At 49.3% G+C, this 57,671-nt stretch carries 47 protein-coding genes, 2 tRNA genes and 1 pseudogene (1 of these 50 running past the window's edge); 15 read left to right on the plus strand and 35 right to left on the minus strand.

Annotated features, from left to right (window positions below; genetic code table 11):
* A pseudogene (locus WG89_RS32120) lies at positions 1-120 on the plus strand (IS5/IS1182 family transposase); the annotation flags it as partial.
* A 101-nt stretch (positions 121-221) separates the two neighbouring features.
* On the opposite strand, the gene WG89_RS12910 reads toward WG89_RS32120, so the two are convergent.
* Entirely contained in the window at positions 222-2,354 is a 2,133-nt protein-coding gene (locus WG89_RS12910; protein WP_062266705.1) for a nitric-oxide reductase large subunit, read from the minus strand.
* Positions 2,355-2,627: 273 nt separating this feature from the next.
* Between WG89_RS12910 and WG89_RS12915 the strand changes: the two genes are divergently transcribed.
* A complete protein-coding gene (locus WG89_RS12915) occupies positions 2,628-2,936 on the plus strand; it encodes a hypothetical protein (RefSeq protein WP_062266708.1) in 309 nt (102 codons plus the stop codon).
* A 318-nt stretch (positions 2,937-3,254) separates the two neighbouring features.
* Here WG89_RS12915 and cspE read toward each other — a convergent pair whose 3' ends face one another.
* From cspE to gspE, 13 genes are all read right to left on the minus strand, one after another.
* Positions 3,255-3,461, minus strand: a complete 207-nt coding sequence (gene cspE / locus WG89_RS12920; RefSeq protein ID WP_062266710.1) for a transcription antiterminator/RNA stability regulator CspE — start codon at positions 3,459-3,461, stop codon at positions 3,255-3,257.
* A gap of 576 nt (positions 3,462-4,037) precedes the next feature.
* Positions 4,038-4,114: transfer RNA gene (locus WG89_RS12925), tRNA-Asp, on the minus strand.
* A gap of 63 nt (positions 4,115-4,177) precedes the next feature.
* Positions 4,178-4,253, minus strand: a tRNA-Val gene (locus WG89_RS12930).
* Between the two features lie 201 nt (positions 4,254-4,454).
* Positions 4,455-5,942, minus strand: coding sequence for an FAD-dependent oxidoreductase (locus WG89_RS12935; RefSeq protein ID WP_062266713.1), 1,488 nt, complete (start codon positions 5,940-5,942; stop codon positions 4,455-4,457).
* Between the two features lie 180 nt (positions 5,943-6,122).
* Complete coding sequence (gspM, locus tag WG89_RS12940) at positions 6,123-6,632, minus strand: type II secretion system protein GspM (RefSeq protein WP_062266716.1); 510 nt, start codon at positions 6,630-6,632, stop codon at positions 6,123-6,125.
* 5 nt (positions 6,633-6,637) lie between these two features.
* Positions 6,638-8,050 (minus strand): type II secretion system protein GspL, encoded by a 1,413-nt coding sequence (gene gspL, locus WG89_RS12945; protein WP_062266719.1) that lies wholly within the window; start codon positions 8,048-8,050, stop codon positions 6,638-6,640.
* Between the two features lie 9 nt (positions 8,051-8,059).
* Positions 8,060-9,037, minus strand: coding sequence for a type II secretion system minor pseudopilin GspK (gene gspK, locus WG89_RS12950; RefSeq protein ID WP_062266722.1), 978 nt, complete (start codon positions 9,035-9,037; stop codon positions 8,060-8,062).
* Positions 9,034-9,825: a type II secretion system minor pseudopilin GspJ gene (gene gspJ, locus WG89_RS12955; RefSeq protein ID WP_062266725.1), complete on the minus strand. Its 792-nt coding sequence runs from the start codon at positions 9,823-9,825 to the stop codon at positions 9,034-9,036. The genes gspK and gspJ overlap by 4 nt, the downstream gene beginning before the upstream one ends.
* Complete coding sequence (gspI, locus tag WG89_RS12960) at positions 9,822-10,217, minus strand: type II secretion system minor pseudopilin GspI (protein ID WP_062266728.1); 396 nt, start codon at positions 10,215-10,217, stop codon at positions 9,822-9,824. Before gspI ends, gspJ begins: the two co-directional genes overlap by 4 nt.
* Positions 10,198-10,728, minus strand: a complete 531-nt coding sequence (locus WG89_RS31675; RefSeq protein WP_062266731.1) for a prepilin-type N-terminal cleavage/methylation domain-containing protein — start codon at positions 10,726-10,728, stop codon at positions 10,198-10,200. Before WG89_RS31675 ends, gspI begins: the two co-directional genes overlap by 20 nt.
* A gap of 47 nt (positions 10,729-10,775) precedes the next feature.
* The gene (gene gspG, locus WG89_RS12970; RefSeq protein ID WP_062266734.1) at positions 10,776-11,210 is read right to left on the minus strand and encodes a type II secretion system major pseudopilin GspG; all 435 of its coding nucleotides are present in this window, start codon (positions 11,208-11,210) and stop codon (positions 10,776-10,778) included.
* 150 nt (positions 11,211-11,360) lie between these two features.
* Positions 11,361-12,581 (minus strand): type II secretion system inner membrane protein GspF, encoded by a 1,221-nt coding sequence (gene gspF, locus WG89_RS12975; protein WP_062266737.1) that lies wholly within the window; start codon positions 12,579-12,581, stop codon positions 11,361-11,363.
* Positions 12,582-12,610: 29 nt separating this feature from the next.
* Positions 12,611-14,077, minus strand: a complete 1,467-nt coding sequence (gene gspE, locus WG89_RS12980) for a type II secretion system ATPase GspE (protein ID WP_062266890.1) — start codon at positions 14,075-14,077, stop codon at positions 12,611-12,613.
* 428 nt (positions 14,078-14,505) lie between these two features.
* Here gspE and WG89_RS12985 point away from each other — a divergent pair, with 428 nt between their 5' ends.
* Positions 14,506-15,138, plus strand: a complete 633-nt coding sequence (locus WG89_RS12985) for a type II secretion system protein N (protein WP_062266740.1) — start codon at positions 14,506-14,508, stop codon at positions 15,136-15,138.
* Positions 15,139-15,172: 34 nt separating this feature from the next.
* Positions 15,173-17,287, plus strand: coding sequence for a type II secretion system secretin GspD (gene gspD / locus WG89_RS12990; protein ID WP_062266741.1), 2,115 nt, complete (start codon positions 15,173-15,175; stop codon positions 17,285-17,287).
* Between the two features lie 224 nt (positions 17,288-17,511).
* Here the strand turns inward: gspD and WG89_RS12995 are convergent, their stop codons facing one another.
* The 10 genes from WG89_RS12995 to sdhC form a co-directional block, all read right to left on the minus strand.
* On the minus strand, positions 17,512-18,387 hold the full coding sequence (locus tag WG89_RS12995; RefSeq protein ID WP_062266743.1) for a prenyltransferase: 876 nt from the start codon (positions 18,385-18,387) through the stop codon (positions 17,512-17,514).
* A gap of 674 nt (positions 18,388-19,061) precedes the next feature.
* Positions 19,062-19,934 (minus strand): succinate--CoA ligase subunit alpha, encoded by an 873-nt coding sequence (sucD, locus tag WG89_RS13005; protein ID WP_062266747.1) that lies wholly within the window; start codon positions 19,932-19,934, stop codon positions 19,062-19,064.
* A gap of 2 nt (positions 19,935-19,936) precedes the next feature.
* On the minus strand, positions 19,937-21,103 hold the full coding sequence (sucC, locus tag WG89_RS13010; RefSeq protein ID WP_062266749.1) for an ADP-forming succinate--CoA ligase subunit beta: 1,167 nt from the start codon (positions 21,101-21,103) through the stop codon (positions 19,937-19,939).
* Between the two features lie 244 nt (positions 21,104-21,347).
* Complete coding sequence (gene lpdA, locus WG89_RS13015) at positions 21,348-22,787, minus strand: dihydrolipoyl dehydrogenase (RefSeq protein WP_062266751.1); 1,440 nt, start codon at positions 22,785-22,787, stop codon at positions 21,348-21,350.
* Positions 22,788-22,849: 62 nt separating this feature from the next.
* A complete protein-coding gene (odhB, locus tag WG89_RS13020; protein WP_062266753.1) occupies positions 22,850-24,073 on the minus strand; it encodes a 2-oxoglutarate dehydrogenase complex dihydrolipoyllysine-residue succinyltransferase in 1,224 nt (407 codons plus the stop codon).
* Positions 24,074-24,128: 55 nt separating this feature from the next.
* Positions 24,129-26,960: a 2-oxoglutarate dehydrogenase E1 component gene (locus WG89_RS13025; RefSeq protein ID WP_062266891.1), complete on the minus strand. Its 2,832-nt coding sequence runs from the start codon at positions 26,958-26,960 to the stop codon at positions 24,129-24,131.
* A 533-nt stretch (positions 26,961-27,493) separates the two neighbouring features.
* Positions 27,494-28,201 (minus strand): succinate dehydrogenase iron-sulfur subunit, encoded by a 708-nt coding sequence (locus tag WG89_RS13030; RefSeq protein ID WP_062266755.1) that lies wholly within the window; start codon positions 28,199-28,201, stop codon positions 27,494-27,496.
* A 15-nt stretch (positions 28,202-28,216) separates the two neighbouring features.
* Positions 28,217-29,989 carry a succinate dehydrogenase flavoprotein subunit gene (gene sdhA / locus WG89_RS13035; RefSeq protein WP_062266757.1) on the minus strand — a complete coding sequence of 591 codons (1,773 nt, stop codon included), beginning with the start codon at positions 29,987-29,989 and terminating at the stop codon, positions 28,217-28,219.
* 3 nt (positions 29,990-29,992) lie between these two features.
* Positions 29,993-30,361, minus strand: a complete 369-nt coding sequence (sdhD, locus tag WG89_RS13040; protein WP_062266759.1) for a succinate dehydrogenase, hydrophobic membrane anchor protein — start codon at positions 30,359-30,361, stop codon at positions 29,993-29,995.
* Positions 30,355-30,729 (minus strand): succinate dehydrogenase, cytochrome b556 subunit, encoded by a 375-nt coding sequence (gene sdhC, locus WG89_RS13045; protein ID WP_062266893.1) that lies wholly within the window; start codon positions 30,727-30,729, stop codon positions 30,355-30,357. Before sdhC ends, sdhD begins: the two co-directional genes overlap by 7 nt.
* 596 nt (positions 30,730-31,325) lie before the next feature.
* Between sdhC and gltA the strand changes: the two genes are divergently transcribed.
* Entirely contained in the window at positions 31,326-32,609 is a 1,284-nt protein-coding gene (gene gltA / locus WG89_RS13050) for a citrate synthase (RefSeq protein WP_062266761.1), read from the plus strand.
* A gap of 83 nt (positions 32,610-32,692) precedes the next feature.
* Here gltA and WG89_RS13055 read toward each other — a convergent pair whose 3' ends face one another.
* The 7 genes from WG89_RS13055 to WG89_RS13085 all read right to left on the minus strand — a co-directional run bounded on the left by WG89_RS13055 (position 32,693) and on the right by WG89_RS13085 (position 41,128).
* Positions 32,693-33,610 (minus strand): helix-turn-helix transcriptional regulator, encoded by a 918-nt coding sequence (locus WG89_RS13055; protein WP_062266762.1) that lies wholly within the window; start codon positions 33,608-33,610, stop codon positions 32,693-32,695.
* Positions 33,582-36,707, minus strand: coding sequence for an efflux RND transporter permease subunit (locus tag WG89_RS13060; protein WP_062266764.1), 3,126 nt, complete (start codon positions 36,705-36,707; stop codon positions 33,582-33,584). The genes WG89_RS13055 and WG89_RS13060 overlap by 29 nt, the downstream gene beginning before the upstream one ends.
* Positions 36,704-37,855, minus strand: coding sequence for an efflux RND transporter periplasmic adaptor subunit (locus tag WG89_RS13065; RefSeq protein WP_062266766.1), 1,152 nt, complete (start codon positions 37,853-37,855; stop codon positions 36,704-36,706). The genes WG89_RS13060 and WG89_RS13065 overlap by 4 nt, the downstream gene beginning before the upstream one ends.
* Positions 37,842-38,735, minus strand: coding sequence for an ABC transporter six-transmembrane domain-containing protein (locus tag WG89_RS13070; RefSeq protein ID WP_245662916.1), 894 nt, complete (start codon positions 38,733-38,735; stop codon positions 37,842-37,844). The genes WG89_RS13065 and WG89_RS13070 overlap by 14 nt, the downstream gene beginning before the upstream one ends.
* A 184-nt stretch (positions 38,736-38,919) precedes the next feature.
* Positions 38,920-39,225 (minus strand): hypothetical protein, encoded by a 306-nt coding sequence (locus WG89_RS13075; RefSeq protein WP_062266768.1) that lies wholly within the window; start codon positions 39,223-39,225, stop codon positions 38,920-38,922.
* Between the two features lie 79 nt (positions 39,226-39,304).
* Complete coding sequence (locus WG89_RS13080; protein ID WP_062266770.1) at positions 39,305-40,123, minus strand: SAM-dependent methyltransferase; 819 nt, start codon at positions 40,121-40,123, stop codon at positions 39,305-39,307.
* Positions 40,124-40,309: 186 nt separating this feature from the next.
* Positions 40,310-41,128, minus strand: a complete 819-nt coding sequence (locus tag WG89_RS13085) for a class I SAM-dependent methyltransferase (RefSeq protein WP_062266772.1) — start codon at positions 41,126-41,128, stop codon at positions 40,310-40,312.
* Positions 41,129-41,300: 172 nt separating this feature from the next.
* Between WG89_RS13085 and WG89_RS13090 the strand changes: the two genes are divergently transcribed.
* From WG89_RS13090 to WG89_RS13115, 6 genes are all read left to right on the plus strand, one after another.
* Positions 41,301-42,023, plus strand: coding sequence for a TerC family protein (locus tag WG89_RS13090; protein WP_062266774.1), 723 nt, complete (start codon positions 41,301-41,303; stop codon positions 42,021-42,023).
* Between the two features lie 32 nt (positions 42,024-42,055).
* The gene (locus WG89_RS13095) at positions 42,056-42,679 is read left to right on the plus strand and encodes an HAD family hydrolase (protein ID WP_062266776.1); all 624 of its coding nucleotides are present in this window, start codon (positions 42,056-42,058) and stop codon (positions 42,677-42,679) included.
* A 61-nt stretch (positions 42,680-42,740) separates the two neighbouring features.
* On the plus strand, positions 42,741-43,001 hold the full coding sequence (locus WG89_RS13100; protein ID WP_172806809.1) for a hypothetical protein: 261 nt from the start codon (positions 42,741-42,743) through the stop codon (positions 42,999-43,001).
* A 15-nt stretch (positions 43,002-43,016) separates the two neighbouring features.
* Positions 43,017-44,045, plus strand: coding sequence for a PTS fructose transporter subunit EIIC (locus tag WG89_RS13105; protein WP_062266779.1), 1,029 nt, complete (start codon positions 43,017-43,019; stop codon positions 44,043-44,045).
* A 77-nt stretch (positions 44,046-44,122) separates the two neighbouring features.
* A complete protein-coding gene (gene ddpX / locus WG89_RS13110) occupies positions 44,123-44,689 on the plus strand; it encodes a D-alanyl-D-alanine dipeptidase (RefSeq protein WP_062266781.1) in 567 nt (188 codons plus the stop codon).
* A gap of 250 nt (positions 44,690-44,939) precedes the next feature.
* Positions 44,940-46,253 (plus strand): TLC domain-containing protein, encoded by a 1,314-nt coding sequence (locus WG89_RS13115; protein ID WP_153301581.1) that lies wholly within the window; start codon positions 44,940-44,942, stop codon positions 46,251-46,253.
* A gap of 92 nt (positions 46,254-46,345) precedes the next feature.
* On the opposite strand, the gene WG89_RS13120 is transcribed toward WG89_RS13115, so the two are convergent.
* The 4 genes from WG89_RS13120 to nirB are packed head-to-tail and all read right to left on the minus strand — an operon-like array spanning position 46,346 to position 53,330.
* Positions 46,346-49,066 carry a nitrate reductase gene (locus WG89_RS13120; protein ID WP_245662917.1) on the minus strand — a complete coding sequence of 907 codons (2,721 nt, stop codon included), beginning with the start codon at positions 49,064-49,066 and terminating at the stop codon, positions 46,346-46,348.
* Between the two features lie 60 nt (positions 49,067-49,126).
* On the minus strand, positions 49,127-50,389 hold the full coding sequence (locus WG89_RS13125) for an NAD(P)/FAD-dependent oxidoreductase (protein WP_062266789.1): 1,263 nt from the start codon (positions 50,387-50,389) through the stop codon (positions 49,127-49,129).
* A gap of 1 nt (position 50,390) precedes the next feature.
* A complete protein-coding gene (gene nirD / locus WG89_RS13130) occupies positions 50,391-50,756 on the minus strand; it encodes a nitrite reductase small subunit NirD (RefSeq protein ID WP_062266790.1) in 366 nt (121 codons plus the stop codon).
* A gap of 39 nt (positions 50,757-50,795) precedes the next feature.
* Positions 50,796-53,330, minus strand: coding sequence for a nitrite reductase large subunit NirB (nirB, locus tag WG89_RS13135; protein ID WP_062266791.1), 2,535 nt, complete (start codon positions 53,328-53,330; stop codon positions 50,796-50,798).
* 426 nt (positions 53,331-53,756) lie between these two features.
* Here nirB and WG89_RS13140 point away from each other — a divergent pair, with 426 nt between their 5' ends.
* The 4 genes from WG89_RS13140 to WG89_RS13155 form a co-directional block, all read left to right on the plus strand.
* Complete coding sequence (locus WG89_RS13140) at positions 53,757-55,226, plus strand: NarK family nitrate/nitrite MFS transporter (protein ID WP_062266793.1); 1,470 nt, start codon at positions 53,757-53,759, stop codon at positions 55,224-55,226.
* Positions 55,227-55,396: 170 nt separating this feature from the next.
* Complete coding sequence (locus tag WG89_RS13145; protein WP_153301582.1) at positions 55,397-55,639, plus strand: CopG family ribbon-helix-helix protein; 243 nt, start codon at positions 55,397-55,399, stop codon at positions 55,637-55,639.
* Positions 55,636-55,908, plus strand: coding sequence for a type II toxin-antitoxin system RelE/ParE family toxin (locus tag WG89_RS13150; protein ID WP_062266796.1), 273 nt, complete (start codon positions 55,636-55,638; stop codon positions 55,906-55,908). Before WG89_RS13145 ends, WG89_RS13150 begins: the two co-directional genes overlap by 4 nt.
* Positions 55,909-55,988: 80 nt before the next feature.
* Positions 55,989-57,671: the 5' portion of a bifunctional protein-serine/threonine kinase/phosphatase gene (locus tag WG89_RS13155; protein WP_153301583.1), read on the plus strand. It continues 39 nt past the right edge of the window; 1,683 of the gene's 1,722 nt are visible here — the first part of the coding sequence; its start codon is at positions 55,989-55,991; the stop codon falls past the right edge of the window.

Below are 57,671 nucleotides of genomic sequence, written 5' to 3' on the forward strand. Positions count from 1 at the left end.
CAATTTGGATTTATAAAAGCCAGGTATCGAGGTTTGAAGAAGAATGACAATAAACTGTCTACTTTATTTGCCCTGGCGAATATTGTTCGACTGGATCAAATGATCCGGGCACAGGGTTAGTCCGCCCTGAAGTCACGAAAGTGGCTAAATATCATACAAATAAGGGGTTGAGACCTCTGATTTCAGTCCTACTTCGAACTCGATTCAAGAAGGGAAGTAAATTAGAGGTTATTCGCAGGTTCCCTAAACGACACATAGCCTTGTATCAATCCCTGAGGCAGCAGAGAGCCAAACACCATCAAGGCCAGACCACCATTCAATAACCAGAATACCCATAAAAGTAATGTGTCAGACCACCCCTGATGCCTTAAACCTCGAAGACAAAAGAGCATCATGCCAATACCAAGCATGCCATAAACACCAAACAATGCTGCATGGCCATGAGTGGGTGTAGTTTGAAGCCCTTGAAGATAATAAAGAGCCAACGGTGGATTGATAAGAAAGCCCAGAACCCCTGCGCCCACCAGATTCCAGAAGGCAACAGCCAAAAAAAACATTAAAGGCAGCCTGTACTTTGCCACCCATGGAGAAGCCTGTTTAAGTTGCCAGTGATCGTGGGCATCAAAGGCAATCAATGCCAGAGGAACTACTTCCAGCGCTGAAAACACCGCCCCCAATGCCAGAACAGACTCAGGCGTACCCGAAAAGTAGAGATGATGGAAGGTTCCAAGCACTCCCCCTCCCAGAAAGACAGCTGTAGAAAAAATCACATAAATTGCTGCTGTTCTCGCTCGAATCAAACCAATCTTCACGAAGATCCAGCTAACCCAGGCAGCGGCAAAGACTTCAAAGACTCCCTCAACCCATAAATGCACCACCCACCAGCGCCAATATTCGGCCAGTGTCAGATGGGTATGGCGGTCATAAAGCAATCCCGTTCCATACAACAAACCCACTGCAGCAGAGGACAGGAGCAATAGAAGGAGAAGATGCCCGTCGTCTTCCTTACGACAAATTGCTGGTAAAATACCCCTGGCCATTAAGCCCAGCCAGATCAAAAGACCCAGAAAGATCAACCATTGCCAGAAACGTCCAAGATCCAGAAATTCATACCCCTGATGACCAAACCAGAAGTTGATCACCGGGTCATTAATCAACCCCTGAATCGCAGCCCATTCGCCAAAAAGAGAGCCCACCACGGCAACCACTAGCGCCAGCAGTAACAGCCATACACCCAACGCCTGAAATTTCGGTTCTCTGCCAGCAATCAAAGGAGCCGCATACAGCCCTGCACCTAACCAGGCTGTAGCAATCCATAATACAGCTAACTGCACATGCCAGGTTCTGGTCAGTGAATAGGGAAAAAGTTCTGACAGAGGAATACCATAAAAGTCCTGCCCTTCCACTGCATAGTGTGCAGTTACTGCTCCCAGGACGATCTGAAAACCAATCAACAGAATGACAATCCAGAAATAGCCGGTTGTGGCTCTCATGGAAGCGGTGGGTTGAATGGATTCTAATGGATCAGTGGCTGCGTAGCCTGATTCGGGAACCAGGTCGTCCTCCCAGGTAGCCCTCTGTCTGTTAAAGAACCAACACAGAACACCAATAGCAGCAATAAGAATGACAACTGAAATAAATGTCCACAAGAATGAGAAGGCGCTGGGCGTATTGTTAACCAGTGGTTCATGGGGCCAGTTATTGGTGTAGCTGACCTTGTCATCGGGTCTTTGGGTGACAGAAGCCCAGGCAGTCCACCACCAGAAGGATGAAAGTTTCAGAATCGCCTGGTCGGGGTTGAGACCCAGGGGCTTTTCCTGAATAGCGTAGGCAATTCTTAACTTGTGGAAGTCCATTGAGTTATTTGCACCAAACAGACCCAGGTAGTGTTTCTGAACCGAACGAATAGCGCGCTCTCTTTCATCTGAAAGAACAATAACGCCAGTTTCAGGGTTATAAGTGTTGACCTTCAGCTCAGACCCCAGAATCGCCGAATATCGAGCCAACTGAGGTTCAGTCAAAGCACTGATTTTTCTCCCCGAACGACGCTCAATTATGGCCTCCGCTTCACGATGCAGAAAATCCGCCGTCCAGTCCGGTGCAAGGTATGCTCCATGCCCCCAGACAGAACCGAGCTGCATACCACCCAGACTTCTCCAGACATCCATACCTTCCTGAATGTCCTGCCGGGTAAATAAGACCTGACCTGTGCTGGTTACTACTTTCTCAGGAACCGGTGGCGCCACCTGATAAAGTCGCCCTCCCACTAAGAGCAAAACGACAAAGGAAGCAAAAACCAGAACAAAAAGAATCCACCAAAGCCGTGGCAGGGTAAATGTACGACGGTAATCCATAAACCTCTCCACACTTCAATCTGAAAGAAAGAAATATAAGCCCTATCTCGAAACAAGACGTTGAACGATGAAAGGATAGATGAATCCGGTTTATGTCGTATTTATGAATGCATAGTACAGTACACAGCATTTTGATAAACGCTGGAAAATCTCATAACCATCAGAGGCTGTCTAGTGTAGGATTTTAAAATCAGCACGAGTGTATAATCGTAAGGACATATTGCTCTAGCAGCACTGAAAACGGGATTTGAAGGATATCGACAGTACTACTTTATGGATAAGAAGCAATTTATTACAGAAATTGAAAGAAGGTTAAGAGAACTGTTCAGTGCCTCAAAGCGTTCTCAAAGACTACCGAGTTCAGTAAAACATCGCTGCGAAGGCTTTATGCACGCCGGTGTTTTTATGGGTCTGGTGACCAACGATGAGTTAGAGACGTTGATGGAGCAGATTCATCTGGATATTTTTGGAAAAACCATTGAGCAAGCCAAACGAGATAAAGCCTATCTTTGGCAGGAGGAAGTGACTGACTACAGTCTGTATGACTCGCCTCCCAAAGCTCGTGGCATGGTCAAAGGCTAATAGGCTGACAAAACCCTGAAAAGGGTTAGCAAGAACGCTTAATCACCCAGCCCCTAAGACTCACCTTTGACTATCACGATAGAACCATCTTGAAGCTTGGTCTGACTGGTGCCATTGCATTTTTTGCAGATAATTGAGGCAACCATTTTTACTGCCTTCAGAAATCAATGATTTGAACTGTTGCCAGATGTTAGTAGTGACCAAAAACCCTTCCTAGCTTTATTTCCCTTAAACACAAAAAAGGCAACACCCTGAGGTATTGCCTTTTCGGCTTCACATTACATGAAGCAAGTAAGCTACATTATTGCAGCTCAGTCCTTACAGAGGACGGATGTCTTCAGCTTGAGGACCTTTCTGGCCTTGAGTTACGGTGAACTCAACGCGCTGGCCTTCAGCCAGAGTCTTGAAACCGTCGCCAACGATCTGACGGAAATGGGCAAACACGTCAGGACCGTTTTCCTGAGCGATGAAACCAAAACCTTTCTCTTCGTTGAACCACTTAACAGTACCGGTAGTAGTAGACATAATCATATCCTGAATTTTCTTAAACAAAGTTGCCTGTCGCGTTCCTCAGTAATCTGATTCACAGCAACAAAGACAGTAAAGCTAGAAGTTTTGTTATTACTTATGAAGAACATGACGAGCTACTACGCTCGGAACATCAAATCTATACATAAAGAATCAAACACACTTATAACGTGGTGCTCATTTTACATGACTTCGAGCTATCGACAATAAGTATAAGCCAATTATTAACGACGACAATAGCTTAATTGCCATTATTTCTACCTATATGCTCTGTTCCAGTTCAAGAGTTTGTACCATTCGACCAATATCTGCTTTGATGATGTTTGAACAACACAACCTCTGCCAGCCAAAAAAACGAACCAACGTACTGTTTTAAAAAGAAAAACCAAAGTGGAGGAAATGGGACCTCAGTTCCTCCAGAAAACCCGAGAAGAGAGAGAAACCAAAAGAGACAGAAAGGAAAACGGGGAACAGGTCGGTTTTACAGTACCGAGGAAAAAGGCGAAAACCCTATATACGTAGGGCAAAACGAGAAAAACCCTGTAGACGACAGCCTACAGGGTTTTTGATATATGGCGGACCGGACGGGACTCGAACCCGCGACCTCCGGCGTGACAGGCCGGCATTCTAACCAACTGAACTACCGGTCCGCTGCATTTTTCACATGATGCTTAGTTGCATATCATGCGGTCACGCATTCTCTTTCGAGAAAATGGTGGGTGATGACGGGATCGAACCGCCGACCCTCTGCTTGTAAGGCAGATGCTCTCCCAGCTGAGCTAATCACCCGACTTCTCTGCGCGGTGCGTTGCGCTGAAGTGGGGCAAATATTATGTAGATCAGGTCAAAGTGTCAAGGGGAAAAACACGACAAAATTAGAACTTTAGTACTCTATAACGTAAATTTGTGGATCTCTGGTCATCGTTCCCCAGATGACAAGGTAATTGGAAAAACCAAAAGCTGAGCAAAAGGTTTAAATCGATATCAGTGTCAGCTTTTTCCCTCAGAAGAATAACCCGAGTCAAAGCCAGCATCAGAAGATGCACCGCCATCGCTACTCTTCACATTGGAGAAATCTCTGGGAGGAATAGGTAGATCCAGTTTTTGAGCATCAGAAAAAGCACTTTTGATGCCTTCTGCGATAAAAAAATTGGGGGACTCTGCAGCATCTCCCACTGAGATACTTTGGCCAAAGACAATATCAACTTTAGGATTAACGAGCTTTTTCTTACGGAGATCGAATACTGCCTTGCTCAAGCTGGATTTTTTCAAGCTCCTTTCTGTCCTCCCTTCCTGTTCAATAAATTTCAGGTCTTTAAGCTCAGTAGCAACTCCAACGCCAGAGACCTTCCTGGAAAACGCTATACGACAGACAAGGCGCACCCACTCCAATTGCATGTCAGGATCCAGATACTTTGGAAACTGGCCTGCAATCCAGACTTTATCTGAATCCTTATGGGGCTTTTGAAGCGTTGTTCTTGGCACAAACCCACTCCACCATTCGAGATCATTTAGCTGAGCCAACAGATCCTGATCATAATATTTCTTAGTAAAGTGATTGATACCTTTATGAGTAAGTTGTTTAAAGTCTTTCGACTGAACGTATGCACAATGGCACTTACCATCATGTTCTACCGACTGTTCCTGATATTCCGTCTTAACCCCCAGTTGATCTGCAATAAGTGTTCGAGACTGACCATGAACACCATCAGCATGAACAACATTATCGAAGGCCACCTGAAAACTCCCCCCCTCACTTTCTGTATGAATCACTTGCAGCCAGGGATCTATCGCCTTCGTTCTGGCACTTTTATGGATGACAACATCTTCAGGGTATTTATGAATCGCGTACTGCTCCAGAATTCGCTGTATGACATCCGTTTGAACTTCACAACCGTCTGGAGCAGCAAGTAATAACTCCTGAAGCTTGCCAAGCGACTTATGATGCTCCAGATTAGACTTTTTTGTGTGCGAAAAAACATGAGCCTTACCCAACTCGTGCTCCAGCTCATTCAGTGACTGAAGCAAGTATTGGGTCACCGGTTGCGAAATACGCATCACACTTGAACGAATATCCCACCCTTCATCACATCGTGCTTCCAGAATACACGTCTTATGACCTTTTTTAGCCAACTCCAATGCCGCCATCAAACCTGCAGGGCCTTCACCCACCACAACAGCCTCAAAATGAGGAATACCTGCTTTTTGCAAATAATCGCATCTTTCTGAGTCCAATTGAGCTCTGGATGCAACGGTTGTCGTTGTTGACTGGTATTGATCTTGGATGGAACACTTCAGTTGATGTTCTCTCTCCGAGAGGTTTTGAGGTCTAGAAACCTTGTAACCCTTAAGGTCGGCGAGGGGTTTATCATGCTCTTTCCTGTCCAGGACCCTTTCAACAGGCCCAGTTTCCTTAAGAGTTCTGCCATCAGCGGTCAGAACCTTTTTTGTCCCAACGTCTTTTTGACTGTCATCCACAGTCTGACCACTGTATTTCTTACCATCTGTGGAGGGGGCTGTCTGGACCCAGGTTCATTAGCAACTCCCTTGCACTTATTGTTCCTGATAGAAATTCAATGGATAGACATAGAGCCAAAATGCCTCAATGAAGCGCCATTAAAGATAAATCCATTTTTAGACAACTGAATTGATAAGCACTCAATTTGCCAGATGCATATAAACCTTTACCCGGCCCTCATCCTTGCCACGGTCTATCTTCACCTGCTGAATGGTGACTTCGTAACGGGTATCCAGCGCGACCATCCAGGCCAGTAATTTCTGGTACGCAGCATCTTCAATCCAAACGCCCAACCCTTTGCGATCGGGCTGAACACGGCTCAATGTCAGATCAGCCTGTCTTGCACTGCCTGATACGACGGATGAAAGATCCTTTTTTCCGGCTGCAGTTTTCTGTTTTTTCTGAGCCATTTTTGCTGGACCAATGTTTTCTTCCATCCATTCATGGACGGATTGCTGGTAGGCAAACTCTTCTTTCTGACTTTCACTCCAGGCTGTCACCGGTTCCCATACCAAAAGGTAAACAGCGGCCACCAGCAAAAGAGCAGTCAACAGGTGTAGAGCCCTGCGGTCTTTCTCAGGCATCAACTCATATTTCGCCTGAACCTGCAGCCAGAGTGGGCTTCTTTCCAGTAGATTTGTCAGTTTCATCAGCCTCACCTGCCTATTGTCATACGGGCATTAACACCCGTTTTTGCCTGGTTGGCACTGTCCAGACGCGCGCTCAACCCGGAAGATTTAACGGCTGCCAGCAATTTATCAACCCCTTCAAGATTGTCAGCGTTTAGCTCCAGAACCAGCTTGCCCGACGCTTCATTGAAATCCATACTGACAGGCTTCAGCTTCAATTCAGGTAATGATGAGGATACAGCGGAAACCTGCTGTAACAGTGGCAGGAAAGGCTCTCCACCTGCTTTCTGTCCGGCACTCTTCAGACGACTTTCCATACGGCTTTTGAGGTTAATGCTACCTGCTGCACTGGATTGAGCTTCCAACACCTGCTGATCCTGGGGGAATACTTCCAGATACAGCGCAGCAGTATCTTTCCAATAATCCTGTGCTTTCTGATGATAAAAAACACCCTCTCCCACTTTGAGACCAAGCTCAAGCAATAACCAGACAGAAGCTACCAGTGCCAGTGGTTTCCAACGACGAAGCTTTCTGCTGGCTCTTTTTGGACACTGATAAGGCCCATGCCTCAAATCAACCAGATCGGCAGATCGTCTCGAAGCGAAATAAAGCCCGGCCAGATACTCGAAGACACTTTCTGTCAGCGGCTCTTCCTCCACCAGCCAGCCACTCTCACCCAACCAATGCTTGACCTGATCCCTCTGCTCCGTAGATAAAGGAGCAAGACCATCAGCAAACTTCATTCTGGCATTCACCAGGGAAGTGGATTCTTCTGCGGGCAGTTCTGCATCGGTTTGCATCAGGTCATCAGTGGCTTTTTCACCCCAGTGATCCAACACAAACTTCAAGGCATCATAATCAAGACAAACACTGGATTTAGCCGGTTCGGAAAGGATTACGGATTCATTTTCAAGCAACAGGTTAAGTTCTTGTGGTACTGCTTGAATAAACTGCAGCTCTGACATGACTTGTTGGGCGGAAATACCTTGCTCATCAAGACTGGCTAATAATGACTGCATCTGTTCATGAGGGATAGCAGAAACAGAAACCTGATCACTTTTACGATGCAGATAGCTGGCCAGATGCATTGACTCAATATCTTCAGCCAGCTCTTCTTCAATCATAAAAGGCAAAGCAGAAGACAGGTGCTTGCGCTGGCCACCGTTGATCGGCAACTGCTTGTGTATCACCAGTGTGCCTGGCAACAACACAACCACCTGATCAGGCATTTCGTCTTCCAGAATGGTTTCGTCCAGCTCTTTATTGTCTGACTGCTGGATAACAAACCGGACCCAGTCATTTTTTATCTGGCCCAGCTCTGAGACATGAAAATCTCCCGAGAGCTGCCCATTACCAGCAAAAGCCCCCCACTGAACTCTGGAATCAGACGCTATCCGGGAAACCGGTGGAGGTATCCGAATCAACAGGATGTTTTTCATTATTAGACCTCAGGATTCCTTCTTGGCTGTTACCCAATAATCGTTGGGTCCAATCTCACGACCGGCGATTTGAACCTGTCCTTCTGCATTTCGATACAAAAGGGTTCTTAAATAGAATGTCGTATCACGGTACGTTGCCTTGATATATGCGGTGAAATAATTGCTGGCAACATCCAGGGGCACTTCTTTGATGGCCGCCGTTTTATCTTTAAGCGCTGGTAATTTGGCGAGATCTTCCAGCTTGGCAAACCCTTCTGCACTCCGAGCATCAATAATAGTCGCTACATCCCCTTCTGTGAGTTTATCAGACAGGGCACGCATTACTTCCGGCAGTGCGGTGTTCACATTTATCTTGCTGCTATTCGGTAAAGCCGTCACCAGAGGTGCGAGCAAATCAAATTCATAGCTACCAATGCCCTGTATCAGCCTCAGCTCTGACAGTGATGCAATGGGAGCATCTGCCGTCCTTCTCGGAGGCTCCATGACCAGATAATTATTATCTTCGCCCCCCGTTTCGGTGGGCTCCTGATCCGCATCTATCCAATCCTTGATGGCAGAGGTTATCTGTACATCGAGCCCAAGGTTTTGCAGCATTTTTTGGAACATGGCATCAAATTTCTGACCATCCAGGGCTTCTGCAGCCAGCCAGTTCAAATTAAACCGGCTGGTTTCATCTACAATCAGCAGCTCAATTTCGCCCTGATCCACTGCGTACCCCACTTCCTGAACGTTCCAGCGTTCACTCTCATGATCCATGACTTTCTTTTTCTTCTTGTCGTCCTCAGCATCCTGTTCAAGAAGAAGAGCCACATATTGTTCTGCTCCCATAGCGTAGTGCCTGGCCTGAATCCGCTCCAGGTAGCGGGCATTCTTCTCAGTATGGAGCCAGAGGCTGGTAACCATCTGTGAAGCCATTAAAGTGATCATGGCGAAAATCAGCAGCACATAGATCAGGGCAATGCCGCTCTGCCTGTTAACTGATTTCATGATTCACCCTCTTCGAACTCTTCGTCCACATCATCACCCTCTTCACCGTCATCATCCGATTTAGGCGTGGGCGCTTTTTGTGTGCCTTTCTTCGACCCTTTTTGTTGTTCCTGCTCCGGCTTTTTCTGGGCATCCGAAGGCTTAAAGTCAATGGCCGGCAGCACTGTTACCAGAGATCCAAAATTCACATGCTGCACTGTCAGCTCGATCGCATGAGGCATCACCGGATCTTCCGTTTTTTTGGCTGCCGCGGCCCCTGCAGGCTGTGGCTGTGGGCCCTGAGATTGTTTTGCGGGAGGCCAACTGCTGCTCCAGCGCTTCTTCTCATCCATGAAGCGTACTTTCAGCCCCTGGACATTACGAAGAACCACCTGCCTGATCTGTACAGGATCCGGAGCACGATCCAGCATCAACCAGTAATAACGAATCAGCTCGCCTTCTTCCAAATCATAAGCCACCCGCTGCAAATTACTTCTCAGTTCCTGCAGGGGATTTCGCCAACCCGTGCGAGTAAACTCCAGGGCAAAGCCATCCCGACTGGGTGACTTGACCGCAGGCTGACTGTCACCAAACTCATCCCTTATCGGTCTGGCTGCCATCTGGAAAAGATCCTTTTCAAGGATCAGTTGTGCACGCTGAATCTCATCCAGGTTATCCAGAATCCCATCCGTCACCTGCTGTGCCCTGCTGACAGAATCAAACAGCTTGTAAGCGGCAGTACTGATCATGGCAAACAGCAGAATCGCAATCATCAGCTCAAGCAGCGTGAACCCTTTACTTCCCTTCATTTCTTGGGCTTCCTCAGATAGGAGTCCAAAGAAAACATCGAAATGTCATCATCCCCCGGTTTCTGATTCCCGACAAAAACATCCACCACAATCTTCCTGAAATCTCGCTCACTGGTGTCCCGAACGGTTTGCCTTACATACCAGTAATAACCGGCATAGTTTTCGACCTTGCCTTTTATGCCCTTATCAGGCCAGTTCTTCTCTGCCTGCATGCGGCTTAGGTATTGGTCCGCCACTTGAGCCGCCAGAACTTTCTCCTGCATATAACGGGTTTGCCGGATGCTGTTGCCATCCGCCAGCATCAGCATGGAAGCGGCCACAGCAAACACCACCAGCGCCACCATCACTTCGATCAGGGTGAACCCCCGGGCTCTAACGGACGACTTCGACATCGGACAGACCATCGGTTGTCAGCACCACCTTCTGCTTTTTATTTTCATCAGGCACCACATACAGAGAAAAAGGGGTCACCTGGTAGTCTGAATAAAACACCACACTGGGGCCTTCTTCTCTGGGCTCCAGGTAAGGAAGATCTCCTTCCGCCGTGTTCAGATAAACATTCAAACTGTCTGGCATTTTATATGGCTGGAAAGGGGTCTCAGTGATGGCTACCCACTCCTTGCTTTCAAGAGGCAACACCCACCAGTGATAGCGACCGCTCTTGTCTATAGAAAAGCCATATTCCGCGTTATCCAGTAACGCCTTGTCCCTCACCTGAGAGAAAAGAACCTGTAACCTGGCCGCCTGCTCCTGAACCGTCTTCTGAACAGTGCCAGTGATGGGACTCAACAGAGTAATACCCAGCAAGATCCCGATAATCAGAATGACAACCAGCAGTTCAACCAGGGTGAACCCCCGGCTCCTTTTCGCTCGGCTGCGTCCTTCAGGCACCGGATACTTCATTGAATCCCTGTAGCTTTGGAAGGTTAAATCTGCTATCCGGGTTGAACTCACGACTCTTCCCAGTTGGTGATATCAGCATCAAGGCCCTCGCCGCCTTCACGCCCATCGGCTCCCTGGGAATAGAGATCGTATTTGCCATGATTACCTGGCTGAAGATAGATGTAGGCATTTCCCCAGGGATCAACCGGTGCCTTTTTCAGATAACCCTCGGGATTCCAGTTTCTGGGTTCCGGAGTAATAGTTGGCTTCTTGACCAGCGCGTCCAACCCCTGATCGGTTGACGGATAAAACCCATTATCCAATCTGAACAGTTCCAGCGCCTGGGAGATCGTTTCAATATCAGAACGCGCTACTGTCACCTTGGCCTGATCCGGACGGCTGAGAATCTTAGGAGCTACCATGGCTGCCAGAATCCCAAGAATCACTACAACCACCATGATCTCAATGAGGGTAAAGCCTCTTTGTACCTGTCTTGTCATCATTTTCACGACCTCTTCAATGGATTCCGTACCTAAGAAGTGGACCCACTGCCGCCACTTCCAGAGAAATCTGGGCCAGTAGCCGCAGACCCCGTCCTGTACGTCCTGTTTCTACCTGTATGAACATTGCCAAGGAGCAGGCCCTGTTCGTTGTCAGTTCAATAACTGGTTCATATTCAAAATCGGTAACAGAATGGCCAGAACAATCACCATGACAACCCCTCCCATAACCACAAGCATCAAGGGCTCAAACAGGCCAAGCAGTAGTGAAATTCGACCATCGAGCTCCATCTGCTGATTCTGTGCCGTTCTGTCCAGCATCTCGTCCAGTTCACCGGTGGATTCACCGCTCCCGATCATATGAAGCATCAAGGGGGGAAAGTATCCGGTTTCTGCCAGCGCACGGTTGAGACTGGAACCTTCACTGACTCTTCTGGCAACGCTTTTTACCGCTTCACAGATCGCCCGGTTATCTATGACCTGAGACGCGATGACCAGAGCTTCTACGAGAGACACACCACTTCGGGTCAAAATGCTGAGCGTGCTGGCAAAACGTGCGGCGCTGAGGGTTTTGCTGAATCGTCCCAAAATGGGCAAACGCAAAAAGAAACGATCCCATGACATACGAATGGGAGGCTTTTTCAATGCCTGCTTGAAAGCTACGACCCCAAAGAAAATGATGCTGAATATGAAGGGCCAATAGGCCTGGAAGCCTTCACTGGCCGCAATCAGGGCAACGGTAATACCCGGCAGCTCCTGCCCCGTATCAACAAACACTTTCACCACATCCGGTACTACATAGCCCAGAAGAAAACTGACGATGCCCAGGGCCGCCACCAGCAAAATGATGGGATAGAGCAGCGCCTGCTGAATTCTCTGAGTGGATTTCATTCTGGCTTCGGTGTAATCAGCCAGCCTGTTAAGCACCTTGTCGAGATAACCGGCATGCTCACCAGCCGCCACAGTGGCTCTGAACATCTGGGGAAAGATATGGGGAAAGTCTTCAAGACTCTGGGCCAGTGTGTAACCTTCCAGAACCCTTGAGCGGATCGCCAGCAACATATTCTTCAGTCGACGTTTTTCCTGTTGAGAGGCCACACCATACAAAGCTTCCTCAACGGGCATTGCGGCCTGAATCAAGGTAGCTAACTGACGAGTCAGCGTGGCCAATTCCACGGCTGAGACCCCTCTCTGGAATAATGTCGACACTCCAGAGGCGGTATTTCTCTTCTGCTGAGATACCGGACTGACTGAGAGCGGCGTCCATTCCCTGTCACGCAGCATCTGCCGGACATGCCGGTTACTGTCTGCTTCCAGAGTTCCCTTATGCTGTTTGCCCTGCTGGTCGAGGGCGATGTATTCATATGCAGCCATGTCGTGCGGTTATCCGCCTCCGATACGGATTAATCTTTCTGGGTCACCCTGAGCACTTCTTCCAATGTGGTCAGACCAGCCAGTACCTTTTTGGCGCCATCATCGCGAATACCAGGTGAGCGCTGCCTGACATAATCAGTAATCGCCTGCTCTCCCTCGCCGGCATGGATCATTCTACGAACCTGTTCATCAACCATAACGACTTCATAAATACCGGTTCGCCCCCGGTAACCACTGTGGTTACACTCTTTACAACCTTTTGCATGGAAAAGGTTAGGTGCAGAAGCCATCTCTACGCCCAGTTCGCGGCATTCAGCCTCATCTGGCTGGTAGGGTTGTTTGCATTGATCACAGAGCATCCTCACCAACCGTTGTGCAATGACACCCAAGAGGCTGGACGAAAGAAGAAAGGGCTCAATCCCCATATCCTGCAATCGGGTTAATGCGCCTATGGCGGTATTGGTGTGCAGAGTGGAAAGAACAAGGTGACCCGTCAAACTGGCCTGAACAGCAATTTCTGCGGTTTCGGTATCACGGATCTCACCGACCATGACGACATCGGGATCCTGACGAAGAATAGCCCTGAGACCACGGGCAAAAGTCATATCCACCTTGGTGTTCACCTGGGTCTGACCAATACCTTCAAGGTTGTATTCGATGGGATCTTCTACGGTGAGGATGTTTCGGCACTTATCATTCAATGACGTCAAACAGGCATACAGTGAAGTGGTTTTACCGGAGCCGGTTGGACCTGTTACCAGAATAATGCCATAGGGTTTGGCCAATAGGCTTGAGACTCTCTCAAGATCCTGACTGGCCATACCAAGATGCTTGAGCTCAAGACGACCTGCAGCCTTATCGAGCAGACGCAGTACAACACGTTCACCATTACTTGATGGCAGTGTTGATACCCGTACATCCACTTCCTTACCAGCCACTTTTAGTGAAATTCGACCATCCTGGGGAATACGTTTTTCTGCAATATCGAGCCGGGCCATAACCTTGATTCTGGAAACCAGCAATGCCGCCAGAGTTCTTTGCAAACTCAGAATCTCTCTAAGCACGCCATCGACCCTGACCCTGACCACCAGATGACTTTCAAAGGTTTCGATATGAACGTCTGAAGCCCCTTCCTTAATCGCTTCGGTTAACAGGGCATTGATGAGCCGGATTACAGGGGCATCGTCACTCTGTTCAAGCAGATCCTCTGTGACAGGCACGGCTTCTGCCAGACTGCTGAGATCCAGATCATCACTGATTCCGGCCGCGTTCTGGAGTGCTTCTGAGCTGTCATTGTGATAACACTCGGAAAGCATTTCAGAAAGCTTGTCGGTGCCCACCTTTCGGTAAATGGGCGACTGACAGGTAATTCGGGTAACTTCAGAGAATATGTCTGCAGAAGGGACTGAACGAAAATAGAGCACTGGCTGCTCCTGCTCCCAGACCAGCACTACACCATGCCGTTTGGCAAAGGTAAAAGGCAGACGCTGCAGCATCAGTCCCTGATCTTGAGAATCCGGATCTTCTGGAAGGGCAGCTGTGTCAGTCAAGGCTAACTCCTTGGATAATTAATAATTCCAGAACTTCTAATTAGGTTGATTGGAGACGACAAATAATCAATCAAGGTATTTTTTGCTCTGAGCCCTGGAAATTGAATTATTCTTCAGGCACATCACAGGAAGTTTGATCCAATATCCGAATTTTACAACTGAATTTTAAAAATGACTCAAACACCATCTCGACTCTTTGATCAAATTGAAATCACTGAGTACAAACCATTACTTGAAAACTCTTTATTGGTTAGAGCACTAGCTTTTAAAAGTAGCACTCTTATGCTTTATTTAGATTAAGAATAGTCCATGACCCAGCGTGTCTTCCTTAATCAAGTGAACATTAAATAGAGAACACTATGAATTCAGAGGTCATGGCCACCTATTTAAAATGGGGCCATCGAAAAAACCGCACTGCACTGACCATATTGCTGACAAGCACCATGATTATTTCATTGGGTATTCAGTCTTTTTCCTTTTATCAATCCTGGATAAAAGAGGATCCTCTTGATAATTCTGAACAGGTGTCCCAGACCCAGACTCAGGAGAAAGTGCTCACCCCAAAAGACTTTGAATTACTCTTTGGGGCTAATCACCAACCTGAAGTCGTTAAAGAGACCGCCGATATTCCTAAAACAAGATTGAATCTTGTTCTAAGAGGAGCCCTTGGTGAACGTGATCAGAAGAACAAAAATTCAAGTGCTATTATCCAAGGCAGCAATCAGGACAAGCTTTATGGCATTGGTGACACTCTTCCCGGTGGCGCAATACTCAGGGAAGTGCACAGGGATCATGTGGTTTTGAGTCGCAACGGCCAGCTTGAAACCCTTTATTTCCCGGATGCCGGCAAAGATGACAGGGCTTTACAGGAATTCAAAAGCCCCACAGACGCTATGGATAAGAAAACAGAACGCCCCGGCTACACTCAGGAGCCGGATGGAAAATCACTTGAACAGCGCATGCAGGAGTTAAGAGATAAGCTCCAGCAGGCTAATCAAGGGATTTGATACAAGAATTAAAACCTCTTCATATGGTTAAGTGATGAATACTAAAGACAGTCCATTTGTATCCATGGCCTTCAGACCTCTGCTTGCTGCATTGCTTACCCTGAGCCTTCAGAGCAGCGTTTCTGCAGCACCGGTACCTGCCAGCTCACCCACTGCAAAAGCCCCCGCCGAGGCCCTGAAGGCTGAAACAGCCAAGGACAAGAAGTGGACGCTGAATCACCAGAATGCTGATATCCGGGAATTCATAGGCCAGATTGCCAAGATTACCGGTGAAACCTTTGTTATTGACCCCAGAATCAAGGGCGGTAACACGGTGACCGTCATTTCTTCAAAGCCCCTGAGCAGTGATGAAGTTTACGACGTCTTTCTGGAGGTTCTCTCTGCCAACGGCTACGCCGTAATTCCCAAAGGCAGCATCATCAATATCGTGCCAAGCACAACGGCCAAAACCAGCTCACCTTCAGACACCCAGAAGCCCAGAGACGCAGTCATGACCACTCGTGTCATAGAGCTTCACAGTGTGTCCGCTATCGAGCTGATTCCCATTATCCGTCCCCTGATAGCCCAATACGGTCACGCAGCAGCTTCAGCATCCAGCAATGCCGTGATTGTCAGCGACCTGGCTGACAACGTAGACCGTATTACCAAACTGGTGAGGGAGCTGGATGAAACGGGCAACAACGATTATGAAGTGCTTCAGCTGAAGCATGCCTGGGTGGGTGATGTTTCCAAGATCATTCAGGACACTTTGGTAACAGGTAAGGGCCAACTGCCCAGTGGGCTTCAGGTCATTGCTGATGAGCGCAGCAACCGCCTGGTCATCAAAGGCAACGCCAGTAAACGTCAAAGGGTAAGAAAGCTCGTCGAAACTCTGGACAAGGAAGGTATCCGCAAGTCAAACACCAAGGTTATCTTCCTTAGCTATGGTGACGCAAAAAACATTGCCGACATACTGGCCGAAGCGTCCAGCACCATACAGGACAGTCAGGAAAAGAAAGCCAAGTCGTCCGCTTCAGCCCAACAGCCTGTTCCACAGCAACCTTCATCACCCAAGGTTCAAACCAAAGGGCAGCCTAGCGGAAAGAGCAAAAGTGCCAAGTCTGCACCAAACGTCTTTGTAAAAGCTGATGAGACCCAGAATGCCCTGATCATGATTGCCGACCCGGATACTCTGGCCGAGATGGAGCATATTGTTCGCCAGCTGGATATCCCAAGATCCCAGGTACTGCTGGAGGCTGTCATCGTGGAAGTTTCTGGCGGTATCGATGACGCACTGGGTGTTCAGTGGGGCATAGACGGTAAGAAGACCATTCGTGGAGAATCCACTACAACCGGGGCAGACGGTAAGTCTACTACCACGGTTTCAGGAACCAAAAGCAGTGTCACCGGACATATTCTGGAGAACTCAGCCATCACGCTGGGCTCACTGGCACTAAGAGGCGACAACTTTGGTGTGCTGGTATCCGCTCTGAGCGCCAAATCCAACAACGACATCCTCTCAACGCCCAGCATGCTGACCCTGGATAATCAGGAAGCTGAATTCCTGGTGGGTCAGAACATTCCGATCAAGACCGGTTCTTATCAGACTTCAGCCGGTGGTGGCAGCAACAACCCGTTTACCACTACAGACCGTAAGGATGTGGGCATCAAGCTGAAGATCACCCCCCACCTCAGCGAAGGCAATGGTATTCGACTGGAGCTGGAGCAGGAGGTTTCCTCTCTCGACGTTGGCACATCAGAGTCCCTGCTAAAAAATGATGATCTGATCTTTAACAACAGAACCCTGAAAACCACAGTTCTGGTGGATGACGGCCAGACCATTGTCATCGGTGGTTTGATTGAAAACATCAAGAGTCAGACCAAGAAGAAAGTGCCTCTGCTGGGCGATATCCCGATCATTGGAAACCTTTTCCGTTACGAACAGGATAAAAACCAGAAGCGAAACCTCATGCTGTTTATCCGACCTACCATCATGAGAAACTCTGAAACACTGGCTAAAGCGACCAAAGATCGTTACAGCAAACTGAAAGTGATTCAGCATAACAAGAAGGCACCTGACATGCTGCCAGAGGATCCATCCACCCTGTTCGAACCCGAAGCATTTGATTTACGCAAAAAGGATAAGAAGATTTGGCAGACCAACGACTGATTCATGGATGGTTACCAAAAAAGCCAGGTTGATTAACCTGGCTTTTTTATTTCTAAAGTTGGAATGTGGGTTTTGGAAAAACTTGCAAAGTACTGACTTTTAATTTTCAAAACCCTGACAATAAAAAGAAACAAGTCGTCTATAAATAGAGCTAGTTTTAATTAACTCTTACTTTACCCTCATTGTTTAAAAACCTTTTCCACAAAGGTTATTTCTATCGCCCATTAAAACACACTTAATATAAAGCAAACGCCAAACACCAAAAAAAACCGGCCTGTCATGGGTGGTAACTTCATTAATTGAAAATCACCCGGTGAGCACTTCAATAACTTAAGAGGTTGCCAAAGCACCAGCAACGAGAAGAGCAGATAAGCAGGCTGCTGCAGAAACTCATTCACATACAAGTAATAGCTGACAGGGTAAACAGAAAGGAGCAAAGCAACATACAACGCCCTGCTCATATCAAAACCCATTCTCACTGTCAGTGTACGTATACTTGAAGACTGATCATCCAGATAATCCCGGATTTCATTAGAAACCAGAAGTGCTGCAGCCAGAAGACTCACCGGTAGTGAAATCCAAAGCAGATTATTATCCCAGACACCGGATACTGCATAGTAAGCTCCACTCACCATTAGCACACCCGTCAAAAGAAAAACAGCCGGGACACCCAACCCTCTGTGTTTGTACACGATCGGTTCACCCGTGTAAAAATAGCCGGCAATCACTCCAAACAATCCCAGCATAAACAGTGGCCAGCCCGTTACCCAAACCAGCCACAAGCCGATTACGATAGCGGCCAGAGTCAGCAGACCGGCAATGAGGAAGTTACGACGTATTTGCTGAATCACCTGCTCTGCCAACAAACCGGTTCGTCCATTCCAAAAATGCAGGTCGGCATGATCGTTTGCCAGGTTACTGGCCGCCTGCAATAAAATCCCTGCAACCATAACAGCGATAGCCCTAAGCAAATCACCTGTGCCATTAGCAAATGCCACTGCTATACCCAGACCACAGGTGATAAGCGCTACGGAGAAAGAAAAGGGCCTGAGAGCCCGCACAAAACGGTATTTGTCTGGATTCAGATTCGGTGTATCCACTGGAGGATTCCCTGAGGGTGGAGATAAATGTGGAACTATGTGCCATTCAAAGGCTACAGCCTATAGCGACATTCCGTAAGTCCGACTTCAGATGGTTTACTCATAAGATCGCCATTCTCGAAGCGGCTGCTCACCGGAAATGCCTATGAATAATGTGCTTCATCAGACTGATAAGAGAGGATAGCAGTATTGTCTGGAGCTAATAAAGGCGCTTAAAAGAAGGAAAAAAGGGCTCTCTATAAGAGACATGAAGTGACATCCCCCAGAGCACATGAGAAAAACGACACGAGACTGTTACATCTAAAGAGTGGTCTGAGATTAACGTCCTTGTTGAAACCCTCTCAAAACCCTTCGGGCTGAGCCTTTCGAAGCCCAATACCACCACCCTTCGACAAGCTCAGGGCGAACGGAATCCGTGTGTAAATCGGGAAGATATTTTGAGACAAACCCCAAGCTCTAACACCATACCGTTCGCACTGAGCCTTTCGAAACCCAATACCACCACCCTTCGATAAGCTCAGGATGAACTGAGTATGTATATACATTAACTCTTGGCTGCACTGGTATAACGGATTCAGTACAGTGCTCTAAAAAGCAAAACGGCCCACCTCCTAAGAGATGGGCCGTTCCATCAGTCAAAACTGATACTGTTCAGGTAATCACCTGAACAAGGCTTACCAACCGGTTTTCTCTTTCAGAGCTTTACCGATTTCAGCCAGGGAACGAACGGTTTTAACGCCCGCTTCTTCCAGTGCAGCAAACTTCTCGTCAGCAGTACCTTTACCACCAGAGATGATCGCACCAGCGTGACCCATACGCTTGCCTGGAGGTGCAGTGACACCGGCAATGTAGGAAACAACAGGCTTGGTTACGTTTTCTTTGATGAAAGCAGCCGCTTCTTCTTCTGCAGTACCACCAATTTCACCAATCATTACGATGGCTTCAGTCTGTGGATCTTCTTCGAACAGTTTCAGGATGTCGATGAAGTTGGAACCAGGAATCGGGTCACCACCGATACCTACACAGGTAGACTGACCAAAACCGAAGTCAGTAGTCTGCTTAACCGCTTCATAAGTCAGGGTACCGGAACGGGATACGATGCCGACTTTACCTGGCTTGTGAATGTGACCAGGCATGATACCGATCTTGCACTCACCCGGAGTGATAACACCTGGGCAGTTAGGACCGATCAGGGTAACACCCAGCTCGTCGCAACGAACTTTGCAGTCCAGCATGTCCAGTGTAGGAATGCCTTCAGTGATGCAAACAATCAGCTTGATGCCAGCATTGGCAGCTTCCAGGATAGAATCCTTACAGAAAGCAGCAGGTACGTAGATTACGGAAGCTTCAGCACCGGTTTCAGCAACGGCTTCAGCTACGGTGTTGAATACTGGCAGACCCAGATGTTCCTGGCCACCTTTACCCGGAGTTACACCACCGACCATGCGAGTGCCGTAAGCAATCGCCTGTTCGGAGTGGAAAGTACCCTGGGAACCGGTGAAACCCTGGCAGATAACCTTGGTATCTTTATTGATCAGGACGCTCATTCTTATTTGCCCTCCGCTGCTTTTACTACTTGGTCTGCAGCGTCGGAGAGACTGCTTGCAGCGATGATGTCCAGCCCACTTTCAGCCAGCTTCTGAGCACCCAGCTCAGCGTTGTTGCCTTCGAGACGAACAACTACAGGCACTTCAACACCTACTTCTTTCACTGCACCGATGATGCCATCAGCAATCAGGTCGCAACGAACGATACCGCCGAAAATGTTAACCAGAACCGCTTTAACACTGTCGTCAGACAGGATGATCTTGAAAGCTTCGCTGACACGTTCTTTGGTAGCACCGCCACCTACGTCCAGGAAGTTAGCTGGAGCGCCGCCGGACAGCTTAACGATGTCCATGGTTCCCATGGCCAGGCCTGCACCGTTTACCATGCAGCCAATGTTGCCATCCAGAGCTACGTAGTTCAGTTCCCACTGAGCAGCGTGAGCTTCACGAGCGTCTTCCTGAGAAGGATCGTGCATGGTCTTCAGACGAGGCTGACGGTACAGAGCGTTGCTGTCGATGTTCAGCTTGGCATCCAGACAGTGCAGATCACCGGCTTCAGTGATAACCAGCGGATTGATTTCCAGCAGAGCCAGATCCAGGTCTTGGAACAGTTTAGCCAGACCCAGGAAGATCTTGGTGAACTGCTTAACCTGAGTAGCGTTCAGACCCAGTTTGAAAGCCAGTTCACGACCCTGGTATGGCTGAGCGCCTACCAGTGGATCAACGGTAGCTTTCAGAATTTTTTCAGGCGTTTCTTCTGCCACTTTTTCAATTTCCACGCCACCTTCGGTGGAGGCCATGAAAACGATGCGGCGGGTTGAACGGTCTACTACCGCACCCAGGTACAATTCCTGAGCGATGTCGGTGCAGCTTTCAACCAGGATCTTGCTGACTGGCTGACCGTTTTCGTCAGTCTGGTAAGTCACCAGGTTCTTGCCCAGCCACTTTTCAGCAAACTCACGGATCTCTTCTTTAGAGCTGACCAGCTTTACGCCACCAGCCTTACCACGGCCACCTGCATGAACCTGTGCTTTGACAACCCACTGGTTACCGCCAATTTCATCTGCGGCTGCAGCTGCTTCTTCCGGTGTATCGCAGGCAATACCCTTGGATACCGGCAGGCCATATTCAGCAAACAGCTGCTTGCCCTGATATTCATGGAGATTCATACTGACACTACCATTGTTGTTTTTTAATCAAATTCCTATCCACGTCCGTGGATAAAAGGTTTTTTATATTTCGACCCCAACCCCTCAGGTGTCGAAATTAAACTTTGGGGATCAAGCCCCTCTGATACTTCTTCGTATCAGTTGCTCACTGAGAAGGCTTACTGATAGAACTGCGCCTTCCACACATCAGTAAACGAATCTTCTAAAGGCTGGTCAGACAACCGACCAGCCTCAGGATTTTCAGTTAGCGACGCTTGCGATTAGCAATATGAATCGCGTGGCCGTCAACAGCCAGAACCGCTTCGTGCAGAGCTTCACTCAGAGTTGGGTGAGAGAAGATGGTCAAAGCCAGATCTTCAGTGCTGGCAGCAAATTCCATAGCGATCACACCCTGCTGAACCAGTTCTGCAGCGCTTGGACCAACAACGTGAACACCCAGGATACGGTCGGTAGCCTTATCGGAGATCACCTTGACCATACCTTCTGTTTCATTGGCAGCCAGAGCACGGCCACTGGCAGCAAATGGGAAGGTACCCGCTTTGTAATCAATACCTTCAGCCTTCAGTTCCTGCTCGGTTTTACCTACCCATGCAATTTCCGGATGGGTGTAGATAACAGAAGGAATCAGGTCGTAGTTCATATGACCTTTCTGTCCGGCAATGATTTCGGCAACCATGATGCCTTCTTCACTGCCCTTGTGCGCCAGCATAGGACCACGAACCACGTCACCGATGGCATAAACGCCTGGTACGTCAGTTGCACAGTGATCATCAACAAAGATAAAGCCACGCTCATCCATGTTGACACCACAATCTGCAGCCAGCAGATTTTCTGTGTAAGGACGACGACCTACAGCAACAATCAGCTTGTCAAAGACAACTACTTTTTCACTGCCGTCAGACTCAGCGTAAGTAACGTGTACTTCTTTACCCTTGATCTCGGAGCCGGTAACTCGGGCACCCAGACGAATATCCAGACCCTGCTTCTTGAAGATCTTCATGGATTCTTTGGAAATCTGCTCATCAGCAGCTGCCAGGAAACGATCCATGGCTTCCAGAACCACAACTTCAGAACCCAGACGGCCCCATACGCTACCCAGTTCCAAACCGATAACACCGGCACCGATAACACCCAGACGTTTAGGTGTTTCCTGGAATTCCAGGGCTCCGGTGGAATCTACGATCAGATCACCATCGGTCGGTGTAGGTGGAATTTCTACCGGACGAGAACCAGTAGCAACAACAACATTTGCAGCTTCGTACACTTCAACAGTGCCATCCGCCTTGGTCAGCTCAACCTGCTTGTTAACCAGTACTTTACCGGCACCTTCCAGCAGGGTAACGCCGTTCGCCTTGAACAGACCGCCAACACCAGTAGTCAGTGTCTTAACAATCTTGTTCTTACGGGCGATCATTTGCGGCACGTCCATCTCAACACCGGAGTGATTGATGCCGTGCAGTTTGAAGTCTTTCTGTGCTTCAACAAACTTGTGAGAGCTGTCCAGCAGCGCCTTGGACGGGATGCAACCTACGTTCAGGCAGGTACCACCCAGGGCTGTTTTGCCTTTGTCATCAGTCCACTTTTCGATACAAGCAGTCTTGAGGCCCAGCTGCGCTGCGCGAATAGCACAAACGTAACCTGCAGGACCCGCGCCGATGACTACAACGTCAAACTGATTTGCCATATCTTCTATTCCAAGAAAATGAGAATGGCGGCTTTAGCAGCCGCCGCAAAACCCATGAAAGCTTACAATTCCAACAGGATTCTGGCTGGATCTTCCAACAGTTCCTTGATGGTAACGAGGAAGGTGACTGCTTCCTTGCCATCCAGCAACCTGTGGTCATAGGACAGAGCCAGGTTCATCATGGGCAGAATCTCCACCTGGCCATTTACGGCCATGGGGCGCTCCTGAATTTTGTGCATACCCAGAATGGCGGATTGAGGTGGATTCAGAATCGGTGTAGACAAGAGCGAACCAAATACACCGCCGTTGGAAATCGTGAAGGTTCCACCGGTCATGTCCTCAATATCCAGCTTGCCACCCTGGGCTTTCTTTCCGTATTCACGGATTTTTGCTTCAACGTCTGCCAGACTCATGTTTTCAGCGTTACGCAGAATGGGTACCACCAAACCACGGTCACTGGAGACAGCTACACCGATATCCTGATAGCCGTGGTAAACAATATCATTACCATCAATAGAGGCATTCACTGCAGGATAACGACGCAGGGCTTCAGCACAGGCTTTTACAAAGAAGGACATAAAGCCAAGACGGACACCATGACGCTTCTCGAACTGATCCTTGTAACGGGCTCTCAGTTCCATCACCGGCTTCATGTTGACTTCATTGAATGTGGTCAGCATGGCGGCGGTTTGCTGTGCTTCAACCAGACGCTGCGCAACTCTAGCACGCAGACGTGTCATTGGTACACGTTTTTCCGTACGCTCACCCGCAAATACCGGGGTAGTGGCTTCTACCTTCGGTGCAGAGGAAGTCTGGGCTGCAGGTGCCGGAGTGGCTGCAGGTGCTGGCGCTTGTTCAGCGTGACGAACCACGTCTTCCTTGGTGACGCGACCGCCCTTGCCAGTACCGGAGATAGCAGCAGGATCAATGCCTTTTTCACTGGCAATCTTGCGGGCTGCAGGACTGAGAATTGGCTCTTCCTGACCAGCAGCAGACTCTGCAGCAGCAGGAGCGGATTCAGTAGCTGAAGCAGAAGCCGTTGCCGCAGCACCGGCTTCAAAAATAGCAATAACTTCTTCACTCAGAACGGTATCGTCTACGTTCTTGAGAATCTCTTTAAGCACACCATCCGCTGGAGCGACTACTTCCAGAACTACCTTGTCGGTTTCAATATCAACCAGCAGCTCATCACGAGAGCAGGCTTCTCCGGGCTTCTTGTGCCATGTGGCAACCACACCGTCAGCGACAGATTCCGGAAATGTTGGTGCTTTTATTTCAGTGGCCATTATGGATCCTTTCGGGTTTCGACCGGTCGCCCCGGAGCCACCGGGGCGACGTCAATTATACGTTAAAAGCGTCTTCTACCAGCTTCTGTTGTTCTTCTACATGCTTGGACATGTAACCACAGGCTGGCGCCGCAGAAGCATCCCGTCCGGCATAGACCAGATGCAGGTTGTTTGCGTGATTATCAACCGCACGACGCATATGATGCTGGCTGCAGTACCAGGCGCCCTGATTCATGGGCTCTTCCTGACACCAGACAACATCTTTCAGATTCGGGTAGCGGGCAATCAGCTCGTCCAGGTCATCCTGAGGGAAAGGATACAGCTGCTCAATACGAATGATGGCTGCATTCTTCAACTCATTAGTACGCTTGTACTCGAGCAGATCGTAGTAAACCTTGCCGCTGCACATAATCAGGCGGGTAACTTCTGCCGGATCGTGCTCATCAATCTCAGGAATGATGGTCTGGAAGCTGCCTTCTGCCAGTTCTTCCAAAGTAGAAACTGCCAGCTTGTGTCTCAGCAGACTCTTCGGTGTAAAGGCAATCAGAGGTTTACGCAGAGGGCGCAGTACCTGACGGCGCAGCATGTGGAACACCTGAGCCGGAGTGGTAGGCACACACACCTGAACATTGTGCTCAGCACACAGCTGCAGGTAACGCTCCAGACGTGCAGAAGAGTGCTCAGGTCCCTGACCTTCATAACCATGAGGCAACAGCATGGTCAGACCACACAGACGACCCCACTTGTGCTCACCACTGGTGATAAATTGGTCAATAACCACCTGACAGCCATTGGCGAAGTCACCAAACTGGGCTTCCCAGACAACCAGCGCACTTGGCGTGGTGGTCGCATAGCCGTACTCAAATGCCAGCACCGCTTCTTCAGACAGCAGGGAGTCCCAGATCTGGAAGTCAGGCTGATTTTCTGAAATATTGGCCAGTGGCACGTAAGTTGAGCCGTCTTTCTGATTGTGCAAAGCCGCATGACGGTGGGAGAAAGTACCTCGACCCACGTCCTGACCGGTAATACGAACCGGATGGCCTTCCATAATCAGGGTGCCGTAAGCCAGTGTTTCAGCTGCACCCCAGTTGATGGATTGAGCACCAGCAGCCATTTTCAGACGGTCATCAATAATCTTGCTGACCTGACGCTGCACTACAAAACCTTCAGGAACCTTGCAAAGTTTTTGACCTAGACCTTGCAGAGTAGCCATAGCTACACGGGTGTCATGACGGGCTGTCCACTCATGACCCAGGTAAGGAGCCCAGTCCACAAACAGCTCTTTATTAGGCTCTTTGACCAGCGCTTTTACTACATGACCACCGTTGTCCAGTGTATTCCTGTAGCTGTCGACCAGAGTCTTGTCCTGCTCGGCATCCATAATGCCCACTTCAATCAGCTTGTCAGCGTACAGATCACGAGTTGTCTTGTGAGTCTTGATGATCTGGTACATCAGAGGCTGGGTACCAGAAGGCTCATCCGCCTCGTTGTGGCCACGACGACGGTAGCAAACCATGTCAATCACAACGTCACGCTTGAATTCCATTCGGTAATCCAGCGCCAGCTTGGTTGCGAAATGAACCGCTTCAGGATCATCACCGTTTACGTGCAGGATGGGCGCACCAACAATTTTGGCCACATCAGTACAGTATTCGGTAGAGCGGGCATCTTCCTGCTTGCTGGTTGTGAAGCCTACCTGGTTATTGATGATAATGTGCAGCGTTCCACCCGTTTTATAGGCACGGGTCTGGGACATCTGCAGAGTTTCCATCACTACACCCTGACCGGCAAAAGCCGCATCACCGTGAAGTGCAATGGGAATCACCTGACCGCGAACTTCATCGTTACGACGATCCTGACGTGCCCGCACAGAACCTTCCACTACGGGTGTTACGATTTCCAGATGGGACGGGTTGAATGCCAGCGCCAGGTGTACTTCGCCACCCGGAGTCATAACATTGGATGAGAAGCCCTGGTGGTATTTCACGTCACCGGAACCGGTGTCGGCCATCTTTTTGCCTTCGAACTCATCGAACAGCTCAGACGGATTTTTACCAAGAATATTAACCAGAACGTTCAGACGACCACGGTGTGCCATACCAATGACAATTTCCTTGGCACCGTATGAACCGGATCTCTGAATAATTTCGTCCAGCATGGGAATCAAGGATTCACCACCTTCCAGACCAAAACGCTTGGTGCCCGGGTATTTTGTACCCAGATACTTCTCAAGACCTTCTGCAGCGGTCAGACGCTCCAGCAGATGCTGGCGAGCCTCAGAACCCACTTCAGGTTTTCCGCGAACACTCTCCATACGGCTCTGGAACCAGCGACGCTCTTCTGTGTTGACGATGTGCATGTACTCAACACCGATGGAGCCACAGTAAGTCGCCGTCAGAGAATCAATGATTTCGCGGAGGGTGGCACGTTCTTTACCAATAAAGATGGTGCTGGCCTGGAACTCGGTATCCAGGTCTGCATTGCTGAGACCATGATATTCGAGACTGAGATCGGGAAATTGTTCGCGCTGCATGCAACCCAGTGGGTCGATAGTAGCCTGTTGATGCCCCCGGATTCGGAAGGCACTGACCAGACGCAATACCTGAATCTGCTTGCGTTCATGATCACTGGAAACTGTACCGGCTTCAATTGGGCGGGTCGTCTGACGCTGACGCGCCATGAGGACAAAATTTTCCTGAATGGTCGAGTGCGGTACGTCCGGACCGCCACCATTGACCTGTGGAAGTTTTTCAAAATAATCACGCCACTCCTCAGAGACCGAATTCGGGTCGCGAAGGAATTGTTCGTACAGTTCTTCGACGTATGCAGCATTTCCCCCGGAAATATGTGAGGTATCCCACATTTGCTGCATCACACCTTCTTGCATCATCACTACCCCGTGAATGAAGGGCTGTCTAATCATGAGAGTCACACTGTGGTTTGCTGCCTGTTGTTCAGAACAGACAAAGCACGAAATTCCGGGGCTTTCGCCTCCCCCGAGTTTCGATCCCACAGATAGACCGGTGATTGACCGGCCGCCTCGCTGGTAAAACCTGTCTGCCCAGCCCTGCAATTCATTGGGTCAACGGCCAGTCAGGCTCTAGAGTAAACTACAGTCCCACATTGCTCATATGACAATCTATTGTGCGACAGTGCGACAGTGCGACTGCAGTCAGAAATTCTGCTTATGGCTCTCCGGCTTCCCCAGTAGTCTGGTGTCAACCTTTAAACCTCATTGCAGTGCTGTTTAAAACAGTATTGAGCGATTGAAATATAACGTACGCTCAAACAGCAACCACATATTTCATGTTAACGGACCACCCCTGGCCTGATTTCACAAGAGTTTCCGCCAACACTTTTCACTTTCAGGAGCTCCCTCAACACACGTTGAAGAAGCTCCTTGCTATTTTAAGTGCTCAATCAGGAAGCACTGCTGAACAGCATCTGTTTAATATGACCAATGGCCTTGGTTGGATTCAGACCTTTTGGACATACGCTGACACAGTTCATGATACCTCTGCAGCGGAAGACACTGAACGGATCATCCAGATCAGCCAGACGCTCTTCAGTCGCAGTATCACGGCTGTCAGCCAGGAAGCGATAAGCCTGCAGCAGACCGGATGGACCGACAAACTTGTCAGGGTTCCACCAGAAAGATGGGCAGGCAGTAGAACAGCATGCACAGAGAATACACTCGTACAAACCGTCCAGTTTCTCACGATCTTCAGGGCTCTGCAGACGCTCAATGGCAGGAGCAGGCTCTTCGTTGATCAGGAACGGCTTGATCTTTTCGTACTGCTTATAGAAAAGACTCATGTCCACGATCAGATCACGAATAACCGGCAGACCTGGCAGAGGTCGAAGAACCAGCTTCTTCTTGCTGCCCATGGCTTCTGACAAAGAAGTCACACACGCCAGACCATTAGTGCCGTTGATGCTCACGCCATCAGAACCGCAAACACCTTCACGGCAGGAACGACGATACACCAGTGTTTCGTCCTTTTCCTTGATCAGGTTCAATACATCAAGCACCATCAGGTCTTTGCCTTCCGGAATTTCAACCTCAATGTCTTGCATGTAAGGTTTGGAGTCAGTCTCCGGGTTGTATCGATAGACACTTACCAACATTTTCCTGCCTCCTCCTTAATAGGTTCTTGCTTTCGGTGGGAAAGCTTCCATGGTCTTGGGTGCAAAGTTAACCTGACGCTTGCCAACTCGCTTATCCACTGGGAAGTACAAGGAGTGAGCCAGCCAGTTCTCATCGTCACGCTCGGTAAAGTCATTACGGGCGTGAGCACCACGGGATTCCTTACGCTCTTCGGCAGAAACCGCAGTGGCGTAAGCAACTTCGTAAAGGTTTTCAAGCTCAAGTGCTTCAATACGCGCGGTATTGAATGCCTGACTCTTGTCTTCCAGGTGAGTGTTATTCAGTCGCTCACCCAGCTCATCCAGCTTCTTGAGACCTTCCTGCATGCTGTCGCCTTCACGGAATACACCGAAGTACAGCTGCATGGTGTTCTGGAGATCCTTGCGGACATCCGCAACTTTCTCACCGGTACTGGACTGGTTCAGTCGATCCAGACGGGACATGGCGGCTTCAATATCACTGTCAGAAGCATCAACACCGTCAAAACCTTCTCTCAGGTTTTTCTCGATCTGGATACCCGCTGCACGGCCAAATACCACCAGATCCAGCAGAGAGTTACCACCCAGACGGTTAGCGCCGTGTACGGATACACAAGCAGCTTCACCACAGGCGTAAAGACCTTCAACGACTTTATCGTTACCTTCGGAGTCCGGGAACAGGGCCTGACCACCGACATTGGTCGGGATACCACCCATCATATAGTGACAGGTTGGAACTACCGGTACGGGTACCTTAACCGGATCGGCGTGTGCGAAGGTCTTGGACAGTTCACAGATACCCGGCAGACGAAGGTTCAGGGTTTCTTCACCCAGGTGATCCAGCTTCAGCAGTACGTGGTCCTTGTCAGGTCCACAGCCACGGCCTTCCAGAATTTCCAGAATCATGGAACGGGCAACTACGTCACGACCGGCCAGGTCTTTAGCGTTAGGCGCATAACGCTCCATGAAGCGCTCACCTTCACTGTTGATCAGGTAACCACCTTCACCACGACAGCCTTCAGTAACCAGAACACCCGCACCGTGAATACCGGTTGGGTGGAACTGCCACATTTCCATGTCCTGCATTGGGAAACCGGCACGCAGCGCCATACCAATACCGTCACCGGTGTTGATCAGGGCGTTGGTTGTGGAAGCGTAGATACGCCCAGCACCGCCAGTAGCCATTACAGTAGCTTTGGATTTGATATAAACGGTTTCGCCCGTTTCCATGCAAATCGCGATAACACCAGCCACCTGACCGTTCTGATTTTTCACCAGATCGACGGCGTACCATTCATTCAGGAATGTAGTACCGCCTTTAAGGTTGGCTTGATAAAGAGTGTGCAGCAGTGCGTGACCGGTACGGTCGGCTGCAGCACAGGTACGGGCAGCCTGGCCACCCTTACCGAATTCTTTGGACTGACCACCGAATGGACGCTGGTAGATACGACCTTCTTCTGTACGAGAGAAAGGCAGACCCATGTGCTCGAGCTCAAATACAGCCTGGGGACCTACAGAGCACATGTATTCAATCGCGTCCTGGTCACCGATGTAGTCCGACCCTTTTACGGTATCGAACATGTGCCAGCGCCAGTCATCATTCGGATCAGAACTTGCAATGGCGCAAGTGATACCGCCCTGGGCTGATACAGTGTGTGAACGTGTAGGAAACACTTTGGTCACACAAGCAGTCTTGATGCCCGCCTGTGTCAGTTGCAGAGCAGCGCGCATGCCTGCACCACCGCCGCCGATTACGATAGCGTCGTAAGTCAGTGTGCGAAGAGCCGCCATAGATCAATTCCCCCAGAGAATTTGAATGCCCCAGACGATGTAACTGAAGACTGCTACAAAACAGATCAGCTGGAAGGGGAAACGAATCAGAACAGACTTGCTTCCGAATGCACGGGCATTCAGGTAGTCAGTAGCAATAGTCCACATACCTACCCAGGCATGGGCAGCAATGGACAGGATGGCGAGCAGGGTAAACACCTTCACCCAGGTCTGATCAAACAGACCGCTCCACTGCTGAAAATCCAGTCCCGGATTGATCAGCACATAGCCGACCATGAACACTGTATAAACGGCCAGAATAATCGCAGACAGCCTCTGCAGCATCCAGTCGTAGAGTCCACTTCGGGACAAGTTGGTAATATTGGTTACCATACCCACACCCCCGCGAGCACAATCAGTACAGCTGATACAATAATGGTGATAATGGCACCGGTCTTACCGGACTCCTTACCTTCACCAATACCCACATCCATCAACAGGTGCTTAACGCCCGCAACGAAGTGGTAGATCAGACCAGAAAGCAGAACCCAGACAATAAATTTGACGAGGCCACCCGACATGAGTGCTTTCAGTTCCGCAAAGGACTGCTCTGAAGACAGTGACAGGTCCAGTGCATACAGCAGGAAACCCACCCCGACAAACAGCAAAATGCCCGAAATCCTGTGCAGGATCGAGGTATAGGCTGGCAGAGGTAGTTTTATAGTGGTTATGTCTAGATTGACAGGTCTTTTGCTATTCACGTTTTTTGTCCCAACGCCCGAGGCGTGCACAGCTGAATCAGCAACATTATCCAGAGGTTATGACCTACTCGGGATCATGCCCTCTCAAACCAGGTTCGCCTGAACAGACAACCCTGATTGCAGGTTAAGAAACCGCGTTAATTGTTGTTAACGTTCTTTTCTCACCCCCCTCATGAAGCCCTCCACGACTTCGGGGGCGAAGTATATACAGTTCGGTTTTTAATTACAATTGATTAACCCACTAAGCAAATTTACTATAGGCTCTTGAATTTATTGCGCACAATTCATCAAAAGTTATCAGTCAAGGTTAAGAGTAAAGCCTGTAAGGGAAAACACTTGACGATTGAGTTTAGCTCAAGGCTGTTTTCATCGGTACACACGTTTGACAAACAAATTTCTGGCCCTATAGTGGTCGAACCGTGAAAGGGGCCCAACCATAAAAAGCTTATTCTGCCAGCGCCATGATTTACCATGAAAATGCCATTATCGAAACTTTACAGGCTTTCATGGTTCGGAGTGAAAGGCATTTCCACTCATGGCTGAATGGGCCCGAGACGACGATAACGACAGAATAAACGGCAAGACAGGAGCCTATGATGGCTGAAAAGAAAGCAACCCTCTCGATTGACGGCAAACAGCTGGAACTCCCTGTACACAAGGGCTCTATCGGCCCCGATGTTGTTGATGTTCGAAGCCTGACCGCCAACGGTCTGTTCACATACGACCCTGGTTTTGTATCCACTGCTTCCTGCGAATCCAAAATCACCTACATAGATGGTGAGAAAGGCGTTCTCCTGCATCGTGGTTACCCGATCGAGCAGCTTGCTGAGCACTCTGACTACCTGGAAACCTGCTATCTGCTGATTTACGGCGAACTTCCTAATAAGGAAGAAAAGAAGCACTTCGAAGACACCATCATGCGTCACACCATGATTCATGAACAAATGGTCGATCTTTTTTCCGGTTTCCGTCGCGATGCTCACCCAATGGCCGTGATGTGCGGCGTAGTAGGTGCTCTCTCTGCCTTCTACCATGACTCACTGGACATCACCAACGAACGTCACCGTGAAATCTGTGCTTATCGCCTGATTTCCAAAATGCCAACTCTGGCAGCCATGACTTACAAGTACTCCATAGGTCAACCATTCGTTTACCCACGTAACGATCTGGGCTATGGCGGCAACTTCCTGCACATGATGTTTGCTACTCCATGTGAAGAGTATGAAGTGAACCCTGTGCTGGCCCGTGCCATGGACCGCATCTTCCTGCTGCACGCTGACCATGAGCAAAATGCTTCTACATCTACAGTACGTCTGGCTGGCTCCAGTGGCGCTAACCCATTCGCCTGTATCGCAGCAGGTATCGCAGCACTGTGGGGACCGGCTCACGGCGGTGCCAATGAAGCTGTACTGGTTATGCTGAACGAAATCGGTGATGAGAAAAACATCGATGAGTTCATCGACCGCGCCAAGGACAAGAACGATCCGTTCCGTCTGATGGGCTTTGGTCACCGTGTCTACAAAAACTTTGACCCACGCGCCAAAGTAATGAAGCAGACCTGTGACGAAGTTCTGAAAGAGCTGGGCCTGGAAGACGATCCACTGTTCAAAATTGCCAAGCGTCTGGAAAAGATTGCTCTGGAAGACGAATACTTCGTACAGAAGAAACTGTACCCGAACGTAGACTTCTACTCCGGCATCATTCTGAAAGCTCTGGGCATTCCAACAGAAATGTTCACTGTAATCTTCGCAACCGGCCGTACTCCAGGCTGGATTGCTCACTGGCACGAAATGATCAGTGGTGAATACCGCATCGGTCGTCCACGTCAGCTGTACACAGGTGAAACCTCCAGAGACTTCATCCCGGTTTCTGATCGTTAATACCGCTTTTGCTGGAAGTCGGAGCAGTCACCGGCTTCCAGCTTTTCAACTCTCCCCGTCCTGACTCTTTCTATCCAACCTTTTCAACCTGAAACAGGCACCATCAGTGTCATTCTCGCCGCCTCCAGATCGTGAAAAAGTGCATCCGGGTTATGAATAATTTCCAGGGCATCATCGTTTTCATCAATATCCAGACCAGTTTCCAGAATATAGTCGTACATCCTATCCCAGCTCGCGACATAGGCGGCTTCGCTGCCCAACTTGAGATCACAAACCAAATAGCACCCTGATACCGTTACATAGTTGGTTTGCTCTTCATGCTCACTGATAAAACCCGCCCTGGCGACCTGATCAGAATAGCTTTCATTCAACTGAGAAACCTGAGTCACTATCCATAAGGGCTGATCTTTTTTCGACCCTGTCATTTCATTGAATTTTTCCACGGAGTCTGTCCATGGATAGGCAATTTCACTCACCTGAAGCGCGGTGGAGGGCCTTTCTTCCAGCCTGAAACGTATATTTTTAGCCGCTTCCTGCTCCAGACAACCTGCCTCTCCTTTAATGGGATGCCCCAGTTTCAGTATCAAATTTTCAAGATACTCAGGATCTTCATGCCAGATACCTCCCCTTATCTCCTTCGCCGTAACCCCTACCTCCCTGCGCAATGACTTTGCCAAAGCCTGGGATGATGAAAAGCCACACTTATGAGCAATATCAGTGACTGAGAGAGTGGGCCATTCCGTCAGCAGTTCAAAAGCTGTCTGCAAGCGTAAACGACGAAGGTATTGACCCGGTGTTTCATGAAAAACAAGGTGGAACATCCGATGCAAATGATAAGGAGAGACAGCACAGTGCTCAGAGATCTCTTCCAGGGAAGGGGAAGGAACACTGGCAAGGGATTCATATAAAAAGGTCACAGCTTTTTCTAACCGCTTGCGCCACAAGGGCGCAAGAGATGACATCAGAATTTCTTCAGGTACCAGGTTGTCTAATGTTTCCATGACTGCTTTCCAATTCCTCCGGAGCCGGGCTCCGTTTGTAGCGCCCGAACGCTAATAATACAGGAATCAGAATCAGTGTAATGGGTGTCGCAAACAACTCACCAAAAACCAGTGAAACGGCTGCAGGTTTGAGGTACATGGCCTGCTCAGACGTTTCACTCAACAGAGGCAGTAAACCAAAGACAGTAGTCACTGTTGTCAGAAAGATAGCTCGCAAACGACTTCGTGCAGCTTCAACCAGTGCCTTACCCACCTCCATTCCTTCTTTATATAGCTGGTTAAAGCGGGTCATCAGAACCAGTGAATCGTTGATCACCACCCCGGTCATTGCCATCATGCCAAACAGGGACAGCAAACTGACGGGCAGGCCCATCAACCCATGACCAAAAATGGCTCCGGCAAATCCAAAGGGAATAACCGCCATGATAATCAATGGCTGCCAGTAGGACTTCAATGGAACAGCCAGCAACACATAGATCATGAGCAACGTCAGGAGCATCGCTTTACGGAAGCCACTCTGGACTTCTGTCATTTCTTCGAATTCACCCACCGCTCGAATCCCCACTCCGGGGTATCTCTTCTCCAGTACGGGTACAATTGAAGTACTCAATACTTCCCAGGTCTCTTCTGGCGAATTGACCGCTCGATCCTGTCGCCAATAGACGAGCACGACCTCTTCCCTGTTTCTTCTATAGATCGCTTCGGGCTCACGTGTCATGGAAATATCGGCCACTTCGCCCAGGCTGACATAATGACTGTCGCCCAAATGAACCCGAGTTTCTTTTAATTGATCCAGAGTTCTTCTCTGTGACTTGGCAAAACGAATCAGTACTTTGGTTTCTTCACCCTGCTCCAACAGCCGATAAACTTCCAATCCGCCAAAAGCGCCACCGGCCAAAACAGCCAACTGTCTTTTAGTCAGGCCCAGCTGACGACCCCGTTCATTGAGCTGCAACTGAAGTAAGCGCTGACCTCCCTTGCCATTATCATAAGCATCATGAACCCCTGGCAGGCTTTTCAGACTGTCTTTTAACTCTTGAGCAACCTGTATTGCCAGCTTCCTGTCCGGAGCTGTAACCGCTATTGAGGTTCCACCTGCAAGGGATTCTGCTGAGGAAAAATTAACGGCATAGCTGCCTTCCAGCAAACCTGTCCGTTCCTTCCAGTCATTTAACAATGTATTGCCCGGGACTTTTTTCAGCGCTTCACTGGACAGTTCTGCGGTTACTTCAATGCCGGAAGGGCCTTCAATAGACAACAAATGACGAGTAATGGGTCTACTTTCCAAACCATAGCTTTTCTGAATATCCTCATTCGCCTGCTCAAGAGCATCGTCCAGTTTTTCAGCATTTTTTTGTGTCAGAGCCAGAGGAGCATCCTGATCCATCGTGACATTAGCCGTCAGATATCGACCGGGGATTTCCGGAAAAAACACACTTCGGATTGAGCCCTTAATCACCAGGCCATAGGCGAGCATCACAATTGAAACAAACAAAACAAGGGTCGAAACCTTGTACTTCAAGGCCCCTTTAACAACAGGTAAATAAGCTTTTCGGGTGAAATTATCAAGACTCTGCAAGCACTTACTTCTGATTCGCTCCAGCACAGATTTCAGGAAGTTCTTTTTTTCTGCCCCCTTGCTAAAACTGAGGTGGGAGGGAAGTATGAACTTACTTTCAATCAGGGAGAAAAGCAGCGCCAGTATTACTACCACCGAAAAACCTGCCAGCATTCGAGCCAGTTCGTTTTCAATCCACAACATCGGGGAAAAGGCGGCGATGGTCGTAAGCACACCATAGGTTGTGGCTACTGCTACTTTCTCCACACCTTCCTGTGCTGCTGCTTTTGGATCGGCTATCCGTCCACGGGCTTCATGAATACTTTCCCCCACGACCACAGCGTCATCCACCAGAATACCCAGCACCAGGATCATTCCGAACAGGGTTATATCATTGATGCTGTAGTCGAGCCCTGGCAATCCCATCAGGGACAATGCACCCGCTAATGAAACCGGAATGCCAACCGCCACCCAGAAGGCCAGCCTCAGCTCCAGAAAAATCCCGAGAATAATTAAAACAATTAACAGCCCCTGCCAGGCGTTGGTGCTGAGAAGATTCACCTGGTCTTTTATATAAGGTGTCATATCAGCCATTACATCCAGCTGAACGGCAGCAGGCATCACAGGCCTTAAGCTCTCAAGCACTTCAGCCACCGCTTTTGACAGGTTGAAAAGGTTATCCTTTTTGCTGGTTGAAACCATTAGCGCGACGGCAGGCTCTCCCTGAAATCGGGTAATCTCATCAGTCTCTTCATAGTCCCTGCGAATATTGGCCACCTGGGCAAGCCGAATGGACGTGTTCTCACTGTTGATCACTGGAAGGTTTCGAAGTTCTGTCAGATTGTCCGCATACCCATCACCTCTCAGCAGCAGCATTCCCTGTGCCGTATCCAGCTGTCCACTTCGGTATTCCAGAGACCAGTCACTGACCAGAGTAGCCAGTTGTTCACTACTGATGCCAAAGCGCTGCAATTGTTCAGGGATGGGCTCAATGACCAGTTCAGGCGCCCTCTTCCCCAGATTCGTCACTTGGGAAATCGCCGGATGTTTTTTCAACGCCTGCTCAACCCGGTTCGCTGACTGCTGGAGCACATCATCTGACACCTCACCCGCGATCAGAACGAACGCTGCCAGGTTAGTAAACTCATTCCTGTATACTTGGGGTTGCTCAGCCTTTTCAGGAAAACCGACAATACTGTTCACCTGATTTCTGACGTCTTCCATCAGACGATCAAGGCTGACTCCGGTACTCTTCCGGATAGTAACTGTGGCAATGCCTCTTTGTGAGGTGCTGGATATACGACTGATACCCGGCACAGAACTGACCGCATCTTCAATTCTCTGGGTAATGCTTTCATCAATCTGTTTTGCTGTTCCTCCCGGATAAACCACTGAAACCTGAAGCTCGGTGGCGTCCATCTGGGGAAAGCTTTCTACCCTCAGCGTACCCAGAGATAAAAGACCACCAGCCAGAATCACAATCATCAGGAGGTTGGCGGCAACCGGATTATCCAGAAACCAGCGGGTCAACCATTTCATTGCTGTACCTCACTGCCTTCCATCCACTCAGGTTGTACCCGCTGCCCCTCAAGCATTGAACTTAGAGGATAAATGATGAGTTTTACGGACTCATCAGAGTCTGCATTTTCAGGTAAACGCACCCAGGCCCGACTCTCATCTTCATACAATTGCTGAACCTGTTTTCGCTCAAGTTCATTGCTGCCATTCAGCATCCAGATATAACCATCTTCTGTTAGAGCCGAAGCTGGTATATCAAGCACGGACTCCATTTCCTGACCCTGAAAACTCACCGTCACCTGCTGGTCAGGCAATAGCTGCTTCTCTCCGCTGTAGGGCTGTGAAACAGACAGCACAAGACTTCTCTGACGGGTTCTCTGATCCCTGACTGGACTGAGATAACGAACAGCGGCCTGCCAGCTCACCCCGCTGTCAGTGAAAACCTGCGCCTGACGTCCAGGCTTTAAGTCCCCCAAACGACTCCAGAGTTTTGTGGAAAGCTCTACCCGAATATCCACTGACTGGCTGGAAGCAAGCTGAAACAAAACTTCTCCCGCCTGGACCCACTGACCCGGTGTCGCTTTTTTCTCAAGAATCACGGCAGAAAACGGCGCAGAAATACGAGTATCAGCCAACTGTTGTCTGGCGTTTTCCAAAGCACTGCCTGCAGCCTTCAGGGACAATTCCGCAGCCGCAACCTGAAGATCACGGCGCGCATAAGGTGTTTTCAGTTGACCACTGGTTTTTCTGGCCACCGTCTGTTCGTGCTTTTCTCTGGCCAGCTCCAGTCTTGCTGTAGCTTCCCTGCTGGCCGCTGCGTCCAACTCAGCCTGATAGGTAACCGGAAGCAACTGAGCAAGCAACTGACCCTGTTCAAGCAGAACACCCGGCTCAAGACCTTCCGGTAAGTTTTCCATACGACCAGAAACTGCAGCGGTCACTGCTGTTGGCCAATAGGGCTCAGTAATGCCTTGGGTCTTTACAGTCAGCGTTTGCTTGCCTGGTGTTATCTGGACGACAGAAACAGGGAGCAATGCTAAGGAATCTTCTTCATAGTCTGATGGCTCATTACTTCCAAGGAACAACCAGCCAGTAATTATCACCAGAAATATGAGTGATAAAACAGGAAACAGCTTTTTACTTTTAACGTTACTTTCAGACGTTGTCATACATCACCCCAACTGACAGGTCATCTTCTTTTTGGTTCGAATTCAGGCGATCAGAGATCTCCTTCAAACGAGTGAGGCTCTGCAGAGCCAGTGGCAACATAAATACCGCCTGTACGAATTCCCAGGAGTAACTGACTATTGAAAAAATACTGCCAGCCGTGACATCCATGACCTGAGTAGCGATCCAGAGGTTAAAAATGATTGCGGCTACAGCCACCAGAAATATCAGGCCATAGACGACAGCATCTGTATCAGACAAAGATATTTCGTGCTTATTTAATAGCCGAAGATGCCTGAGTAAGCTGGTTTTTCTGCCGGACTGAAGCAGACTCACCTGTTTTTCAGACTGACCATTAAGCAGACTGTTCAGACGGTAGATTTTTCCGTGAAACAGGGTATAAATCAGAAAAACAGCCACACTCATACTGAACACAGAAAGTGCCAGCCATTGGTGAAAGCTCGCAAGAACGATAAGGGCTATAACAATCTGGACACAGGCCGTGATCAGTTCCGGAATCTGTTCTTCCAGAAAGTCCACCAGCTCCCTGGCCATATTCAGCCTGGCATTGATGATGGAGACAAGCTGCTCTATATGACTGTCTCGAACATCCAGCCCCATACCCACACGCATCTTTCCGTAGGCACGGGTATCATAAATACGACGCATGACCATCAATAAGGTCAGTACAACCAGAACACCTGCCAGAACAAACAGTGTATTGACGCCTCCCGCAAGAAGATCATCGATGGCTCGACCTGTCATCAAGGGAATCAGAGCCAACAAGATGTTCTCAATAAGAACCAGCCCCCAGGTAATGGCAATGGGCTTGCGGTATTGCCTCAATAGACTCATCAAACCGAAAGAACGAACCAATGTCATCAACTCCATTTAATTAAATAAACAGAGCTAACTTAACGCCTTCAATGAAGGAAAACGTGTCCGCAATTGCTAACTATCAGAGCCTGTCTAATCTTAAATATCGCGGTTTTTTTGATGGGTTACAGTTACTGTTTAGCATCTGCAGAAGCCAGACACACGGCCTGACTTCTGCAGAGCTCAGGATCTATTGGTTCTTCAGCAGTTTATGAGCCTTCCATTTCATCACTGCCTGGCAGACACTGGCCGTTTGTTTGCCCTTGAAGACATTAGCTAACAGCTTGTCCTCCTGACATCCCGACTCTAGCGTCTTAAACCCTTCCATCACTTGTTCCTGAACATAGTTGGAACCTGACTCCAGCAGGCACATGGAATCATGGCATTCATCCATGGTCAGGTTAAACTCCCTGTCCGCAAACGGGACACAGTTCTCGAAACGGATCCGCTGTCCGATATCGGCGGCAGTCGACATACAGATTTTATAAACAGACATAGAACCTCCTGGGAAGCAGCGGGACAGAAAAACTGAAGTCCATTGACGACCATGCCAGTTTACTGAAAGCATGATTGAGTTATAACTCCAATACTTCTTTCCCCCTGATGACAGAACAGAGCTCTTCAGACAGTGAGCCCTGTTCAGCGTGACATTGCAGTTCGGGAATAAACAAAGTAGAAATACAGGTGAACAGATCGGGCAAAAGTTCGGATAACAACAGCCAGTCCATTCTGGGTTTCATCACAGCATAGGTAGAAGCTTCATAGATACAGACTTTATGATCGGGACCGTAAAGCTTAACCAGCCTTTTTTTCAAGAGATCAAAAGCTTCCTGATTCACTCTGTCATGGGAATAGGTCAGATCACCAATCACGGCAGGCTGCCAGATCACCAGCGGCCTGAAAACAGAAAAGTCGACTGACTCGAGCAGTAGATCCGTCGCCTCAACGGATTGCCAGCCATTATCTCCAGGATCAACCAGTAGATCTGCCATTAAACAGGAATCTGCCGCAACGGCAGGTAACATTCTTGCCGAAAAACCTTCCGAGCGAGCCTTATGAATAGCTAGCCTGGTCGGATAGGCATGATTTCCGGGATGGCCGTAACTGGCCAGAACTGTATTTTTTTTCTTCCTGACACTGGCCAGCACTTCCTCGCACATAGTCTGATACGAATGAAGTCGAGCCTCTCCCTCTTTATAGTGGTGGTAGAGTGTTCTTGCGTGGGGATAGGTTTCCAGCAACCAGCGCTCAGTCAGGCTGTCCGACACCAGATAGAAGATATCTTCAGCCCACTCCAGTGCTGAAAGCGCTTCTACCGTCATGTGGGCATACCCGAGAATACCGGTACCAATGACAATCAGTTCACCCTCTGACTCCAGATTTTCAACACTCACGTTATATCCCTTTGCCGATGCCAGAAGGCTCTGGACTTGTAAATAAGAAGTACAAAAGATATAGATAGTGCCCCTTAAAAAGTAAATTCAATTTTACTTATCAGGTTATCAATGGTTCCTCTAGCCCGGAAACTTCGTAAAGTGTCGAGCTTCTCGCTCTGCTATTTTTGGTTGGAAAGCGAGCAACTAGCGACGAAAGCAAAGAATATAATTTCTCACGAAATGAATAGGTGACTCACACTGCTGCAAGTCATAGAGACCATTGAGCAACCTATGCAACAGCGGCAGGGAAAACCCTGACTTCAGAATGCTCTCGGAGCTCTCCCTGATCCCCAGAAATAACAACAGTTTCTCTTCTGCTGTTTTCAGCACCTGCTGATTGACAGTTTCCAGCTCAGAATTGAAACCATGGGTCTGAAAGTATCCCATCAATCGATCTTTCAAACCTTCGGGCTGCCCAATGATACGAATGACACCTCTGCAGACCGATTCCCATAACGCCACGGCCTGAACCTCTGAATGCTGGGCACTCCCTTGAATAGCAACACCAGGGGAAGCAGGCTCATTATCCTCAATAATGATGACACCGCCTGGAGCCAGACAGGCGGCCAGATCCTCCAGAAAGGTAACCAGATTCTCCTGATAGACAACGACCCAACGAAGATAGATCAGATGGAACTGGTGATTTTCCCGGGCCAGGTGATGGACCGATACACAACGAAAGTCCAGGTTTTCACAAACAGGCAGTGACTGGGCAATATCGATCTGCTTATGACTTCGGTCTATACCCAGAACCTGACAATGGCTCCATCGGCAAGCCATCTCTTTTGACATCCAGCCAATGCCACAACCGGCCACCAATACGCTAAAAGGAGCATTTTCCTGTTCAGGGCTTTGGATAAAACGGCTGATAACCGACAAACTGGTGGGATTGTACAACCTGTTCAGCACATCAAGACGATGCATACCACCCGTGCCCGTCTTAAGAGGGTAATCAATCAGCATGCTCTGCCAGCTCCACAAAACAATCTGACTGAATCATAGCTGCCTATTAAATTCTGTGAGCCAAACTATCTTTACTTTCAGCTCACCTAGAAACTACCGATAGTACTAGGAGCCTGACATCTGACAGGCTCCTGGCAGTGAAAGAGAAGACTCGGGATACCAGACGGACATCATGATTGAGTTATTTCTAACCCCTGAGCCCTGGATTGCCCTGGCAACACTCACCATTCTTGAGATCATACTGGGCATCGACAACATTATTTTCATCACGATTGTGGTGGACAAACTGCCCGAGCATCAGCGCAACAGTGCGCGCAGACTGGGCCTGTTGCTGGCCATGTTCACACGTATCGCCCTGCTGCTTTCCATCACATGGATCATGAGTCTCACCGTCCCCCTGTTCCACCTGCTGGATCATGCAATCTCAGGCCGGGACCTGATTCTTTTGGGGGGAGGCCTGTTCCTGCTGGCTAAATCCACTCACGAAATCCACGATTCCATTGAACCCGGAGAGGAAGAAGGGCCTCATCTGAAGCCCAGGGGGTATGTCATTACCCTGATTCAGATTGCTCTGATCGATATTGTTTTCTCTCTGGATTCTGTCATCACCGCTGTGGGACTGGCAGAACACCTCTGGGTCATGGTGACCGCCATTGTCATTTCTGTCGGCATTATGATGTTTGCTGCAGCCCCTATAGGGGAGTTTGTCAGCAACCACCCCACCTTTAAAATGCTGGCCCTGTCCTTTCTGATTCTGGTCGGTGTATCGCTGATGGGTGAGGGACTGGACTTTCATATCCCGAAAGGCTACATCTATTTTGCCATGGCCTTTTCCCTTGCCGTGGAGATGCTCAATACTCGCCTTCGATCCAGGCAAAGTGAGCAAAACAAATAGCTATTGCTCTCTAAGTGAATCATGGAGCTGTTATGTCCTGCCCAATTCTCTTTGATATGGATGGAGTCATTGCCGACTCCTGGAAGCCCTTTTTTAAATTCTGGTCAGAGGTTCTGGCTGAACTGGGCGCGGAACAGCTGGCCACAAAAGAGCAGCTTCTGGCACTTTTTGAAGGCAATTTCTTTGAAGAGTTGAGCAAGTTAGTTCCCGGTAACTGGATGCAGCCAAATTTCTTGAGCAATGCCCGTCTGGCTCATTTACAGTTCATGAGTCAGTGTCCTCCCATTCCTGAGGTCAACAAGGGGTTAGACCACCTTGCCGAAAACTATCCGCTCTACCTTGTCACCTCCAACTTCACTGAGGCAGCTGAGTATTTCCTGAAAAACCAGAATATTGACTGCTTCCGGGCAGTTCTGGGTATGGAGCACAGTTTCAGCAAAATAGAAAAAATCCGCAGTGTTATGAAACAGCATCCGGAACAGCCCTGCTACTTCATCAGCGATACCTCCGGAGACCTGCACGAAGCCAGGGAAGCCGGTGCCATACCGGTAGCTGCAGCCTGGGGGTGGCACAGCCGGGACACCCTTGAGAAAGCAAAACCTGCATTCATACTTGACACTCCGTCTGAGCTGCTAGAATTCAGCACTCACATGTAAAGCGCCATAGGTAATCATGAGATTTTACCGGTTCAGATTTCTCTTAGCTGGCCGCCACTTTTTGTTAAGCGTGGCCTTTTTGCTCACGGCCTGTGCCAGTGATACCAGCACACAAGAGAAAACCAGCTCGTCCTGTACTGAGCAATGGTGCCAGGAACACGAAGAAAAAACGGCTGCAGAAATAGACAATGCCCGAAACGATGAGCATCGCCGTAACAAGATGATCAAGGATAATAAGCACGCCATACCCGGCACGTATTATCCCGTTCACCAGGAACAGACCTCAAGACACCCGGGCAAGCCACAGGGCATCAACTACTGATCACTGGGAAAATGAATGAACAGCTTTAAAGCAGAGTTGATTCAGCTCAGGTCTCACCTCCTGACAGGCACCAGCTATATGATTCCCTTTGTCGTAGCAGGGGGTGTGCTGCTGTCACTGTCGGTCATGCTTCATGGCAAGGGTGAACCACCCGAGCATGGCTTTCTGAAAGACATGTGGGACATGGGAGTGGCGGGGTTTACCCTGTTCATCCCGGTTCTGGGTGGCTACATTGCCTGGTCCATAGCCAGTCGTCCCGGGCTGGCACCGGGCATGATTGGCGCCTGGCTGGCAGCACAATGTGGAGCCGGATTTCTGGGGGCGATGATTGTAGGATTCCTGGCCGGCTACATCGTCAATATGCTCAAAAAGATCCCGCTCTCAGCCACCATGAAACCCGTGGGATCCATCTTCATTTACCCTCTGGTTGGCACTTTTCTCACCTCTGCTCTGGTAATCTGGGTCATTGGTCAACCCATCGCCAGTATGATGAACCATCTCAATGAGTGGCTGCACAGTATGCAGGGACTCTCCAAGGTATCCCTGGGAGCCATTTTGGGTGGCATGACAGCATTCGATATGGGCGGCCCTATCAACAAGGTTGCCACACTGTTCGCCCAAACCCAGGTTAAGGACCATCCCTATCTTATGGGTGGCGTTGGTGTGGCGATCTGCACCCCACCATTAGGCATGTGGCTGGCTACACTGCTCTCGCCAAAAAAATATTCCGCTGAAGAACGTCAGGCTGGTAAGGCTGCTCTGGCTATGGGGCTCATAGGTATTTCAGAAGGCGCCATTCCCTTTGCCGTTGCCGATCCGGTCAGAGTCATTCCCGCTATTGTTCTGGGCGGCATTACCGGTAATGTAATTGGCTTTATGGCCGGAGTGATCAATCATGCCCCCTGGGGAGGCTGGATCGTGCTGCCCGTGGTAGAAGGCCGTCTCTGGTATGTGCTGGCCACAGTTGCCGGAGCGCTGGTAACAGCCATTGCCGTCAACCTGATGAAACCCGGAAAAACATCAGAAGAACAGAATAAGGCCTGATAACAAAAAGAAAATCTGCCTGTCGTCGATAATTACTGTTACCCTGCACCGATAAGCCTGACGGTCGAATAGAGTTTATGAACAACCATCACTCACTGGTAGAAATCACAGCTCAAAGACATGATGTTATTCTCGACATCGCCTACGCCACAGAGAATAACTTCACAGGGAAACCGGTCTATCAAAAGCCTCTGTGCCTGATGCATGAAGAAGCTGCTCAACGACTGCAAAGAGCGATTGAGGTGCTGCAGCCGCTGGGATTGAAATTAAAAATCTGGGATGCCTTCCGCCCGCAGGAAGCCCAGCAGGCGCTTTATGATGCGGCTCCCGACCCCGAATATGTTTCTCACCCGCAAACCGGTGTTCGCCCCCATTGCCGTGGAATTGCCATTGACCTGACCCTGGTCGACCAATACGGCAATGAGTTAGAAATGGGAACCGACTTTGATGATTTTCGACCTCTGGCTCACCATGGCAATGACCAGGTTTCTGATCAGGCACAGAAGAATCGACTGATGCTGTCCGGTGTTATGAATGTTGCCGGCTTCAACCCCATCCAGAGTGAATGGTGGCACTACCAGTTACCCGATGCCGACCAGTATCCGGTACTCAAAGAAAGTGAGCTTGGCTCAGGTATTCTTTAAAGATCCGTCTCGGAACAATTTCCCAATTTACACAGATGCCGTTCACCCTGAGCTTGTCGAAGGGTCGTGGTATTGGACTTCGACAGGCTCAGCCCGAACGGGTTTTGAGAGGGTTCAACAAGGAAGTTAATTTCGGACAAGTCCTGAGCCATTCCAATAAAATTATTCCCTGGCAAACGGTCACTATACTAACTCCTCACAAATTCACCCTTCGTAATCTTTGAGGATTACCTGGCCAGGGAGCTAACTTGTGAGAAGTCTGTGTTTATTCCTTTTGCCCTCTATTTTCATTCAATCTCTGTATGCAGCTTCTGATCTCATCTCCCACCCGGTAAACACCTCACAAATTCAGCTCCCAAGAGCTATCCCATCGGGATACACCATCACGTTCAAACGCTACTGCCAGTCGGAAACCACGGAATTAAATACTGCAGTTACCCCGCTCTTACTGAACGGCGCTACGGTTAAAACCGTTCCAAAAGAATCAGGTAAGGGAAAAGGCAGGTTACAGATTATTGTCCCAAAGTCAGAACTGGACTTGCTGCAACAATCCTCGAACAGTGGCTCAGAGCAATGGTTCAAAGTGTACGGCTCTTTTGCGGATGATTCCGGATTAACAGAGCCGCAAACCACTTTGAAGGCACTGACTTTTCCTGCCCGAAGTATGTCTCTGCGTGGCATTGTAAAAAGTGAACACGACACTGGAGACATGCTTTATGAAGTCCGGATTCCTATGGATCAGGTAAAAGTATCCGATCCGAAAAGCGACTCATATCAAAACGAATCGCCTGAAGAAATTATCCGCAGAGAACTTGCCTGCCGGGCAGCTGAGCGAGCCAACAAACCCAGCTTTCTTGCCTCCTTCTCTTCAAACACATCACTGGTAACCCAAGACGAAAGTTCATACATTCCACAGGATATGATGGCCTGGATCGTTGGAGGCTCAGGCAGCGTATTCTTCACGCTTAAACAATACAGTGGAGCGGATACCATCCCCTCTTTTCTGCACTCTGTAATTACTGGCACAGGCTCCAGCTATCTTTATTTCAATCGCAATACATCCTATGTTGAACGCATTATCCTGCAGCGAGAACCTGCCAATATCTGGGAAATTGTCCTGCCCCTGATTACATTCGGATACGCTGCGTGGGAGATCATTGACTCCATTGCTGTTGGCAGTACAGCCTTCCTGATACATGGCACAACGATATTTGTCACCTGCTCTACCTTCTGCGCCCTGGGTCGGATACATCTGGTCGCTGATGGACTGATTGTTGAGTTCTCTACTATCTACCTGAACTTCCTGAGGTATCACCCGGCTATAAGAGTCATGTTCGCTGCGTCATTCTTTATCTTCCGATGGGGCATCTTCCCTTACGAGTGGGCAAAGTTTGCGTTGACTGTCTACCGGGGAGAGGCTGAGTACGAGAACAGCGATATTATCAATCCGGTAGTGATTACTTCAGGCGGCATCTTCAACACCCTGAACTTTTATTGGGGAATGTTCATCATCTATCGAATGGCCACCACCTGGTTCAGCGTTAAGAAAGCTCAACCTCATTGATGGCTTTTTAATGAAGGAAAGGCAGGCACAGCTCTCAACCCCGTTTGGACTGAGCCTGTCGAAGTCCAGTGCCACGCCCCTTCGACAAGCCCTTAGCTAACAGCATTCACTGCCAGCTCATCCACCTGGCTGATCAACTTACGAATTTCAGGAATACAAGAACCACAGTTTGTACCCGCTTTCAGAGCCTGACCCACCTCTGCAGGCTCACTGAAACCCTGTTCTTCGATAGCCCGGCAAATGGTTTTCTCACCCACACCAAAACAGGCACAAACCACTTTTCCGCTGTCTTCACCCTGTGGCGGCATTCCGGCCAGCAAGCGCCAGCGATCGGCAAAGGGGATATCTTCTTTTGCGAACGCATCCTGCAACCATACACGATCACTGCCTTGGAGTGATTCACCCACTATCAATATTGCCTGTAGCTGACCCAGTGCAAACCAGGCGCTTCGAGTGCTACCCGTCATGGGATCGGTATAGTCAATTCTTTCCCGGTCTGAACTGATGCACTCGAGTTCACTGGCATCAATGGACTCTCCTGCCAGCTCATAACGGAATCCCTGCTGGAATTTTACTTCCGTGGCGTAGTCAAAATGATCAAAACTCTGTTTCTGTCGGCTGAGCAAAACAGCCTGTTGTTTGACAGAAACCGCTTTTATAGTGGCCGGTGTATGCTTACAGCCGGGCTGCTTTGACCAGGGATCAACGGCAGGCTTGACCAATACACCAATATGACCGGTCTTGCTGTTTTGACGAGTCCAGTGCATCGGTACAAAAAGATTACCTTTACCCACATTCGGTGTGATCAAAACCCGAATCAGTGCCGAGCCAAATGCCGTTGAGACCTGACACAGGTCTTTATCCAGCAAACCTTTTTCTGCAGCATCATCCGGATGCATTTCCAGAAAAGGCTCATCAATATGCTGACTCAATCTGGAAGACAATCCTGTGCGAGTCATAGTGTGCCAATGATCACGAACCCTGCCCGTGTTCAGTAGCAATGGGTAATCAGAATTAGGCTGGTGATAGGATGTTTTAAACTCGGTGGTAACAACCGTTGCCTTACCTGTTTCTGTGAAGAAACCGCCATTGGCAAACAATCTGGTATGAGGTTCTGCTGGTGTTTCTCCAGCCACCAAAGGCCACTGAACAGGGTCCATGGCTTCGTACTCCAGATCCGAGACAGACGCCAGTGCACCAATATTAAAGTCGCGAACGCGACCCTCAGCATTGTTTTCAAAGGCCGACAAAGCCGCATGCTCACGGAAAATATCCGCCGACTTTTGATAACTGAAAGCTTCTCCAAAGCCCAGCCTTTCAGCCACTTTAGAAAGAATCCACCAGTCCGGTCGGGCTTCACCTGAAAGATCAAACAAGGCTCGCTGCCTCGAAATACGTCTTTCCGAGTTAGTAACCGTTCCGTCCTTTTCACTCCAGCCCGCTGCAGGCAGCTTGATATGAGCAAACTCGGAAGTATCTGTATGCTCGATACAGTCAGAAACGACAACGGTTGGGCATTTTTTCAAAGCACTGATCACAGTGTTGGCATCGGGCATACTCACCACTGGATTGGTGCCCATAATCCAGACAAATTTAATCTTGCCTTCGTCCATGTCATTAAACAGCTCAACGGCTGTTTTTCCCGGTTTTCCAGCAATTGATGGTGCATTCCAGAAACGTGCTACACGATCAACGTCTTCCGGATTGGCAAATTCCATATGGGCCGCCAGCTGATTGGCCAGACCACCCACTTCCCTGCCCCCCATGGCATTGGGTTGCCCCGTCAAAGAGAGCGGTCCTGCACCGGGCTTGCCAATTCGGCCAGTAATCAGATGACAGTTAATGATGGCATTGACTTTATCCGTACCGGCAACAGACTGGTTCACGCCCTGAGACCAGGCTGTTACTACTTTCTCAGTCTCGGCAAACCATTGGCAGAATTGCTTAACATCACTCTTGTTAAGGCCACAAACTTTTGCGACTTCCGAAAAGCTGCCTACTTTCTTCGCCGCTTTATAGGCCGAATTAAAGCCTTGAGTGTTTTGCTCAATGTAATCCTGATCAAGCTTGTCCTGCTTATTCAGATAGCTGAACAATTTATTAAACAAGGCGGTATCGGTACCTGACTTCAACGGCAAATGCAGATCAGCTATGTCGCAGGTGTCCGTTTTTCTTGGATCAATGACAACGACTTTCATCTCGGGGCGCTGTTCTTTAGCGGCCCTGATCCTTTGGAAAAGCACAGGGTGACACCAGGCGGTATTGGCTCCGACCAGCACGATCATATCGGCCAGTTCCAGATCCTCATAGCTGCCTGGAACGGTGTCAGTACCAAACGCCCTCTTCTGCCCTGCAACCGTTGAAGCCATGCAGAGTCTGGAATTGGTGTCCATGTTGCTTGAACCAATAAACCCTTTCATCAGTTTATTGGCCACATAGTAATCTTCGGTCAAAAGCTGACCAGAGCCGTACAATGCCACAGCTTCAGGGCCATGTTCTTCAAGGGTGGCTTTCAGTCGGTCTGCTACTTCATCCAGCGCTTTATCCCAGCTGACTCGCTGTTCATCAATGAAGGGGGTTAACAGTCGGCTCTCTAAAGAAACCGTCTCGCCAAGAGCACTGCCCTTGGAACACAACCGACCGAGGTTGGCAGGGTGGTCAGACCGGCCTTCTATATCGACCAGGTGCAGTTCTTTATCCCTGACCGTGGCCTTGATACCACAGCCAACACCGCAATAGGCACAGGTGGTATTGATAACCTGATGATGCTCGTTCATGTTGATATCATTCTTATTATTGCTGATGCCAGCCATGGGCTTACTTCCTATTCATCCGAGCGATTTATTCGAGCTATGCCCGTACTTTCCTAAGGCTCAGCCTTCCAGGTATCTCTTTCCGAAGATCAGTCGGTCTCGGGTATCCGAGATATCCTGCCCTGATTCCATCAGCTCCTGATACCAGAGGCCATCCGATGCGTCCCCATATAACAGAGCCCCCATCAAACGACCTTCTCGAATCACCAGCTTTCGATAGATACCCGTACCTGCAGCGTCGATGACGATCTCTTCATCACCTTCTTCAGGCACAAAACGACCGCTGGAAAACAGATCAACACCGTCCACTTTCAAACTGGTGGGAATAGGGACCGGTTCGAACCTTTCACCGGAAGTGCCGAGCAATCGGTGAACCGCTACTTCTGCATGACCATAGACGGGCGCTACAAGACCAAAAAGATCTGAGTTCAACTGAACACATTCCCCAATAGCCGTAACGGACGGGTCTGAAGTCTGCATCCGGTCGTTGACCAGAATTCCCCTGTCAGATTCAAGATTCGTCTCCTGAATCAACTCGATGTTGGGACGAACCCCCGCTGTCACCACCACCAGAGAAGCTGGCAAACACTCACCGTCCTTCAGTTGCACACCGGTCACTTTTCCGTTTTCGCCGGTATAGAAATCCAGCATGGCATTGCATCGGAACTCAATACCTCTGCTCTCCAGCTCTCCCTGCAACAACTTACCGGCTTTTTCATCCAGCTGACGGGCCATGGGAATCGGCATGGTGTCCACAACGGTCACTTTCATGCCACGACGAGCCAGACCGCTGGCACATTCCAGCCCCAGAAGACCACCGCCAATCACCACTGCCTGAGCATCGGGATTGGATGAAGCCTCCAGCATCAGCTCTACATCTTCAAGATTCCTGAAGGCCATGACCCCTTCAAGATCCGCACCGCTGACCGGAATCCGGTTAGGCAGCGATCCGGTCGCTAACACCAGATGATCGTATTCAAAACTCTGGCCACTGTCGGTCTCAACCTTTTTCAAATCAAGATTCAGGCCACTCACCCGGTATTCACTGCCCGACAGCAGACTGATGTTCTGCTCCTGATACCAGGATTCTGGCTGCAACTGAATACCCGGCAGATCAACACTGCCCGCCAACAGTTTGGATAATTGAATACGGTTGTAACCCGGACACGGCTCTTCCGAAAGCACCGTTACCTGAAACGGCTGACGCTTCTGCTCGATCAGCTTTTCCAGAAAGCGAACCGAGCCCATACCATTTCCGACCACCAGCAGCTTTTTTCTGGACGCCTGCCTGCTGACGGGATCGGCCTGCAATGCCGCTGTCATATCAGGCTGCCTCTACAGTGACCGAAGCCAGTGACACCTGGACTTTCTGATCAACCACTTCAACCGGATAGGCATTCAATGCTACCGTTTCATCTTCCAGGCACTGCCCGGTACTCAATTCAAAATGCTGTTTGTAAATGGGCGATGCCACGACCAGTCGGCCTTCCAGATCACCCACCAGCCCTCTGGAAATAACATTGGCCTCACTGAAAGGATCGTGATTGTCCAATGCATAAATACGGTCGTCTACTTTGAACAGGGCAACCTGAACTCCGTCCACCAGGGCACAAACGCCCAGGTTAGGAATAAGATCACTTTCACTGCAAACGGTGGTCCATTGAATATTAGCTATAGGCATCTGAGCCATGATTAAAGTCTCCTATTCTCTTAATAAGCTATGGTTCGTTCACAGTTGTTTCAGGGCAATTTTTTCGTCGTTGGTGGCCGGGCGAATCTGCTCACGCTCGGTCACAAACACCACATTGCTGTCGCTTTCGTCACTGTTGATAAAGTGATTGAATCGCTTGAGCTTTTCAGGGTCTTCAATGGTGGTTTTCCATTCGCACTGATAAGTGCCTACCAGGTAGGTCATCTCATCTTCCAGCTCCTGACAGATGCCCAGGCTGTCTTCGATAATCACTTCACGCAGGTAATCCAGCCCGCCTTCCAGATTCTCCATCCAGACAGACGTCCGCTGCAGACGATCAGCAGTACGGATGTAAAACATCATGAAACGGTCGATGTATTTCACCAGCGTTTCGTCGTCCAGCTCAGTAGCAAACAGGTCTGCATGGCGTGGTTTCATCCCGCCATTACCACACAGATAAAGGTTCCAGCCTTTTTCTGTAGCGATGACGCCCACATCTTTACTCTGGGCTTCTGCACACTCACGGGTACAACCGGAAACAGCCATCTTCACCTTGTGCGGTGAACGAACACCGCGATAACGATGCTCAACGGCTATGGCCATGCTGACACTGTCCAGTACCCCATAACGACACCAGGTGCTACCGACACAGGATTTTACGGTACGAAGTGATTTACCGTAGGCATGGCCGGTTTCAAAACCTGCATCCACAAGACGCTTCCAAATCTCGGGCAACTGCTCCACCCGGGCACCAAAGAGGTCGATACGCTGACCACCGGTAATCTTGGTATACAGGTTATAGTCCCGGCCTACCTCACCAATAGTGATTAGTTTTTCTGGAGTAATTTCACCGCCCGGCACTCTTGGAACGATGGAATAAGTGCCATCTTTCTGCATATTGCCAAGGAAATAGTCGTTGGTGTCCTGAACCTGAGCGTGTTGATCTTTCAGAACGTACTCGTTCCAGCAAGAAGCCAGAACGGAACCGATGGTCGGCTTACAGATATCACAGCCACGGCCTTTACCGTGTTTTTCCAACACTTCATTAAACGACTTGAGTTCACCTACACGAACCAGGTGATATAGCTCCTGTCTGGAGTGAGGGAAGTGTTCACAGATATCTTTCTTAACTTCTACACCCAGCTCGGTCAGCTCATGATCCAGCACTTGCTTGACCAGAGCCGTACAACCGCCGCAACCGGTACCGGCGCTGGTTTCGGCTTTCAAAGCGCCCATATCCATGCAACCACCGGCCACCGCATTGACCAGATCACCCTTGCTGACGTCATAGCAGGAACAGATTTGAGCGGTTTCAGGTAATGCAGCAACACCCAGCCCGGTGGCTGAAGAACCATCGGTCTGAGGCAGAATCAGTTCGGCAGGATTTTCTGGCGGGCGCATGTCGTTCAACATCATCTGCAGGAGGCTGCCATACTCTTCAGCCTCCCCAACCAGCACGGCACCCAATACTTTTTTCTTGTTCTTGGAAACCACCAGCTTTTTGTAGACTTCTTTCTCTTCATCAATCAGCTGATAGCTCAGGCAGCCTTCAGTGTTTCCGTGAGCATCACCAATACTGGCCACATCAACACCCATCAGCTTCAGCTTGGTGCTCATATCGGCACCGGTAAACTGGTTGCCACCCTGGCCTGTTAACTGATCAACGACCACCTGCCCCATTTGATAACCCGGAGCCACCAGTCCAAAGATTTTGCCATCCCAAAGGGCACACTCACCAATGGCATAGATGTTTTTATCGGATGTACGACAGTCGTTATCAATGACAATACCGCCACGTTCGCCCATTTCCAGGCCAGAACTCTTGGCCAGCTCATCACGGGGACGGATACCTGCAGAAAACAGGACAATATCGGTATTGAGGACTTCACCGTCGGCAAACTGCATTTGGTGAACAGCACCTTCGCCATCAACAATCTGCTTGGTATTTTTCGAGGTGTGAATACTGACACCAAGACCTTCAATTTTGCGTCTCAGCATGGCACCGCCACCGTCATCGACCTGAACAGCCATCAGGCGTGGGGCAAACTCTACAACATGGGTTTCCAGCCCCAGATCTTTCAGTGCCTTGGCGGCTTCCAACCCCAGCAGACCACCACCCACAACCGCACCTACTTTACTGTTGCGTGCAGCTTCTTTAATGGCTTCCAGATCTTCAATGGTGCGATAGACAAAACAGTTCTCCCGCTCATGACCCGGAACCGGTGGAACAAAAGGATAAGAGCCCGTAGCCAGTACCAGCTGGTCATAGGCCTGGATGGAACCGCTGGCGGTTTCAACTTTGCAGGACTCTCTGTCTATATTGACGATGGCTTCATCCAGAACCAGGTTGATGCCTTCCTGGTCATAAAAGCCTTCGCTGACCATGGACAGATCGTCCGCGCTGCGACCGCTGAAGAACTCACTGAGATGAACCCGGTCGTAAGCAGGGCGAACTTCCTCACCAAACACCACCACGTCGTAACGCTCAAGGCCACCGGCATCCACCAGTTTTTCCAGAAAGCGGTGACCTACCATGCCGTTTCCGACCACTACCAGTGTTTCTTTCCTGCTCATCTCGGACATCCCCTTCAGTGTGGAGCTTAAGCCGCTGCAACTGCTTCCTCTATACAGCGATCCTCTCCACTCAAGATTTTTTCTTTTTTTACCTGCCGCTCCTTATGCAACTGTCGTGCCCACTTTCAAACCCCTATTAATTCAGGGGCTTTTATTAAGCCAATTAAGGCGAGCGCACAAAAATGATGCACAAAAGAAACAATCCATAGACGACAAGCACCTTTTTGGTGAGTAATTGCATAAATCGAGACTATTTCTCAGGAAAGGTCTGGGCTACACCTCCAAAAATCAGGCTTTTCGGTATAGAAACAGAATAAATATGCAGATCAAATCAGTGCATTCGCCATGTTGGCCTGATGTTTGCCTATGGGTAGCTCGGAAGAAAAAAACAGCTCAAAGAAGAATTAGCACAAGCAAGGAGTTTGTATGAGCAATCCCGATTCATTCAATTTGTTTTCCTTTACCGGGAAAACAAAAATTCTACACCTTAGCTGGATTGCCTTCTTTATCAGCTTTGTGGTCTGGTTTAACCATGCTCCCCTGGCTCTGGCCATTTCAAAATCTCTTGGACTGACCCGTGAAGAATTAAAAACGCTGCTGATTCTTAACGTAGCGCTGACCATTCCAGCCCGTGTCATTATCGGCATGCTGACCGATGTTTATGGCCCCAGAAAAATCTATTCCGGTCTGTTGGCCGTCTGCAGTATTCCCTGCTTTATGTACGCCATGGCTGATGACTTCACCCAGGCGGCAATTGCCCGCTTTATGCTGGGTACGATTGGTGCAGGCTTTGTAGTCGGTATCCGTCTGGTATCGGAATGGTTCCCGGCTCGTCAGCTGGGTACTGCTGAAGGTATCTACGGTGGCTGGGGTAACTTTGGTTCGGCAGCTGCGGCCATGTCTCTGCCGACTATTGCCCTGCTCTTTGGCGGTGAAGACGGCTGGCGTTATGCCATCGGCATGACCGGTGTGATCTCCCTGCTGTTCAGTGTTGTCTTCTACATGAACGTCACTGACACACCTAAAGGCTCTACCTACTTCCGTCCAAAAAATGTTGGCGCTATGGAAGTGACCAGCAAAGGCGACTTTGCCCTGCTGTTGATCATGAAGATCCCGATGTATGCGGCGCTGGCTCTGCTGACCTGGAAGCTATCTCCCAATGGTGTTGCCATGCTGAGTGGCGAAATTTCCAATGCGATCTACGTGGTACTGGCGGCTATCTACCTGTTTGATTCCTGGAAAGTGTGGCAGGTTAACAAGCACATTTTCTCTGAACCTGTACCAGCGATTCACCAGTATCAGTTCAAACAGGTAGCGGTTCTTAACGTGCTTTACTTCGCTACCTTCGGTTCTGAGCTGGCCGTAGTTTCCATGCTGCCCCTGTTCTTCGCAGATACTTTTGAACTGGACCCTGTAATGGCCGGTCTGGTGGCATCTGCTTACGCCTTCATGAACCTGATGTCCCGTCCGGGCGGTGGATTACTGAGTGACAAGTTTGGCCGTAAGATCACCCTGCTGGTACTGACTGCAGGTCTGGCGGTTGGTTACTACGTAATGAGCATCATTGATTCCAGCTGGCCTCTGATTCTGGCTGTGGTTGCAGCGATGGCATGCTCTTTCTTTGTACAGGCTGGTGAAGGTGCAGTGTTTGCTGCGGTACCACTGATCAAGCGTCGCCTGACAGGCCAGATTGCCGGTATGACTGGAGCTTACGGTAATGTAGGTGCAGTCTTCTACCTGACCGTTCTGTCCATGGTGGACTACTCCACATTCTTCATGGTGATTGCGGGCACTGCGGTACTGGGCTTCTTCACCCTGTTCCTGATGGAAGAACCTAAAGGTCAGATTGCTGAAGTGATGCCTGATGGCAGTGTGACCATGATTGATGTGACTTAAATAAAACTTTCGATTCAGTGGCTCCCTGAGAGCCACTGAAACAAAGCAAAGTACTCAAGGCACACCACTCCAGCAACTCGCCCAATCAAGATTCATGAACTTTCTGGTGATAATAAAGTCAATGTATTACATTGTATATATAACATTAATCAGAGGAATTCATTATGCCCATGATTATGAAGCCAGTTCGTTTTGAAGAAAAATCTCTGGACAGGCTGGACAAACTTGCCGCTATTGAGGACCGTGATGCGTCATATCTCATTCGCGCTGCTGTTGATGCCATGCTGGATGCCCATGAATGGCAGGTTCAGGACTCTCTGGACACCTTGCAGAAAATTGACTCAGGAGAGATGGAGCTGGTCAGCCACGAAGATGTGAAAAAGCGTTTTCAGGCCAAGAGGACTAAGAATTGATCAAGTGGTCGAAGAAAGCAGAAGCTCAGCTTGAGAAACATTATGAGCTAATGCGGTTAAGAGAATACCAAGACCCTGATGCTGTTATAGATCGTATTTTTGAAGCTATAGAACACCTGGTGTTGAATCCAAAAATGGGTAAGGAACTCGTGGGCGGTCTTTATAAGTTGACCATTAAAAACCCGCAATATGTTGTGTTCTATACGGCAGGAAAAGACATCAGAATCACCGGTATCTACCACCATAGTCAGAATCGTCCCCTTCTATAAGTACGTCAGCGCCTCCTGAAAACTTGGCTACCTCCGCTATTGAGCATGTGTTATCTGCCTGTAAAAAAGAAAAAAAGACTATGAAGCAGTTAAGAATCACCACAGCCGGAGCCAGCAGTGCCGGTATCAAGGAAGAAAACCAGGACGCCTGGGTAGCGGAAGTACCTGCTCAATCCAGCGTAATGACTCATAAAGGTGCAGTACTGGCCCTGGCTGATGGTGTCAGCGCCTGCACAGAAGCCCGCCGGGCCAGTCATACCAGTATTTCCAGCTTTACTTCCGACTATTACAGCACCCCTGATTCCTGGACAGCCCGACACTCTGCCGCCAAGATTCTCAGCGCCCTGAACCGCTGGCTTTACCAGCAGGGTCATACCGATCCAAGGGATCAGGGCAGCTGGTGCACCACCTTTACCGCCATGATTCTGAAGTCGGCAACCGTACATCTTGTGCATACCGGTGACTCCAGAGCCTGGCGACTGAGAAACGGTGAACTGGAATGTCTGACTCGTGATCACACCGCCATCATGGGTGGACGATATTATCTGGGTAAAGCTCTGGGAATGTCCCCGGATGTTGAAGTGGATTACCGCTCAGAAGCGCTGGATACCGGTGACATCCTGTTGCTGACAACCGATGGCATACACGACTTTCTATCCCAGGATGATCTGATCGAGAGTTTCTCCCAATCAGACTCTCTGGACGAAGTAGCCCAAAGCCTGGTTGAAAAAGCCCTGAAACAGGGCAGTAATGACAATCTGACCTGTGTCGTATGCAGAGTGGACGAAGTGCCCGCAGGCGATCAAGCAGAAAACCTGCAAAGACTAGCGGAACTCAGGCTACCACCAGACCTTTACCCCGGCCAGATACTGGACGGCTACCGTATTCTTGAAGCGCTTCATGCCAGCAAGCGCAGTCAGTTGTATCTTGCAGAAGATACACAGTCAGAAGGTGACTCCCCGAATCATGTAGTCATCAAGACACCTTCCATCAATTTTGAGGATGACCCTGATTATCTTGAAGGGTTTATGCGGGAAGAGTGGATAGGAAGAAGAGTCCAGCACCCTTCTGTGATGAAAGTGTTTGCTCCAAAACCAGGCAGACAGTTTCTGTACCACACCTGTGAATACATTCGCGGGCAAACCCTGCGCAGTTGGATGCAGGACAACCCTAAACCTTCATTGACCGAAGTCAGGGGCATCGTCCAACAGATCATTACCGCTATTCGTGGATTACACCGGCTGCAGATTCTGCATCAGGACCTGAAACCGGAAAACCTGATGTTTGACCAGGAAGGTCGCCTGAAACTGATTGATTTTGGTTCTGCCAGAGTGGCGGGGGATAGAGAAAGTCAGCAGGGTTCTCAAACGGAACTGCCTCAAGGCACCAAAAATTACACAGCCCCCGAATACTTCCTGGATGGCAACATTGATGAGCGAGCAGACCAGTTTGCCATTGGCGTGATGGCTTATGAGTTGCTGACAGGAGAATTGCCCTACCCGGAACATTCAGGCAGCAGCATCAGGGTGCGGCATTATCAACATATGAAGTACAGACCTGCCAATCAGTCTGACTCCTCGATCCCATCTTGGATTGACTCGGCACTGGCAAAAGCAGTGGCTGCAGACCCGGCAAAACGCTACCCGGCCCTGTCTGAATTTTTGCAGGACCTGAAGCAACCCAACAGTTCATTCCAGAGTCGCAGTTTTCAGCCATTGATTGAAAGAAACCCTGTCCTGACCTGGCAGTTGATAGCGCTGTTA

Origin of the sequence: Endozoicomonas arenosclerae (assembly GCF_001562015.1) — a bacterium.
In the GTDB taxonomy this organism is placed as follows: Bacteria; Pseudomonadota; Gammaproteobacteria; order Pseudomonadales; family Endozoicomonadaceae; genus Endozoicomonas_A; species Endozoicomonas_A arenosclerae.

Bases quoted from the DNA above. Each gene is read 5' to 3' on its own strand.
- WG89_RS12910 (WP_062266705.1), bottom strand. From the start codon at position 2,354: ATGGATTACCGTCGTACATTTACCCTGCCACGGCTTTGGTGGATTCTT.
- WG89_RS12915 (WP_062266708.1), top strand. From the start codon at position 2,628: ATGGATAAGAAGCAATTTATTACAGAAATTGAAAGAAGGTTAAGAGAA.
- cspE (WP_062266710.1), bottom strand. From the start codon at position 3,461: ATGTCTACTACTACCGGTACTGTTAAGTGGTTCAACGAAGAGAAAGGT.
- gspM (WP_062266716.1), bottom strand. From the start codon at position 6,632: ATGAAACTGACAAATCTACTGGAAAGAAGCCCACTCTGGCTGCAGGTT.
- gspL (WP_062266719.1), bottom strand. From the start codon at position 8,050: ATGAAAAACATCCTGTTGATTCGGATACCTCCACCGGTTTCCCGGATA.
- gspK (WP_062266722.1), bottom strand. From the start codon at position 9,037: ATGAAATCAGTTAACAGGCAGAGCGGCATTGCCCTGATCTATGTGCTG.
- gspJ (WP_062266725.1), bottom strand. From the start codon at position 9,825: ATGAAGGGAAGTAAAGGGTTCACGCTGCTTGAGCTGATGATTGCGATT.
- gspI (WP_062266728.1), bottom strand. From the start codon at position 10,217: ATGTCGAAGTCGTCCGTTAGAGCCCGGGGGTTCACCCTGATCGAAGTG.
- WG89_RS31675 (WP_062266731.1), bottom strand. From the start codon at position 10,728: ATGAAGTATCCGGTGCCTGAAGGACGCAGCCGAGCGAAAAGGAGCCGG.
- gspG (WP_062266734.1), bottom strand. From the start codon at position 11,210: ATGATGACAAGACAGGTACAAAGAGGCTTTACCCTCATTGAGATCATG.
- gspF (WP_062266737.1), bottom strand. From the start codon at position 12,581: ATGGCTGCATATGAATACATCGCCCTCGACCAGCAGGGCAAACAGCAT.
- gspE (WP_062266890.1), bottom strand. From the start codon at position 14,077: ATGCTGCAGCGTCTGCCTTTTACCTTTGCCAAACGGCATGGTGTAGTG.
- WG89_RS12985 (WP_062266740.1), top strand. From the start codon at position 14,506: ATGGCCACCTATTTAAAATGGGGCCATCGAAAAAACCGCACTGCACTG.
- gspD (WP_062266741.1), top strand. From the start codon at position 15,173: ATGAATACTAAAGACAGTCCATTTGTATCCATGGCCTTCAGACCTCTG.
- sucD (WP_062266747.1), bottom strand. From the start codon at position 19,934: ATGAGCGTCCTGATCAATAAAGATACCAAGGTTATCTGCCAGGGTTTC.
- sucC (WP_062266749.1), bottom strand. From the start codon at position 21,103: ATGAATCTCCATGAATATCAGGGCAAGCAGCTGTTTGCTGAATATGGC.
- lpdA (WP_062266751.1), bottom strand. From the start codon at position 22,787: ATGGCAAATCAGTTTGACGTTGTAGTCATCGGCGCGGGTCCTGCAGGT.
- odhB (WP_062266753.1), bottom strand. From the start codon at position 24,073: ATGGCCACTGAAATAAAAGCACCAACATTTCCGGAATCTGTCGCTGAC.
- WG89_RS13025 (WP_062266891.1), bottom strand. From the start codon at position 26,960: ATGCAAGAAGGTGTGATGCAGCAAATGTGGGATACCTCACATATTTCC.
- WG89_RS13030 (WP_062266755.1), bottom strand. From the start codon at position 28,201: ATGTTGGTAAGTGTCTATCGATACAACCCGGAGACTGACTCCAAACCT.
- sdhA (WP_062266757.1), bottom strand. From the start codon at position 29,989: ATGGCGGCTCTTCGCACACTGACTTACGACGCTATCGTAATCGGCGGC.
- sdhD (WP_062266759.1), bottom strand. From the start codon at position 30,361: ATGGTAACCAATATTACCAACTTGTCCCGAAGTGGACTCTACGACTGG.
- gltA (WP_062266761.1), top strand. From the start codon at position 31,326: ATGGCTGAAAAGAAAGCAACCCTCTCGATTGACGGCAAACAGCTGGAA.
- WG89_RS13055 (WP_062266762.1), bottom strand. From the start codon at position 33,610: ATGGAAACATTAGACAACCTGGTACCTGAAGAAATTCTGATGTCATCT.
- WG89_RS13060 (WP_062266764.1), bottom strand. From the start codon at position 36,707: ATGAAATGGTTGACCCGCTGGTTTCTGGATAATCCGGTTGCCGCCAAC.
- WG89_RS13065 (WP_062266766.1), bottom strand. From the start codon at position 37,855: ATGACAACGTCTGAAAGTAACGTTAAAAGTAAAAAGCTGTTTCCTGTT.
- WG89_RS13070 (WP_245662916.1), bottom strand. From the start codon at position 38,735: ATGACATTGGTTCGTTCTTTCGGTTTGATGAGTCTATTGAGGCAATAC.
- WG89_RS13075 (WP_062266768.1), bottom strand. From the start codon at position 39,225: ATGTCTGTTTATAAAATCTGTATGTCGACTGCCGCCGATATCGGACAG.
- WG89_RS13085 (WP_062266772.1), bottom strand. From the start codon at position 41,128: ATGCTGATTGATTACCCTCTTAAGACGGGCACGGGTGGTATGCATCGT.
- WG89_RS13090 (WP_062266774.1), top strand. From the start codon at position 41,301: ATGATTGAGTTATTTCTAACCCCTGAGCCCTGGATTGCCCTGGCAACA.
- WG89_RS13095 (WP_062266776.1), top strand. From the start codon at position 42,056: ATGTCCTGCCCAATTCTCTTTGATATGGATGGAGTCATTGCCGACTCC.
- WG89_RS13105 (WP_062266779.1), top strand. From the start codon at position 43,017: ATGAACAGCTTTAAAGCAGAGTTGATTCAGCTCAGGTCTCACCTCCTG.
- ddpX (WP_062266781.1), top strand. From the start codon at position 44,123: ATGAACAACCATCACTCACTGGTAGAAATCACAGCTCAAAGACATGAT.
- WG89_RS13120 (WP_245662917.1), bottom strand. From the start codon at position 49,066: ATGGCTGGCATCAGCAATAATAAGAATGATATCAACATGAACGAGCAT.
- WG89_RS13125 (WP_062266789.1), bottom strand. From the start codon at position 50,389: ATGACAGCGGCATTGCAGGCCGATCCCGTCAGCAGGCAGGCGTCCAGA.
- nirD (WP_062266790.1), bottom strand. From the start codon at position 50,756: ATGGCTCAGATGCCTATAGCTAATATTCAATGGACCACCGTTTGCAGT.
- nirB (WP_062266791.1), bottom strand. From the start codon at position 53,330: ATGAGCAGGAAAGAAACACTGGTAGTGGTCGGAAACGGCATGGTAGGT.
- WG89_RS13140 (WP_062266793.1), top strand. From the start codon at position 53,757: ATGAGCAATCCCGATTCATTCAATTTGTTTTCCTTTACCGGGAAAACA.
- WG89_RS13145 (WP_153301582.1), top strand. From the start codon at position 55,397: ATGATTATGAAGCCAGTTCGTTTTGAAGAAAAATCTCTGGACAGGCTG.